Below are 56,837 nucleotides of genomic sequence, written 5' to 3' on the forward strand. Positions count from 1 at the left end.
AAGGGGCGGGGTGTAGGACAGCGATGAATGCGGGCGGATGCGTTTACCCCCTTCTCCCCCCCTTCGAATGCCGATTTGACAGGATTGTCTGCGGGGCGCGATATCGGCAAGGTCCGGTAGCATGAATGCCGCCGATCTGATGACCGAGAGCCTTGCCGCCGCGGCGGAGGCGGGGTGGGAGATCAGGGAGCCGCTGTTCACCCGCTTTTTCAAGGCGTTCCCGAAACGGCGCGCAGCGTTTCTGGTGCCGCAGGCTTCTTCCATCCGCATGACGGACGAGACGCTGCAGATTATGCTGGGGCTGGCGGAGGGGGCGGACTGGGTCTGGCCGCAGATCGCGGACATTGTCTTCACGCACCGCGCCTACGGCCCGCTGCCGATCGCCGAATATGATGCATTTATCGACATGACCGTGAAGGAACTGGCGCGCGCCGTCGGGGCGAGCTGGTCAGCCGCACATCAACAGGCCTGGCAGACCCAAGCGGATGTGCTGAAACAGAAGATCCGCGACGCGCGGCGGGAATGGGCGGCGGGGGCTTTTGGGAACGATGTTTGATGATGGGCGAAGTGATGAATTAGGTATAGCGTCGCTATAATCTTTGAAAATCCTACGAGGACGAGCGAGGTGGAAATTTGAACAGCAAAACACCCAGGATAAAAAAGAGAGAGATGGAGATTGAAATTCTGGCCCCCAATATAGCGTTACCTATATGTAGATATGCGGGCAAAAAACCTCCTTCTTCATGAAGATAGGGAGAAAATTTTTCAACAAAAAAGACAGGCGTCACATTATAGCAAGTATGAACGAATGCACAAAAAATGAAGACAAGCACCCCATAAATTATATATTTTCTTTTTCGGAAACGAACCAGAGCATGGAATGCCCCCAGACTAAGAATACCATGCGTTAGAATGGACAAAATAATGACCGTCACGGTATAAGCCAGGGAAGGACTGTTGTCATATATATTATTGTTCGATAAATAATATACATATCTTTCGTGAGCACCAAAAGCCATGCCCATGAAGAAAAAGTGAGCGGCATTTACCTTGGGAAGGCCCCGACCAGAGGTAATCAACATCATGAGAAAAAGCGATAGATATCTAGTGAACTCCTCGCGAAACGCCAGATATGACGTGCCCATGAATTCTTCCGTGACAACGGAATTCGCCAAGGTCAGTATATAATCATTGCCATAACCGGTAGATAGTATCAAAAATACCGCTAAGCACGTCTCTATGAACAAGTGAAGGCCGGTTCTTATCAAAAGAAGAACCGGCCCGTATGACATGATGGAACGAATATTCCCGGAATATCCCATCAGGGTTTAGCCCTCACCATTCTGCATGTCATCTTCATCATTGTCATGATCTCCAGAACCACCGGAGTTGTTGAACCATTGCTGGTACTTTTCCTCCAGCCATTCTTCTGCGCTTTCAAAACCCTCTCTCAATCCTGCCCAGAAATCATCCCAGCCTTGGTTAATGCGCTGCCCCTGCTCGCAGCGGGCTGGTTTCTATGACGTGATTTGATTTCCACAAGTCGCGTACACTATCGCTCGAATGGCCTTCAAGTTTCTCGTCGAATCAGTCGCGATCGCCGTCCTTGTCGGGGCAGGCGGCGAGGTGGAAATCTGAACAGCAAAACACCCAAGATAAAAAAGAGAGTGATGGAGATCGCAATTCTCGCCGCCACGATAGCGTTAGCTATAGGCATATATGCAGGTAAAAAACCGCCTTCTTCATGAAAATATGGAGATAGTTTCTCCATAAAAAATACCGGAGTTACATTATAACAGATATGAACGAACGCACAGAAAATGAAGACAAGTACCCCATAAATTATATATTTTCTTTTTCGGAAACGAACCAGGGCATGGAATCCCCCCAGACTGAGAATGCCATGCGTTAGAATGGACAAGATAATGACCGTCACGGTATAAGCCAGGGAAGGACTGTTGTCATATATATTATTGTTCAACAAATAATATCCATATCTTTCATAAGTACCAAAAGCCATACCCATAAAGAAAAAATGAGCGGAATTTACCTTGGGAAGATTGCGACCAGAGGTAATCAACATCATAAGAAAAAGCGATAGATATCTATTAAATTCTTCGCGAAACACCAGATATGACATGCCCATAAATTCTTCCGTGACAACGGAATTCGCCAAGGACAGTATATAATCATTGCCATAACCGGTCGCATGAACCATAAACGTCCCTATGAAAAAATGAAGTAACAAATAAAGGCCGGTCCTTATCGAAAGAAGAACCGGCCCGTATGACATGATGGAACGAATATTCCCGGAATATCCCATCAGGGTTTAGCCCTCACCATTCTGCATGTCATCCTCATCATTGTCATTATCTCCAGAACCACCGGAGTTGTTGAACCACTCGTCGTACTTTTCCTCCAGCCATTCTTCTGCGCTTTCAAAACCCTCTCTCAATCCTGCCCAGAAATCGTCCCAGCCTTGGTTAATGCGCTGTCCCTGCTCCCATTCCTGACTGGCGGTTATGACGTGATTTGATATCCAAGTGTCGCGTAAAGTATCGCTGGAATGTTCTTCAAGTTTTTCGTCGAACCAGTCGCGATCACCGTCCCCGTCCATGTCGGGGCCGTCGGTGACAGCGGGTTCGCCCGTATTGGCGTCAGCGCCGCCAGTGTGGGCGGCGAGAACATGGCCGGCAATCTCGGCCGCATCAAGTCCGGCGGGGTCGGCGGCGAGGTCCAGGCCTGCAAAATTACCGGTCGGCACCAGGTCGGGCAGTTCATTCAGAATCACATCGAACATAAAACATCTCCTTAGCGCAGAATTGCCGGAACATGCCTATGGATCGCGCAGGGCGGTGAAAAATTACATTCCTGTGAAGTTACTTATAGGTAACAATTCGGACAGCAACACTTTGCCGCCTTCCACTTGTAAAGTGGACAGCGATACACGAGAGGATCGAGACGACAGGGTAATGTAATTACTAATGCAACTAATTAATTCATGAAATGCCAGGGACACTATAATCCGCGAACACTATACTTAACCGGCAGGCTTCGGCCCCCTCTTCCGTTTTGCGAGTGTCCGGCCCGTTGCGGCCTCCAGCCGCGCGACGAAATTTTCGTCGCCGAGCGGACGGCCGGTGCGCAGGTGGGCGTCCATGTCATGCGCGCCGCCCTCCTCCTGCTCCGCGTCCCATCCGGCCAGCTCTCGCGACCAGTCGAGACCGCGCATATCCACGGCGTCGAGATCGGCGAGCGGATCGTCCGTGCCCGCCACACGCGCGCGCGCCGACGACCAGCGCCAGTCCTCCGCGCGCGCCGCGAGACCGGCGGCGACCGGGTTGCGCTCGACGTAAAGGATGGCGTTCCTGACATGCGCCTCGTCCATGGGGTAGGAGGCGAAGCGGCCCTGCCACAGATAGCCGCGCCAGCCCTCCCGGAAGTTCACGCGCCGCGAATAGCGCCGGTGCGCCTCACCAAGGGCCGCGCGCAGGCCGTCCTCGGCGGTCGGCACCAGGATCAGGTGGACATGGTTCGGCATCAGGCACCAGGCGAGGCAGGTGGTCTTCGTCCTGGTCAGGCCCTCGTGCAGATATTCAATATAGGCGAGACTGTCGTCCGCCGAAAAGAACACCTGCTGCCGCCGGTTTCCGCGCTGCGTGACATGATGCGCGATGTGCGGGACGACGATGCGGGCGAGACGGGCCATGGTTTGGAGATAGAGAAGTGGGGCAGCGGCGTCAATTTAGTATCGTGTCCCGGGAACTTCGTGTCCCGGGAACTTCCGGGAACTTTGTCCCGGGAACTTTCCCCCGGAACTTTCCCCGGAACTCTGTGTGTCCCCGGAACTCTAGTATCGTGTCCCCGGAACTCCATCCCCGGAACTCCATCCCGGAACTCCCCAGAACTCGGTATCCCCGGAACTTGGTGTCCCCGGAACTCCTGCCCGAACTCCTGTAACTAATCCGGAACTAATTTCCGCATCCCCCTTAGTGTAGTGCCCCGGAACATACTGGAACATACAAGCAGAAGATCTTCGATACGCGGTCTGGAAGGTCTGGTTCACATTGGGTCCAAATTTTCTCCAGGAAAATTATTATCCTGCGCACCTTTGTCGCTGCGCTCAAAATTCGCTTTCGTCTCAAGTTCAGTTGCCTTTTCATCTACAGCCTCGGTAATTAGGGCAAGGCCATTATATAAAGAACAAGAACGATGAAATTCATTGGCCATTTGGAGCGCTTCCACTATAGATATAGCTCTCTCATTTGATCTTTGATCGTCAAATTTATTGAGCATCTGATTCAATAATATCTGACGGCGAGCCTGCACCAACCTTATAATATCAGAAGGCCGTGTGGTCCTGTAAAGCTCCGCATTCGCGGCGTCTCTGCTTGCTCCTGCGAAGGTTGAGGTGGCTGACAATATCGTGTCTGCTAGCCCCCCGGTCACAACGGTCGCTGCACCAGATAGCGCAGTCGACGCCGTCCCGAGTGCCATATTTACAGTTCTTTGATTTGCTGACAGATCCCGAAATTCTTTAACACAAACTTTGTCAGCAACAGTGACTAGGTGGATAAAATAGTCTCGCGATGATAATGAATTATCCCCATCTGCACCAGATATTGCAAACTGTGCAGTACAGTAATCAGTAAAAGTACTTTTATATATATCAGAATTTTTAGCCTTGTATTTATCTCTCATCTCAACGCAAAAATCGGCTTTTGCATCTAGAATGTGCATTGGATGTACTGCAGCCTGCCGTTGGAGAGTCTCGCAACCTGATAGAGCGGCTAGGCCAAAAATCGCCAGTATCGCATTTTTCATCGTAAGTCCTCACGTGCAATTTTAAAAATAGCGCAACGCAACAACAAGATTATTTTATATTAGAACAAAAATGTGATGTAAAGTCATTAATATCAAAACATTTCCACAAAACTATCCAAAACGCGCTTGCTTCCGGCCATATCGAACTCGATCTCCAGCTTGTTGCCTTCGATCGCCATGATCTCGCCATTGCCGAATTTCTGGTGGAAGACGCGCTGTCCTACCTTCAAATCTGTACGCGCGCGCTGGCCTACGGTGACGCTTTCGGCGCGGGCTTCGATCTGGTTTGTGCCGCGCGGGGCTTTGCCGCCCATCGCGGCGGCGCGTTGCCAGCCGGGGCCTCTGGTGCCCTGGCGCTCGACCTTTGCGAAGGGGTCGGCGTCGTCGAGGGCGGCGCGCCATAGGGACGCGCCGCCGGACATGGTGGTTTCCATGTCGATATGATCGTCTGGCAGGTCGGCGACGAAGCGGCTGGGGATGCTGGACGTCCACTGGCCGTAGATGCGGCGATTGGCGGCGTGGGTGATCTGCGCCTGCTGTTTCGCGCGGGTGATGCCGACATAGGCGAGGCGGCGCTCCTCTTCGAGTGCCTTGGTGCCGCCCTCATCGAGGCTGCGCTGTGAGGGGAACACGCCCTCCTCCCAGCCGACCAGGAAGACATGGTCATATTCCAGGCCCTTGGCGGCGTGGAGGGTCATGATGGTGACCTTGGGTTCCTCCCGCGCGGCATCGTTTTCCATGACGAGGGCGACATGTTCGAGGAAGCTTTCCATGGACTCGAAATCCTCCATGGCGCGGGTCAGCTCGTTGAGGTTTTCGACGCGGCCCTGCGCCTCGGCGCTGCGGTCGGCCTGCCACATGCCGATATAGCCGGATTCCTCAAGGATGATGCGCGCAAGTTCGGCGTGCGGCAGGGTGCCGAGCTGTTCGCGCCAGCGGCGGAAATTCTCGACAAGCTCGGCGAGGGACTTGCGGCCGCCCGCAGGAAGGTCGGTGGTCTGCACGATCTGTCCGGCGGCGGCGGAAAGCGGGATGCCTTCAGCGCGGGCGAGATAGCGGATCTTCTGAACGCTCTTTTCGCCAAGGCCGCGTTTGGGCGTGTTGACGATGCGTTCGAAGGCGAGGTCGTCGGCGGGCTGTGCCAGGACGCGGAAATAGGCGAGCGCGTCGCGGATTTCGGCGCGCTCGTAAAAGCGGAAGCCGCCGACGATGCGGTAGGGGAGGCCGATATAGATGAAGCGGTCCTCGAACTCGCGGGTCTGGAACTGCGCGCGGACGAGGATGGCGATATTGTCGAGAGACACTCCGTGTCCTTGCAATGATTCGATGTCGTCACCAATGCGGCGGGCTTCCTCGGGGCCATCCCAGACGCCGACGATTTTGACCTTTGGCCCGGCATCGCCGTCGGTCCACAGCGTCTTGCCGAGGCGGCCCGAATTCTTTTCGATAAGGCCGCCGGCAGCTGCGAGGATGTTGCCGGTGGAGCGGTAATTCTGTTCGAGCTTGACGACCCTGGCATCCTCGAAATCCTTGTCGAAACGCAGGATGTTGGCGACCTCCGCACCGCGCCAGGAGTAGATCGACTGATCGTCATCGCCAACGACGCAGATGTTCTTGTGACCCTGCGCGAGGAGGCGGAGCCAGAGGTACTGGACGATATTGGTGTCCTGATATTCGTCGACCAGGATGTAGCGAAAGCGGGTCTGATACTCCCTCAGCACATCGGCATGTTTGCGGAAGATGGTGAGGGGGGCGAGGAGGAGGTCGCCGAAGTCGGCGGCGTTCAGCGCCTTCAGGCGCGCCTGATAGGCGGCGTAAAGCTCGCCGCCCTTGCCATCGGCGAAGGCCCACGCCTCTTCATCGCTGACATCGCCGGGGTTCCAGCCGCGGTTTTTCCAGCGGTCGATCAGGCCGCCCAGCGTCTTGGCGGGCCAGCGCTTTTCGTCGAGGTCGGCGGCGGCGACGATCTGTTTCAACAGGCGCAGCTGGTCGTCCATGTCGAGGATGGTGAAATTGCTTTGCAGGCCCGCGAGTTCGGCGTGCTTCCTGAGCATGCGCGCGCCGATGGCGTGGAAGGTGCCGAGGAAGCGCAGCCCCTCCACCATGTCGCCGATCATGGACCGCATACGCTCGCGCATTTCGCGCGCGGCCTTGTTCGTGAACGTCACCGCCAGGATTTCCGACGGCCATGCCCGCTGCGTGTAGATGATGTGCGCCAGACGGGAGGTGAGCGCGCGGGTCTTGCCCGTACCCGCACCGGCAAGCATCAGAACCGGGCCTTCGGTGGTCAGCACGGCCTCGCGCTGCGGCGGGTTCAGGCCGTCCATATAGGCGGGCTCCGCAGCGGGCACGGGGGTTTGCGCGGCGGTTTGTGCGGCGGTCTGCGCGGGGTCTGGATTTGCGGGCTGGGACATGCGGGGTAAGGTGGCTCTCGGTCAGGCTATGTTCAACGGCCAGCCTATAGAACACACCGCGAACGGAGCGACAATGCGCAAGGCCTATATAATCGGTGGATCCGTGGTCGCGCTGGCGACCGCTGTGGCGGCGGCGCCGTATTTCCTGGACTGGAACTGGGTGAAGCCGGTGATCGTCGGGGCGGCCGAAGATGCCCTTGGCTATGAGCTGGAGGTGGCGGGGGATGTCGATTTCGCGCTGTTCCCGCGCCCGCAGCTGATGGCCGAAGGCGTGACGGTTCGCGGGTTCGGCGCGGATGCCGAACCGCTGATCCGGGCCGATGCGCTGGGCGCGGCGGTGGCGTTCTGGCCGCTGTTCCGGAAGGATATCGAGGTTCAGTATATCACGCTGGACGGGCCGACGGTGCGGCTGGCCCAATATGCCGATGGCACGACGAACTGGGAACGGCCCGATATGCCGGAGGATGGGGAAGCCGCCGGTTCGGGCGGCGGGCTGAAAATCGACGATTTCCGGATTTCCAATGGTACGCTGGTGCAGATCGCCAATGGCGAGACCGTGCGCCGTGTCGAGGATGTCGACATCCGGCTGGAAGTGGGCGGCAGGGACGGGCCGTACGGCGCGGCAGGATCACTGATTTATGACGGGCTGCCCGTAACGCTGTCGGCGCGGCAGGATGTGGATGGGCGGATCACGGCGGATCTGAACATTGAGGAAGACGCGAAGCTGCGCTTTGCCGGGCGGCTGTTGGAGGATGGCTTTGCCGGGACAGTGAAGGCGGAGGGGGCGCGGCTGCGCGATGTGCTGGCGAGATTGTCGCCTGATGGGGAGCCATCCGATGCGGCGGCCTATGCGGAGGGCTTCTCGCTGTCATCGGGCGTGCGATATGCCGGTGGGACGCTGACGCTGCCGGATATCGAGGGCGTCATCGCCGGGACGATTATTGCCGGACGCGCGGATGTGGTTCCGGGCGAGATGACGCGGCTGCGCGCGCAGCTGGCGCTGGGCGATGTCGATATCGCGGCGTGGCAAGGCAGCGGCGGGGACGGTGACGATGCGCCGTTCGAACTGCCACGGGACATGCAGGCGCGCGTAATGCTGTCCTTCGCGTCCCTGTCCTATGGCGGCACGACGTTCGGGCAGGCGACGATGCCGCTGTCGCTGAACGATGGCCGAGTGAAGCTGGGGCGGACGCGCATGGCCCTGCCGGGCGGCGGCGCCGTGCTCGTCGAGGGGCGGCTGACGGATGCAGGCGGTACGCCGACATTTGCCGGCGTGATGCAGGCGGCGGTGCCGCGCCCCGCGCAGACGCTGGCGGCCTTTGGCATGGATAATGTCGTGCGGATGCCGGCCCTGTCGGTGAAGGGCGATGTCGCCTATGGCGGCACGGGCCTTGCCCTGACGAACCTGGAGGGGGTTTATGACGGGCGGCCATTTCGCGGGAATGTAACGATGCCCGCGGCGGATGCGACGGCGTTGTCGGTGACGCTGCGGACACCTGCGTTTGATTATGACAGGATCAAGCTGCGCGAGGGTGATGGCGGCGGTTCCGGCGACGCGGCTGCGCGGCCCGTGGCGTTCGACGTCAATATCGGCAGGCTGCGTTTTGGCGGCGAGGTCTATTCGGGTGTCGCGGCGAGGGGTGTGTACAGGGCGGAGCAGGTGCAGCTGGCGCGGGCGACGGTGCGCGACGCGGCGGGCTTTGGTCTGAGCGCACGCGGCACGATCGACGATCCGGGCGGCCGCAACGACATGGCGCTGAAGGTCGGCCTGTCGGGTGAGGACGGCGCGGGCGGCCTTGATGTCACCGGGCCGTTATCGGCCTTTACCGTCGCGGGCAGCATGACATTCGCGGGCGCGGATGTGGCGGTGAATGGCGAGGTGAAGACCGTGCCCGACATGCTGCTGGCGCTCGATATCGGTGCGAAGGCGGCGGATGCGGGGGCGGTTCTGGCGAAGCTGCAGGATGCGCCGCCGACGCGAAGGCTGGGGCCGCTCGACATTCGCATGAAGCTGGCCGGGAAGGGAGACAATTACCGGCTGTCCGGCCTGACAGGAAAAGTGGGGCCGATGCGGCTGACCGGGTCGGCCGATATTGCGGCGGGCGGCGACGTACCGCGCGTGCAGGCCGCATTCACGGCGGGTATCATCCCACTGGACGCCCTGATGGGCGCGGATGCGGACGGCGCGGCGGATGCCCAGCAGGGCGGCGCGCGCTGGTCCTCGGAAGCGCTCGATCTGGGCTGGATTTCATCGTTCGACGGGCGGATCAGCCTGTCGGGGGAACGGCTGGATTACGGCGATTACAGGCTGACGAAGCCGGAGCTGGTGATGGTCTCGGACGGCGGCGCGCTGACGATCGAGACGCTGTCGGGCGGCATGTTCGGCGGCAGCCTGTCGGCCACGGGGCGCGTGCAGTCGGGCGACGAAAACGCAATCGCGCTGAAATTCGCGATGAAGGGCGTGCCGCTGGAAAGCTTCATGGAGGCGTCGACCGCCGCCGCCCCGGCGACGGGCACGCTCGCCATGACCGGCGATGTGTCGGCGACGGGCGCGTCGCAGCGCGAGCTGATGGGGGGGCTGAAGGGGCCGGTGCGTATCGAGGCGACCAATGGCGTCATTCGGAAAATCGACCTGGCGCGGCTGGATCAGGAGCTGGGCGATTTGCGCTCGGCGGCGAGTTTCCTGCGGCTGGCCAATGGGGCGCTGGCGGGCGGTGAAACGCGCTATCGCGGTATCGCGGCAGAGCTGATCGGCGCGAACGGGCGGTTCCAGATTCAAAGCGTGGCGAGCGATATGGACGGCGGCAGGGCGGCGGGCGGCGGCCATGTCGATATCGGCCGCTGGGCGGTGGATATGAATGCCGATTTGATGCTGGGCAGCCACGCCGACGCGCCGCGCATTCCGGTGACGATCAAGGGCCCGCTGCCGACGCCGGACGTCGATTACCGCCTGGGTCCGCTACAGGGCTGGTTCGCCAAACGCGCGGGACTGGTGGCGCTGAACGCCGTACTGGGGCGCGGGCCTGATCCGGCGGACGGCGAAGGCGGAGGTGTTGGCGAAGGCGAAGCGCTCGCGCCGGGCGAAACGCCGCCGACGCCGAAGACGATCGAGGAGGAACTGGGCGACGCGGTTGTACGCGGGCTGGGGGCGCTGCTGGGCGGGAAGAAGAAGGAGGATTAGCGGGTGCGGTGATTTTGGTGGGGTGGGGGGATTAGGTATAGTGTCCCGGTATTCCCTGAATTTCGAAAGTGGGTATCTAAGAACTAAGGAAAGTGGGAAAATACAGTTTAAGAGCAGAGCCAATAAATACATATTCATTACATGCTGACATAATGGAAAAAAAATGAACGATGACCCTAAAGAAATTATTGGTAAAATGATAGATTTACAAAAAAAACTATCAAGTGTGACTGATGATTTTTCAGATTCCTATTTAGAAACAAAAAATGATGGAGACGTTAACTTTTTGATATCTGGAAATGTAAGTGGGCTTATGGAATTGTGTTCAATGATTTTAGACTTATCCTTTTCAGAGATTGACGGCAAGCACTGGCACATCGACGATTTGAATTTATTGGAAAATTCGGATGCTAGCTTTACAATCGCGTTTAAAAGGCCTAATATGTGACCTGTACTTTTCAGAAGTGTTATACTTAATTCCACACAAATTAGGTCGTAAACTCAGTAATTATGGGGAAACTATACTTAATTTATGCTGCCATAATTATGGGTGAGTTATGAGGACGCTATACTTAATTCCAAGACGTGATCCAGGCATGTAGAAATCGTATATGAGCGGATAGCTCCGACGCCTTCTTTCAAAGCGGGGGAGGTTGGTGGATTTCGGTGTGAGGAGAGCCGGGCGGGTTTGCCGGTGTTTGCGCGGGCTTGTCAGGATGACCGCTGCGTCACGGTCTCGACCGGGGCGGCGCTGTCATTCGCGCCGGATGCATGTTGCAGCATGGCGACGAGGTCGGGGAAGGGAAGGGCGGGGCTGGCGAGGAAGCCCTGGAATTCGTGGCAGCCATTTTCGGCGAGCCAGTCGCGCTGTTGGGCGGTTTCGACGCCTTCCGCGATGATCTTGACGCCGAGCAGCTTGCCGATGGTCAGGACGCCGGAGGCCAGGGTTTCGAAATCATCGGTACCGATCAGCGACCGGTCGATCTTGATGCCGTCAATGGGATAGCGTTTGAGCGCCGCCATGTTTGAATAGGCCGTGCCGAAATCGTCGATGACGAGCGGGAAGCCGAGCCTTGAAATGCGCGCGAGCGTGTTCTTGAGCTGGACATTGTCGGAGATCAGCATCGTCTCGGTAATCTCAAGCTCGAACAGGCCGGGGTCGAAGCCGGGCAATGCGGCCAGCCGGGTGAGTTCGGCGAGCAGATTCGGGTCGCGGAACTGCCGCGGCGCGATGTTCACGGACACGGCGATCCGCAGCCCGAGCGCGGCGAGTTCCTGACTGCGGTCGAACGCCTCCGCCAGTACGAAGATGCCGATCTGGTCAATGAGGCCGGTGGCCTCGGCGATGGGAATGAACTCGTCGGGGAGCGCGACGTCGCCGCCTGCCGTGCGCCATCTGAGCAGCGCCTCGGTCCCGACGATCCGGTTCGTCGCCAGGTCGATGCGCGGCTGGTAGTGAAGGTCGAGCTGACCCGCGTCGAGCGCGTTTCTCAGGTCCGTATCAAGCTCCAGGAAACGGCCGGTTCGCTCGGCAAGAGCGGGATCGTAGACGACGACACCGCCGCCGGCATCCTCCTTGGCCGCGTGCAGCGCCATGTCGGCCGTCCGCAGCAGATCGTCGAACGTGCTGGCGTCTGCCGGATAAGAGCTGATCCCCATGCTGGCATTGACCGACAGTTCACGGCCGGAAACCCGGTACCTGTCCTGAAACAAACGGATAATCTCGTCCGAAATGGCGGTGAAGGCCGTTATATCGGCGGCACCGTCGATCAGAATGGCAAACTCGTCACCGCCGAGGCGGGACAGAATGCCGGACGCGGGCAGGTGGGCGCGGAGACGCTCCGCGACCTGGACGAGCAGTTCGTCACCCGCCGCGTGCCCGAGAGTGTCGTTGATATATTTAAAGCGATCAAGGTCGAGAAAGCAGAGAAAGAGCGGGCCGTCGGCCGCGCCGCGGCCTTCCAGGCGCTCGGTGACGGACTGACTGAAATACAGGCGGTTGCCAAGCCCGGTCAGGGCATCGTGATAGGCAAGATAGGCGGTCTCGGCCTTGGCCGCCTCTTTCTCGGTCACGTCGATTTCGGTGACGACCAGGACGGTCGCGCCGTCGTCGCTGTCCTGCGTCACGCGGCTTTCGATTTCATGCGTACGCAGGCCCTGGCGGGTCTGTACGATCCCGGTAAAGCGTCCCTCTGAAACGTCGGGTGACATGCGGAGCAGGCGGGTCTGCAGCACCGGCTCGCACAGCCGGTCGGCAAGGGTGGTGTGCGACGGGTCATAGGTCCGCCGGGCCGCGGGGTTCATGAACCGGCACCTGCCGTCCACGCCGTAGGTGGAGACAATGGCGCTGGTATAAAGCAGCGCCTGTGATGCGCGGACGAGCTCGGAGGCATCCTGATCGAGGACTTCGGCCTCGCACAGCATGGCGATGCGGCCGTCATAAAGCCGGATGCCGCGAAACCGGCACATCAGCGGACAGGGGATGCCGCGTGGATAGATGGTCCATAATTCGTTGATGATCTCGCCGCGCTCGAGATCGCTGCGATATTGCCGCAAACGGGCCTTGATGGAGGTCGACATCTCCGCGCCCATGTCGCGCGCGGCAAGTTCGGCGAAGGACTCGGCGTACCATATGTCCACGGCGGCCTCGTTCGCCCACACAATATGCGCGGTGTCGATATCGAAGACCCAGACCGGAAATCTGGACGTTTCCGCCAGTGTCAGATCCTTGAGCTCGAGGACCTGCTCCATCCGGTCCGTCCCTTTTTCTGCAAAAGCTGCCGCCAAAAAAGCGCGTTTACAACAGACTTAGCACCATAGACCTTAAGATTATGTCCATGTTGGATAACATTGTCGCAGAAGCTCAGCCCTGCGCTGCGCGGAGCAGGGCAATCCGGGCCTTGCCATAAATCCTGGTGGTCAGCGTTTCGAGGCCCTCCACCTCGACGCTTTCGGCGCGCGATGTCTCCACCGCGATCAGCGCGCCGGGCGCGAACCAATGACCGTCGGTCAAGGCCCGCAGCGTGGGCGCGGTCAGACCCTGGTCATAGGGGGGATCAACAAAAACCAGGTGGCAGGGCGCGCGCGCGGTTCCGGGACGGGCGGCGTCACGCGGCATGACATCCGCATTGGCACCAAGGGCGTCGATATTCCGCTTCAGCAGATGAAGGGCGGCGGCGTCCCGTTCGATGAAGGTACAATGGGCGCCGCCGCGAGACAGGGCCTCCAGACCGAGCGCTCCGGTGCCCGCGAACAGGTCGGCGACGCGAAGGCCGTCAAAGCCGCGACCGTGCGCATCGGCGAGGCGGCTGGCGAGCATGGAAAAGAGCGCCTCCCGCGCGCGCGCCGATGTGGGGCGGGTACCCGTCCCCTCCGGCGCGAAAAGGGTTCGCCCGCGCCAGGTACCGGCAATAATTCTCATGATAACGGCGTCATACGCAGAGTTTCCCGCGGCAAACTAGGGCGTCCAGGGCGCGGCCGCGCGTCCGCCGCTGGAGGAGTCAGGGTCGGCATCATCCCTGTTCCCGGCCCGCGCCGACGCCCATGCGGCATCGACCGCCTGCTGGTTCAGCATGGCGATTTTTCCGGCGGGCAGATCGTCAAGCTCGAACGGGCCGAAGCCGATGCGGATCAGGCGCGCCGTCTGGAGGTCGAGATGTTCCATGACGCGGCGAATCTCCCGGTTCTTACCCTCGGTCAGGGCGACGGAGAGCCAGGCGTAGCGACCGGAGCGGCGGTCCATATTTGCCTCGATACTGCGATAGCGCACGCCTTCGATGGTGACGCCGTCGGCCAGCGCTTCCAGCCTTTCCTGCGCGACGTCGCCAAAGACGCGGACGCGGTAGCGGCGCTGCACGGCGTTTCTGGGCAGCTCCATTTCCCGCTTCAGGCCGCCATCATTGGTGAGGATCAACAGCCCTTCGGTATTATAGTCGAGGCGGCCGATGGGCATCAGGCGGGGAAGGTCCGCCGGCAGCAGGTCGAAAACCGTCTTGCGGCCCTTGGGATCATGGCTGGTGGTCAGGCACCCGGGCGGTTTGTGAAACAGCCAGAGGCCGGTCCGCGCCTTTTTTTCCAGAGCGTTGCCGTCGAGCGTCACCCCCGCCAGCGATTTCAGGTTGAGCGCGGGGGAAGCCAGCACCTTGCCATTCAGCGCCACGCGGCCTTCACCGATCATGCGCTCAACCTCCCGGCGGGAGCCCGCGCCTGCGCGCGCCATCAGTTTCGCTATGCGTTCGCCATCTGCCATAACTGCCCTGTAGCGCGACGCGATCGGATCGGCTACAGGCGTCGCCGCATGCCCGCATGTGCCCCCGTGGCGGAATTGGTAGACGCGTTCGACTCAAAATCGAATTCCTACGGGATTGCCGGTTCGATTCCGGCCGGGGGTACCAGCGCGCGGCCGGACGCGTAAATTGGCTGCTGCTATGATACCGCCGAATGGAATGGGCCAAATACGGGTTTGATTTCAGACGGGGGAGCCGTTCATACTGTCCCGTAAGCGTCTGACGACCGGCATGTGGAGTGCACTTGTGCTTCGTGCCAAAAACACTAGAATTCGCGCACTAACTGACGGGTGACCCACCATATGTTGAATTCCATCATCAAATCCGCTGCGCCGATCGCGCTTCTTGCCGCCATTGCCGGCTGCGGCGAGGCGGGCGATTCGGCCGCCAATGCATCGCCTTCGGCCGAGAGCGCGGCTGAAAGCGGCACCAACTGGGTGCGGACGCTGGCGAAGACCGAAGAAGGCGGGTTCCTGATGGGCAATCCGGATGCGAAGGTGAAGCTGGTCGAATTCGGATCGCTGGCCTGTTCGCACTGCGCGACGTTCCATGCGGAATCGATGCAGGACCTGAAAGGCAAATATATCGCCTCTGGCGATGTCAGCTATGAGCTGCGCACATTTGTGCTGAACCAGCCGGATTTCATCGCGACGATGCTGGCGCGCTGCACGACGCCGGAAGCGTTCTTCGCGCTAGCCGATAGTTTCTTTGAGCGGCAGCAGGCGTGGATGACGCCGTTCATGCAGTTGAAAGAGGAAGACATCAAACAGCTGGAAGGTCTTGACCAAAAAGCACAGCTGGTGCGGTTCGGGCAGCTGGGCAAGCTGGATGAGTTCGTGAAGGCGCGCAGCATTCCGGCATCGAAGTTCAGCAGCTGCATCAGCGACCAGGCGAGCCAGGACGAGCTGGAAAACATCCGCAAAGCCGGACTTGAGGATTATGGCGTCGCATCGACGCCGACCTTCGTCATCAATGACGAGCGCATCGACGCAAATGTCTGGGCGCAGGTACAGGCGGCGCTGGACGAAGCGCTTTAAGGGGCTGAATGCATAGCGCCTCTCAGCAGATTGCGGGCACGGCCCGTTGAAGTTTCGCCGGCTGCGCCTGTCCGGCTTCAAGTCGTTTGTCGACGCGGCGGAACTGCGCATTGAAGACGGGCTGACCGGTGTGGTCGGCCCGAATGGCTGCGGCAAATCAAACCTGCTGGAATCGCTCCGCTGGCTGATGGGCGAAAGCAGCGCGAAAAGCCTGCGCGGCGCCGGCATGGAAGACGTCATTTTCGCGGGCACGGACCGGCGGCCCAGCCGTGATGTCGCTGAAGTCCAGCTGCAACTGGACAATAAGGACCGGAAGGCCCCGGCGCAGTTCAACGAATCCGACGAGATCGATGTCAGCCGCCATATCGAGCGCGGGCTGGGCAGCGCGTACCGGATCAACGGCCGCGATGTGCGGCAGAAGGATGTGCAGCTGCTATTCGCGGACGCGGCTACGGGTGCGCATTCGCCTGCCCTTGTCAGCCAGGGACGCATCGGGGCGATCATCAACGCGAAGCCGCAGGACCGGCGCAAATTGCTGGAGGAAGCCGCGGGCATTGCGGGGCTGCATGTGCGGCGCAAGGATGCCGAGCAGCGGCTGAAGGCGGCGGAAACCAATCTGGAGCGGCTGTCGGACATGCTGTCGGGCATGGAAACACAGGCGGCGTCGCTGGGGCGGCAGGCGCGCGCCGCCGAAAGATACCGGAAATTGTCGGAGCGGATCACGCTGGCCGAGGGTATGTTGCTGTACGCGAAATGGCGCGCGGCAAAGTCGGATGCGGATGCGGCGAAGGAAGAACTGTCCGGGCTGGGGCGGAAGCTCGATGATGCGATCCGGAATTCCGCCCGGCTGACCACCCTGCAGGAAGCGGCCAAATCAGGCCTGCCCGCGCTGCGCACGGCGGAAGCCGAGGCGGCGGCGGCGCTGCAGACGCTGTCGCACAGGGCCGATGTGCTGGGAAGCGAATTGCGCGATGTCGAACGGCGCATGGCGGAAACCGAAGCGGCGATCCGCACGGCGGATGCGGATGCGGCGCGCGAAACTGACAGCCGCGCCGATGCACATGCGGCGCTGGACCGTCTGAACACCGAGCGCGGCGAGATCGAGGCGCAGCTGGCAGAGGCACGGGATGCGATCCCGGACGCCGAGGCGCTGGTGGCGCGTTTGGAAACGGAGTCCGCCGAGATCGACACGAAGCTGTCGGAAGCGCTGTCCGCCCATGCCGACGCGCGGGCGCAGCGGCAGGCGGCCGAAGCGGCGGCGGAGGCGACGACAGTGCGGCTTGGGCGCGCGGCACGAACGATGGAGACGGCCGAGGGCGCCGTCGCGGCCCTGGAGCCGGTCGATGCGCTGCTGGCGGCGCGAACCGACGCAGAGGCGATTCGGGCGCAGGCTGAGGCGGCGCTGGCTGATATTGCCGGTGAGATCGAGGCGGCGGAGCGGGAACGTGAAACCGCCGAAGCGGCGCGCGCGCAGGCGCAGGATGCGATGTCGAACGCGCGAGGGCTGTTGAGCGCGCTGGAATCGGAAGCGTCGGCGCTGACCCGGCAAACGCAGCGACATGAAGGTGCGGCGGTCAGGCCGCTGCTCGACAGCGTCACGGTCGCGAAGGGGTATGAGGCGGCCTTTGCGGCGGCCTTTGGACGCGCGGTCGAGGCGGATCTGGAAGGGGATGAAACCGCCATGCGCTGGCGTGCGCCGGGCGCCGATGACGATTGGAAAGGTGATCCCGCACTGCCAAATAAGGTCAGTACCTTGGCGGATCATGTTCAGGCACCGGATGAGCTTTCCCGGCGGCTGGCGCAAATTGGATTGGTCGATGAAGCGCCGTCAGCGGATGCCATAGCCGCGCTGGCACCTGGGCAGTCATTGGTGACCCCTAAGGGCGAACTGTACCGCTGGGATGGACTGATGGCGCGCCCCGACGAAAGTGACGGGACGGCGGACCTCTTGGCGCGCCGGACGCGTCTGCGTGAAGTCGAGGCGGAGTTGCCGACTGCGCATGCTGCTGTGGCCGCGACAGGTGCGGCGGCGGCGGCGGCGCGCACGGCGCTGGCGGATCTTGCGGCGCGAATTGCCGATGCCCGCGCGCGGCGCATGGAAGCCGAAGCGGCGCGAGGTGCCGCCGCCTCGGAACTCGCGCGGCTGGAGGGCCGTATCGAGCGCGGACAGGCGCAGGCCGAAGCGGCGGCGGCCGCACTGGCGCGGGCCGCGGCGGACCATGGCGAGGCGGAGGCGGCGGCAAGGGAAAGTGCGGCGCGTCTTGCCGCGCTGCCGGGCCTCGATGCGCTCGCGATTGCGGCGGAGGAGGTCAGGCGCGAGTCCGAGACTGTGCGCGCGAAGCTGGCGCAGGCGCGGGCGGATCACGTCACGCTGCTGCGGAGCCTGTCGGGCGGCGAGGCGCGGCTGAATGCGATCGCGTCCGAACGCGCGGATTGGGAGCGGCGCCTGCAGGGAAGCGGCGCGCAGCAGGAAGCGCTGGCGGCGCGGGCGGCGGCGGCGAAGGCCGCGCTGGCTGAACTGGCGGCACGACCGGCGGAAATCGAGGCATTGCGGGCGGCACTTGTCGATGACCGCGTGAACGCCGAGACCGCGCGGCAGGCGGCGGCGGACCGGCTGGCCGCGGCGGAACGCGCCGCGTCCGTGCACGATAGGGACGCGCGGGCGGCGGCGGACGCGATGGCCGAGTTGAAGGAAGCACGTGGACGGCTGGAGGCGCAGCGGGAGAATCACGAACTGCGCCGGGTGGAGATGGGACGCATCGCGGCGGAGAAATTCCAGTCGCCGCCGCACATCCTGCCCGCGAAGCTGGCATTTGACGAGGATGAAGTCAGCGAGGAAGGCGCGGTTTCGGATGCGCTTTCGAAATTGCAGGCCGACCGGGACCGGATGGGACCGGTTAACCTGCGCGCGGAGGAGGAGCTGTCCGAGATCCGCGCGGCGCTGGATGAATCGAATGCGGAAAGTGAGGATCTGCTGGCGGCGATTGCGCGCCTGCGGGGATCGATTGGCGCGCTGAACCGGGAAGGGCGCGCACGCCTGCTGACCGCGTTCGAGGAAGTCGACAAGCATTTCCGGTCTTTGTTCTCGGGGCTGTTCGGCGGCGGCGAAGCGCGGCTGGAACTGGTGGAATCGGACGATCCGTTGCAGGCGGGCCTGGAAATCATGGCGCAGCCGCCGGGCAAAAAACTGCAGTCGATGAGCCTCTTGTCGGGCGGTGAGCAGGCAATGACCGCCGTCGCGCTGATCTTTGCGATTTTCCTGACCAATCCGGCACCGATCTGCGTGCTGGACGAAGTCGATGCGCCGCTGGACGACGCGAATATCGAGCGGTTCTGCGACCTGCTGGACCGGATGACCACGCTGACCGACACGCGGTTCCTGATCGTGACGCACAATGCGGTGACCATGAGCCGGATGCACCGCCTGTACGGCGTGACAATGGCGGAGCGGGGCGTCAGCCAACTGGTCAGTGTCGACCTTGGCGGCGCGGAAACGCTGCTGGCGGCGGAATGAACATGCGGCAAGCAGATGCTTGGCAGGCGGCCCTCTGCCTTCTAATGACCCGCCTCGATGGTCCCGTAGCTCAGCTGGATAGAGCGCCAGACTTCTAATCTGGATGTCGCAGGTTCGAATCCTGCCGGGATCGCCATCTATATGCCGTTCACAGTGTCGCCGACATGGCGGTAGAGTCGGCATGCGGCAAAAAAACGCGAGTAGGAAAAACGGGGTCACGGGCTTATCTGCCATGCTCCGGTCGCGGCTCAAGCCGTGCGATTTTGACGAAGAGGAAAATATGCCGCGGCATCAGGAGACACGTAACCTCCCCTACACGCCGGCACAGGTTTATGATCTGGTGGCGGATGTCGGGCGCTATGGGGAGTTCCTGCCCTGGGTCGTGGCGACACGGATCACGTCCGATAGCGATACCGAAATGGTGGCCGACATGATCGTCGGGTTCCGCATGGTGCGCGAAACATTCACCAGCCGGGTGAAGAAGACGCGTCCGCACGAACTGCATATCGAATATCTGGACGGTCCGCTGAAATATCTGAGCAATGACTGGCGCTTTGAAAGCGATGGCAAGGGCGGGACGAATGTGCATTTCTGCGTCGATTTCGAATTTCGGCAGAAGCTGTTCGAGCGGCTGGCCGGTGCGTTTTTTCACGAGGCGTTCCGCCGGATGGTGGCGGCATTCGAGACGCGCGCGGCGGAGATTTACGGCGCGGGCGGCAGTGAGGCTGCAAGGTCCGAGAGTGCAACGCCGCAGGGCGCCTGACCGCCGGTCTCTCCTTAATAGGTCACGTCATTCCGGCCTTCGCCGGGGGTGACGGCAAACGGGCGAAGGGCAATGAAACCGAATTGCGCCTGACGCGGGAGGTGGAGCCTTATGTTGCAGATGCCTCGGGCGTTTCCGCGCCGGGCAGCAGCAGTTCGAGCGCGACGCGCACAGCCTGAAGCCGGATCGCGGTCCGGCCATGATCGTCGAATGTCTTGAGGTCGGCGACCACATCCTCTGGATTCGCGCCGCGCATGGCGCGGGCGAAGACGACGGTCCCCACGGGTTTTTGCGCCGTGCCGCCGCCGGGGCCGGCGATGCCGGTGACCGCGACCGCGATGTCGGCGTGGCTGCGTTCGAGCGCGCCCTGCGCCATGGCCCATGCCGTTGCGACGGAGACGGCACCGAACGTCTCGATCATGTCGGCATGCACGCCAAGCAGTTCCATCTTCGCCTCGTTCGAATAGGTGACGAAACCGCGCCCGACGACATCGGAACTGCCCGGAATTTCGGTGAGAAGGCCGCAGACGAGACCGCCGGTGCAGCTTTCCGCCAGGGCGACGTGGCGGCCCAGTGCCCGGTTTTCGAGAATGACACGTTCGGCAAGGGCCGTGAGGTCTTCGGGGAACAGACTCATCATACTTCCTTTGCGGCCCCGGCCCCGCCCGCCCCTTTTGGACGCGCCGCCGGAGCCCGTTTCCTGTTTATCGCCGGATCGCGGCGACGGCCTGTGCGGCAATGCCTTCACGGCGGCCGGTGAAGCCGAGCTTCTCTGTGGTGGTTGCCTTCACGCTAACCCGGTCGACGGGGAGCCGCAATATCTCTGCGACGCGTTCGCGCATGGCCTGGCGGTGCGGTCCGATTCTGGGCGCTTCGCAAATGAGGGTGACATCGACATTTTCGATGCTGCCGCCGGATGCGGTGACGAGGTCCGCGGCATGGCGCAGGAACCGGCCGGAGGCGGCGCCCTTCCATTCGGGATCGCCCGGCGGGAAATGATCGCCAATATCGCCCGCGCCAATGGCGCCGAGAAGCGCGTCGGTGAGGGCGTGGAGGCCGACATCGGCATCGCTGTGCCCCGCAAGGCTGCGGCTGTGCGGGACGTTGATGCCGCAAAGGCAAACGCTTTCGCCCGCCGCGAAACGGTGGACATCATAGCCAAAACCGGTGCGGAAACCGCGATTGCCCATCAGGCGCTCCGCACGCTCGAAATCCTGCGCGTGGGTGAGTTTGAACAGACCCTCGTCACCGGCCACGAGCGCGACGGCAAGACCCGCGGCGCGGGCAATCTCGGCATCGTCCGTCGCCCCCGGCGCCGCGTGACGGTGCGCAGCGAGGAGCGGCGCGAACCGGAACGCCTGCGGCGTCTGGACACGGTGCAGGTCGACGCGCGAGACTTCGTCAGAAATGGTGCCGTTGCCCCGGCGCAGACTGTCGACCACCGGAAGGGCAGGGACGGCACCGCCATTACCGGCAAGTGCGGCGATCAGGCGGTCGACGACATCCTTGCCGATAAAGGGCCGGGCGGCATCGTGGATCAGGACGATATCAGCCTCGCCAATTGCCTCCAGCCCGGCGAGGACGGAGCCCTGGCGCGTATCGGCGCCGTCGACCGGATCGCCGATCGGCTCGACGTCCGCGATGGCGGTGTCGTAAAAATCGCGGTGCGCGGGGTTGATGACGACGCGGACCTCGTCCACATCGGGATGCGCGGAAAGGCGCTCGACCGAATGGCTGAGCACGGCGCGCGCGCCGAGACTGCGATACTGTTTTGGCAGCCCCTCGCCAGCGCGCAATCCACTGCCAGCGGCGACGATAAGGGCGACGGTCTTCATGATTGCGCGACTTAACCGCACTGACGGTTGCCGAACAGCCCCTACCACCTGTAAGTGGATGCCTGAATTTTATGCAAGAGAATGATGTGCCTGAATTGAAGCCAATCAATATCGGTCCGGTGCGGATCGAGAAGCCGGTGATTCTGGCGCCCATGACAGGCGTGACGGACGGGCCGTTTCGCAAACTGGTGAAACGCTACGGGGCCGGGCTGACGGTGACGGAGATGCTGGCGAGCCAGGCGGCCGTGCGCGAGACGCGCCGGTCGCTGCAGCAGGTGGCGTGGGATCCCATCGAAAACCCTGTGTCGATGCAGCTGGCGGGCTGCGACCCGGAGGTGATGGCCGAAGCCGCGAAGCTGAACGAGCAGCGCGGCGCGGCGATCATCGATATCAATATGGGTTGCCCGGTGAAGAAGATCGTCAATGGCCATGCCGGCTCTGCCCTGATGCGGGAGCCCGATCTGGCCGCGCGGCTGATCGAGGCGACGGTGAATGCCGTGGATCTGCCGGTGACGCTGAAGATGCGCATGGGCTGGGACCATGATAGCCTGAATGCGCCCGAACTGGCAGCGAAAGCGGAGTCGCTGGGCATCAAGCTGATCACGGTCCACGGGCGTACGCGCTGCCAGATGTACAAGGGCACGGCGGACTGGGCATTCGTGAAACGCGTCAAGGCGGCCACCAGCCTGCCGGTCGTGGTGAACGGCGATATCTGTTCCGTGGACGACGCGCGCGCGGCACTGGCGCAGTCGGGCGCGGATGCGGTGATGATCGGGCGCGGGTGCTATGGCAAGCCGTGGCTGCTGAACCAGGTCATGGCTGCGCTGTCCGGCGAAGCAGAGGTTCCAGACCCAAGTCTGGCAGAGCAATATGACCTGATTACAGAGCATTACGAGCTTACGTTGGAACAATATGGCGAGTTGAACGGTGTCAATATGTTCCGCAAGCATATGGGCTGGTACACCAAGGGGCTGACCGGGTCGGCGGAGTTCCGGAACCGGGTGAATCAGGAGCCAAGCGCCGCAAAGGTAAAGGCAATGACGAAGGATTTTTACGCGGCGCATCTGGACCGCGTACCCGACGCCGTCGCGGCGTGAGTGCGCTCGTGCCCCTGAGATTCCGCCGACGCGCCATGCCCGTACCGGCCGAAATTCTCAGTGCGTTGCAGGTTCCCATCATTCTGGTCGACCGGTCGGGACATCCGATATCGGCGAACCCGGCAGCGGAAATGATGTTTGGGCGGTCGGAAGATTCACTTGCCGAAAAAGGCTGGGAGGGGCTGTTGCCGCCCGATAGTCCGGTTCGCGCGCTGCTGCACGAGGCGGCGGCGGGCGAACATGAGATCAGCGCCTATGATGTGAGGATCGCTCTGGTCGATGCACCGGCGGTGACCGCCGATGTGCTGATCGCGCCGGTCGCCGGACAGGGCAAGCACATGACACTGGCATTTCAGCGGCGAAGCGTGGCGGCGCTGGTGGAACGGCAGGCGGACAATCGCGGAGCCGCACGATCGGCGGCGGCCCTGTCGGCGATGCTGGCGCATGAGATCAAGAATCCGCTGTCGGGAATCAGGGGTGCGGCCCAGTTGCTGGGCAGTTCCGACGATGGCGAGGGGCGGGATGAGCTTTCCGAACTGATTATCAGCGAGGTCGACAGGATCAGCGCGCTGATCGGGCGGATGGAGCGCTTCAGCGACCCGCGCCCGGCCAGGCTGAAGGCGGAGAACATCCATTCGATCCTGGGCCATGTGCGCCGACTGGCGGAACTGGATGGCGTAAAGATTTCCGAGGTCTACGACCCGTCCTTGCCACCTGTAGCGGCAGACCGCGATGCGCTGGTGCAGCTGTTCCTGAACCTGGTGAAAAATGCGCGTGAGGCGGCGGGCGAGGGCGGCCATATTCGCCTGACGACGGCCTATCGCCACGGACTGAAGATCGGGCGGCCGGGCGGGCGCGGCCGGGTGCGGGTTCCGATCGAGATCTGCGTTGTCGACGATGGCCCGGGCGTACCGGCCGGGCTGGCCGATCATATGTTCGACGCGTTCGTCACCACGAAGCGGGGCCTTGGGGGGCTAGGACTGGCACTGGCGGCGAAGATTGCCAGCGATCACCACGGTCATGTCGAATATCAGCGGGATGAAGCGAAGGGCGAGACCATTATGTGTGTCCTGCTGCCCATGGCAGGAGAGGCCGTGTCATGAGTGCGACGACGGGTACGATTATCGTCGCCGACGATGACGCCGCCATCCGGACGGTCGTGCGCCAGGCGCTGATGCGGGCCGGCCACGAGGTGCGGACGACGGACAGCCTTGCCGGACTGTCGCGGCTGGCGGAGCAGGGCGTGGGCGATGTGGTGGTCAGCGATGTCGGCCTGCCAGACGGCGATGGGCTGGACAGTCTGCCGGGCCTGCTGGCGATGCGGCCAGACCTGTCCGTGATCATCGTGAGCGCGCAAAATACGCTGGCGACCGCAGTGCGCGCTACCGAGCAAGGCGCATTTGAGTATTTACCAAAACCGTTTGATCTGAACGAGTTGACAGCCGCGGTTTCGAGCGCGCTTGAGCGAAGTCAGGGGGAAGCCGCCGCGCAGCCGGTCGCGGCAGGCGACGGCCTGCCGCTGATCGGGCGCAGCCAGGCGATGCAGGAGGTCTACCGCCTGATCGCGCGCGTGGTCCCAACCGATCTGACGGTCATGATTTTAGGCGAATCGGGCACAGGCAAGGAACTGGTTGCGCGGGCAATCCATGATCTGGGGCCGCGGCGGACAGAGCCGTTCGTGGCGGTGAACATGGCGGCGATTCCAAAAGACCTGATTGAAACGGAACTGTTCGGGCATGAGCGCGGTGCCTTTACCGGCGCGCAGGCGCGCAGCTCTGGACGTTTCGAACAGGCGCAGGGCGGCACGCTGTTTCTGGATGAGATCGGTGACATGCCGTTCGAGGCGCAGACGCGGCTGCTGCGCGTGCTGCAGTCGGGCGAGTTTACGACCGTTGGCGGCGCGCGCACGATCCGTACCGACGTGCGCATCCTGTGCGCGACCCATCAGGACCTGGAAGGCGCGATCGAACGCGGTGAATTCCGGGAGGATCTGTATTATCGCCTGAACGTCGTTCCCATCCCGGTTCCGCCGCTGCGCGCGCGTAAGGACGACATTGCGGAACTGAGCGCGCATTTCCTGAAGCTGGCCGTGGACGAGGGGCTGCCCGAAAAGGCGCTGTCGCAGCCTGCCATTGAGAGACTGTCCGCGCATGACTGGCCCGGCAATGTCCGGGAATTACAGAATATCGTCCGGCGGATGGCGGCGCTGGCGCGGGAGGATGTCGTCGGCGCTGCGGCCGTGACGCAGGCGATGAAGGGCACAAGGGCGGCCAATGCGCCGAGCGGCGAGGGCGAGACGCTTGCGGCCAGGGTGGAGACGGAAGCGGCGCGTATCGTCGCGAGCGGCGGTCATAATGTCTATGAAGAGATCATGGCGAACGTGGAGCCGCCGATCCTGCGCGCGGCGCTGGCGGCGACAGGTGGAAATCAGATCAAGGCGGCGGCTGTGCTGGGGATCAACCGCAATACGCTGCGTACCCGCCTGGAACAGCGCGGCATCGATGCGATGGATTTCCGGCCGCGCGGATAAACAGCCTTTGATGCCTGGACGGATCAGGGCATGGGAAACGGCAGCTATCCGGGCGGTCCCCGGCGCTTGCCCGCCATCTGCTCGACAAACTCTTGCCAGTATGGGGGGCAGGCACTAGGTCTCTTGCCGAACAGTTAACTTACCTAGATAACCCAAGGGGATTACGAGAATGAGCGACGTCGCAGAACGCGTGAAGAAGATTGTTGTCGAGCATCTCGGCGTTGAGCCGGACAAGGTCACCGAAGATGCGAGCTTCATCGATGATCTTGGCGCCGACAGCCTCGACACCGTTGAGCTGGTCATGGCCTTTGAGGAAGAGTTCGGCGTGGAAATCCCCGACGATGCCGCCGAGAAGATCCTGACGGTCAAGGATGCCATCACGTACATCAATGAGCATCAGGGCTAAGTCAGCCGCCGCCAATTTCATGATGCGAGTTCAGGTGCGGCGGTCCTTCCCTTAAGGAAGGCCGCCGTTTCCGTTTCAGGAGCACAATATGCGCCGTGTGGTCGTTACCGGACTAGGCCTTGTCACCCCACTTGGCGGTGATGTCGAAAGCAGCTGGAGAAATATTCTCGCGTCCAAATCGGGGGCGCGTCAGATCACCCGCTTCGATACCGAAGGGCATGCCTGCACGATTGCGTGCGAAGTGCCGATGGACGGCGAGGAAGATGCGCTCGACATGTCGAAACGCGTCGATCATAAAATCCAGCGTCAGGTGGACCTGTTCATCCAGTTCGGGATCGACGCCGCCGGTCAGGCCATCGAGGAAGCGGGCCTGACGGACGTGTCCGAGGAAGACGCCGAGCGCATCGGCTGTCTGATCGGATCGGGCATTGGCGGCCTTCCCGGCATCGAAAAGGAATCGATCGTCCTTCATGAACGCGGCCCACGGCGTGTGAGCCCGCATTTCGTGCATGGCCGGCTGATCAATCTGGTGTCCGGGCAGGTGAGCATCAAATATGGCTTTACCGGGCCGAATCACAGTGTTGTGACCGCCTGCTCGACAGGAGCGCATGCAATCGGCGATGCCGCGCGCCTGATCGCGCTGGACGATGCGGACGTGATGATCGCGGGCGGCGCGGAAAGCGCGATCTGTCCGCTCGGCATTGCGGGATTTGCGCAGGCAAAGGCGCTGTCGACGCGGAATGACGATCCGGCGGCGGCAAGTCGCCCCTATGATGTCGACCGCGACGGCTTCGTCATGGGTGAAGGCGCCGGTATCGTCGTCCTGGAAGAAATGGAGCGCGCCAAGGCGCGGGGCGCGACGATTTACGGCGAAGTCGTCGGCTATGGCCTGACGGGTGATGCCTATCATACGACGGCGCCGCACCCGGATGGCAATGGCGGTTTCCGGGCGATGCGCAACGCACTGGCCCGCGCAGGCATTGATCCGTCGGGCATCGACTATATCAATGCGCACGGCACATCGACGCCGCTGGGTGACGAGATCGAGCTGGGCGCGGTTCGCCGCCTGTTCGGCAGTGCCCTCGATACGGCGTCAATGTCATCCACCAAAAGTGCGATCGGGCACCTTCTGGGCGGCGCGGGCGCGGTGGAATCGATTTTCTGTCTGCTCGCCATGCGCGATCAGGTGGCCCCGCCGACGATCAATCTGAATAATCCAAGCGAGGGCTGCAAAGGCGTCGACCTGGTGCCGCTGCACGCGAAGGAGCGCAGGATCGATGCCGTTTTGAACAACAGCTTTGGATTTGGCGGGACGAACGCGTCGCTGGTGATGAAACGGGTGTAGGCGGCCCCGACATGAACGCGCGCGGTGCTTCTGCCGGACGATCGTGAGGCTGGATGCGATGCGGAAATTTTTACTCTTTCTGACGATTCTGGCGCTTGGCGCGGCTGTGCTGTTTTACGCGAAGCTGCAGAGTGACTGGTCCGCCGACGGACCACTGGCGGAAGCGCAGGCGGTCATTATTCCCGAAGGCAGCAGCCAGACGGCCGCGGCGCGCCTGCTGGCAGAGCGCGGGGTTCTCGGCGACGATGTCGAGCGCTTTATATTGCTGAGCCGTCTATTCGGAGAGGCCGCGCCCATCCGTGCCGGCGAGTTTGAATTTCCGGCGCGGGTGAGCGCCGCCGGTGTGCTCGATATCCTGCAAAATGCGCAGCCCGTGCAGCGGTGGATCACCATTCCCGAAGGCCTGCCTGCGGTGCTGGTTCATGAACGCCTGATGGAAGCCGATTTCCTGACCGGTAGCGTCGAGGTGCCGAAAGAGGGATCCGTGCTGCCGAACACCTATGATTACGAGCGGAATGAAACGCGCGCCGCGGTGCTGGCGCGCATGCAGGCCGCGATGACCGAGACGCTGGCGGAGCTGTGGGCCAAGCGAAGTCCGGATGCGGTGGTCCGTACCCCGGAAGAGGCGGTGATCCTCGCTGCGATCGTCGAGAAGGAAACAGGGACGGCAGAAGAACGTCCCATGGTGGCAGGTGTTTATACCAACAGGCTAAAGCTGGGCATGAAGTTGCAGGCGGATCCGACGATCTTTTACCTTAAGACGAAAGGGCGCCCCCTTGGCCGCAGGATCCTGCAATCGGAGATCGACGAGGTAAACGGTTACAATACGTATAGCATGACGGGTTTGCCCGCCGGGCCAATTACGAATCCGGGGCGGGAGTCGATCGCCGCCGTGTTGAATCCGGCCGAAACGGACGCGCTCTACTTCGTCGCCGACGGGACCGGCGGACATGCCTTCGCCCGAACCTTGGCAGAACATAATGCCAATGTCGCAAAGTGGTACGCGATCCGCCGTGAACGCGGCGAAATGGATTAGTCGGGGCCGCTTCATGGAAGAGCCAGCGACGGCAGTACATATGCAAGAATTGACTCACGTCAACGCGCATACCCTGATAAACCGATAGTGAATTTAAGATCAGGCTTTGCGGATGGGCCTTTTCGTCTCCTGCTAACCCACCGGGATGCTTTGTCTTGGCAACTCTACTTTTCGGTGAGCCTTTGAAAAAGGCTGCACCTCTGAAAGCCTATCAGGCTCAACTGGCGGAGCAGGGCGTTCATACGCATCATCTGGACGATCATGGCCGGCTCACATGGATCGCAAGAGCGCTGACCGCCCGAAACGCGATTCTCGTGACTTACGAGAACAGCCTATACACTGCGCAGCGCGCCGCCCTTTTGAAACGCCTTGGCGTAAAGGTCGCGCGTTTCTGGGTCGGATCGGACCTGCACCTGATCCAGACGCAAAAGAAAACCTTGCAGGGCGCGCTGGAGATCGACCGCCACGTGGCCGCGAACTTCGCTGTGGCGCCCGACATGGTATCGGCGCTGACGCCGCTGGGCATCGAAGCGAGCTATCTGCCATCGCCAATCCAGAACATTCCCGCGCCGACACCGCCCGGCGAAACATTACCGCGCGGTATCCTTATTTATCTCGGGACCAGGAACTATGCGCTATATGGCAAGGACACGATCCAGCAGGTCGTGACCGCCAATCCGGAGAAATCATTTCATATCGTCGGCGATGAAAACCATTCGCTGGCGAGTTTTCCCAATGTGACGAGCTGGGGATGGGTGAACGACATGAAAGAGGTCTGGCCGAAAGTCGGCCTGGTGCTGCGACCCACGTTGCGCGACGGTATGCCCCGCATGGTCCTGGAAGCCCTGCTGCGGGCACGCTACGTTGTCTATTCGGGCCAGTTTCCGGGGTGCTGGCATGGAAAAAGGGCTGAGGAAATCCAGCCCTATATCGACCAATTCATGCATATGAGCGAGTTCAACCGGGACGGGGAACGGCAGGCCCGCGCTCTGCTTTGCGATTCCGGTGAAAAACTGGTGGCGAGCCTGAACCGGATGTAGCGGGAACGAACGGTTCAGACGACCCGCCGCGCTCCGGTAACCGGCTCTGCATGCGCCGAGCGCAGGCGGTCAATGACATCCTCCAGCGGCTCGATCAGGGTTGTCATCCAATAGGCGTTGGCGTGCAGCAAGCGCTCTTCATCCGCCATGATTCCGACATGGCCAGGAAAGAATATCAGGTCGCCGCGCTTCAGCGGTTTGCCCAAAACGTCATCGCCAAGCTCGTCCCTCTGCTGGTCGCTATCACGCGGGGCGGCGATATCGCAGGCCGCGAGCGCGATCTGTATCAGACCGGAGCAGTCGATACCGCGCCGCGTGCGACCGCCCCATTTATAAGGACTGCCAAGAAACGCCTGCGCGACACGCACGGGATCACGCACATATTCGTCAAGCGTGCTCGCGTGTCGGCGGTGCACAAACGTACCATTGCGAAGGCGGTAGAAAGTGTCGTCGAAATCTTCGGCGGCGACCTCGCTGTTCATCGGGAGGTTATGCGCAACGTCCGATTTTATATCGGGCCGCGAAAAACAAAGCGCGGTGGGCGCCGTGATCCTGTGCGTGCGGGGGGGCGCATCCGCGCGCAGATTTTCGGCGGAAATATAACCAACATAATGGTCATGTGCCGAGAACCCCCAGGCCCAGCCCTCCGACTCGTCGAGAATGTCGAATCGTTGCCCGGGCAGAAGTTCGCTGACGGCTGCCGCGCTCTGCTGCGGCGCCTCCCGCATCATCTCGCTCACGCCGTCGATCAGGCGGTGTGGCACAGGGGTGACATAACGCGGCGCCGCGACGACACCCTTGAGGGCTGCGTCGGCCATGTCGTCGCGCCACGCATGAACACGCGGGTCGGGTTTGTCGGCGGCCGCAGCCGCTTCAGTGCGCGGTGTGAGGTCGTGCCGCGCCGCTTTGGAGTCCGGAATCCGTGTCAACATGCGCAATCAGCCCCTCGAAGCTTTCGAGGAAATCGCTGCCAGAATCGGTGCGTTCGACGAAGATGTTGCGAAGGTCACTTTCGTCTTTCTGCCTACGGATATAGCCATAAGCGCCCAGCGTATTGAGCGCGCGTGTGATAACAGGTTTGGACACCGCAAGACGCGCCGCCAGTCCGCGAACCGTATGCGGCCCCGGTTCGAGATAGACAAGCAGCAAAAGCGCCATTTGCCGATTGGTGAGGTCCGGCTTCGCCGACCTTACGTAAGAGATCAGTGTTTCCATCCAGTCGGCAAGTCCGCTGCTTACGGATGCGTTCGGATCATTGCGATAGTCAGTCATATTTTTGGCCCGCCTGCTCAAACCTGAGAGGGTAATGATGAAGACCATAGCCTAACAGAGCCCCGGCGGACAAGACCGCTGCGTCGCCTCATCTGGCCGCATATCGTGCACGAAGCATCTCATTGGCCGCGCGAAGGCCCAGCGCCTCACCGCCTCTTGGACGTCCCGGCTGGTCTACCGGCATCCATGCAAACGTGTCGAAATGCAGCCATTTCGTGTCCGCGCTGACGAATTTCGAAAGATAAAGTCCCGCGGTAATGGCCCCCGCGAAACTGCCCGGTGCGGCGTTGGAGAGGTCGGCGATGTCGGACCTCAGCATCTTCAGATAAGGCTTCCAGAGGGGAAGCTGCCAGACCGGGTCGGCCACCATCTTGCCGGCCCTGATCATCGCATCGGCCAGGTCATCATCATTGCCCATCATGGCCGGCAGGTCCGGGCCGAGCGCGACACGCGCGGCGCCGGTCAGCGTCGCGAAATCGAGGATCAGGTCGGGATCTTCCTCGCAGGCCAGAGTGAGCGCGTCGCACAGCACAAGGCGGCCCTCCGCATCGGTATTGTGAATTTCCACGCTCAGGCCCTCGCGCGTCGCAATCACGTCGCCGGGACGAAACGCGTCTGCCGAGATGCTGTTTTCGACCGCGGCGATGAGCAGCGTGAGCCGGACGGGCAATTTCGACGCCATGACAAGCCGGGCAAGGGCAAGCGCATGCGCCGCGCCGCCCATGTCCTTTTTCATGAGGCGCATGCCAATTGCGCCCTTCACGTCGAGGCCGCCCGAATCGAAACAGACGCCCTTGCCAATAAGGGTCAGCTGGGGCGCCGACCCGTCGCCCCAGTCGAGCCGGACGAGACGCGGCTCCCGCCCCGGTGCGGCCGCACGTCCGACGGCATGGATTGCGGGGAAATTCTCCGACAGAAGCGCCTCGCCCGTTACGGTCCTGACCGCCGCGCCATATGTTTCCGCCTCGGTACGAATGGCGGTTTCGAGTTCGGCAGGTCCCATATCCTCCGCGGGGGTGTTCACGAGGTCGCGGACAAGTGCCTGGGCGCCTGCGAGGGCCGCGACATGAGCCACGGCGTCCTGATCGACCGGAAGCAGAAGGATCCGCGGCGCCTTTGCCTCGGTTTTCAGGTAACGATCAAAGCTGTACTGCCCGAGTGCCCAGCCGAGACCGCAGTCCACCGGCACCTTCCCGGTCAAACGATATGTGCCTTCCGGCAGATTCCCGGGCAAGGATGCGAGCGCCCACGGGTGCGCGGCCTCGTCATCATCGGCGATGTCGCCGATTCCAGCGACGACAGACCAGGCTTCGGCCTCGCCGCCCGGCAGGATGGCATGCGTACCCTCCGCCGCCGTGAACTGGGCGGCGTGCATGGCGGCCTGTCCCCGCGGGCTGAGATCCGCCACGAAGGCATCGAAGCCAGCCTTGGTCACAATATGGATGGTACGGGCCGCCTGATCACGGTCAGGCATAAGCAGGTGGTTCATATCAGGCATATCATTGTCGCTATTACGCGATGCCGCGCAAGGCAACTTGATAGGCTGTCACGGAGCCCGTAAAGCCGCCTGTTGTAGCGCTTGCGAAAAGTTCGCGCGTCGAGATGAATTTCAGATATCACGGGATAGATCATGGCCACCACACCGGAAAATGGCGCGGCACCCGCCGCGCAGCTGCCACTCTTTTACAAATCGCTGACGCCGCTGTCATCGCAGGCGCACAAGGATTATGGCATCGATGAGCGCTCGACCCTTGAGTTTGTGAAGGGCATTCATGCGGTGCCGATCACCGTTGACGAATTCGCCGCCGCGCAGCGCCACTTTCCGATCATCTTTTCCGGCGGCGACACACCCGCACCGCTGGTCCTGATGGGCCTGCAGGAAGGACAGAATTTCTACGTCAATGACGACGGCACATGGAAAGAAGGTGTTTATGTTCCCGCCTATATCCGCCGCTATCCATTCATGCTGGCGCGTATTCGTCAGGATTCAGAAGAACTTTCGCTCTGTTTCGATGACATGTGCGAAGATATTGGCGAGAAGAAAGCGCAGGCGTTTTTCGATGGCGATCAGCCAAGTCAGGTGACGAAGAACGTCCTTGGGTTTTGCGAGGAATATGAAAAGTCGATCAACCGTACGCGCGCCTTCACCGAAGAGTTGAAGAAGCAGGAACTGTTGATGAGCGGCGAAGTTTCGATCCAGCCTCCGGGCGACGCGAAACCCTCGATTTACCGCGGCTTTCAGATGGTGAACGAGGACAAGCTGAAAGAATTGCGCGGGGATCAGGCACGTAAACTGGTGCAGAATGGCGGCATGCCGCTGATTTACGCGCACCTGTTGTCGGTACATCTGATCCGCGAACTGTTCGCAAAGGCGAACCCGGCAGATTCCGTGCCGCTGTCCAACCCGACCGATCAGGGAATCGTTCCTGACGCCTAGGCCCATTTGCCCTGCCCGAATCCTGCGTTAAGATTAACGGATCCGCAAGGAGCCGGGGAGGGCGAATATGTCAGAGAAATCGAGCACGGCGCGCAGCAGCTATTCCAGGGGCGCCATCTGGCTGCACTGGATCATCGCACTGGTGATCATCGGACAGTTTCTGGGAATGCAATATGACGAGACGCTGGCGGAAACCGATCCGGCCCGCGGCACGATCTACATGCTCCACAAGTCATTCGGGCTGACGATCCTGTTCCTGACTCTGGTCCGGCTGATCATTCGGCTGCGCCAGGGGTTCCTGCCCCTGCCGCCGCACATGGCGGGCTGGGAAGTCATGCTGGCGCGGGTGACGCATTTCGGGTTTTACGCGCTGCTGCTGTTGATGCCGCTGACGGGCTGGATTTTCGGTGTGAGCGCAAAGCGCGGACTGGATTATTTTGGTCTTGTGCCCGTGCCCGTACTGCCGCTGGAGGGGCTGGCGGAGCTGGCACATGAACTGCACGAATATGGGGCGTGGGCATTCGTCATACTGTTCATATTGCATGTCGCGGGCGCGCTGAAGCATCACTATCTGGACCGCGATGACGTCGCGACCCGCATGATCCCGATGCTGAAACGCCGCAGCTAGACCGCAGCTGGCGCCGCGGCCGAATGTCGCGCATCTTGGCGGCGCGGCGCCGCCTCCCCATCTGAATGACAAGGCGCGGCGTTCCCCCTTTTTCGCACGCGCCGCTGTAACTTGGCCGCTTCTGGCACTTTTGTCTCGGGAGCGGCCTTTTTCATGGCGCGGAGACGCGGCCCGCTGGCACGCTATTCGGCGGCGAGACGATGATCGCCTGCGCGGTGAAGGTCCTCTAAAAACAACGATATGCCCTCGCCAAGCGCTGCGGACACCCGCGCGAACCCGGGACCGGGCATCAGCGATGTCATGTCGAGATATAAAGAGCGGTCGATTTCGATCTGAAGCGCATGCGCCGCCATGTTCGGCTCGCCAAAATACGCCGTCGCATAGCCGCCCGCATAGGGCGTGTTGCGCGCGGTCCGAAAATGACGGGACAACGCCGTCTCCATCGATTTCGAGAACCGGCGGTCGCAGCTGTCGCCGTGGCGGTCGCCAAGAACGGCTTCGGCGCCGCGACGTCCGGCCCTGCGCGGCAAAGGCGGCATGGAATGACAGTCGATCAGGATGGCAAATCCATTCGCCGCGCGGGCACGGGCAAGAAGCGCGCCGAGCTGGCGGTGATAGGGCTCATGTACCTCCGCGATCCGCCTGTGCGCCTCGCTAAGCGGCAGGGGGCGCCGGTATATGGGAACGCCGGGTGTCGCGATGCGCGGCAGAACGCCAAGCCCCGCACGGACGCGATCGCTTCGAAGGGCGCGCGGTGCGCCGTCGAGAATGGCGCTGTCCAGCTCCTCCGGCGCGCGATTGAGGTCGATATAGGTCCGGCCCCAGCGGGCGGATAGCAGCGGCAGATCGTGGGCTTCGGCGACGGGCATGACGAGCCGGTCCACCAGCCGGTCTTCCGCGCGCATGAGGGCGTGCCGCCCGGGCATGGCATCGCGGAGGAACTCGTCAGGATATTCCGTACCGCTATGCGGTGAGGCGAGAACCACCGGGGAAATGCGCGGACCGGCAATGTCGCGGAGAAAAAATGCTGACATGCGTCCGCTGTAGCCCCTGGCCGCGCGGCCGGAAAGCCAGCAAAATTTTTGTAAGTCTTGATAGAATATTAACGGACCGCCATTACAAGGCCCATTGCGGGGCGATCGAACGGATATTGGTATGACTGATCAGCCGGAAGGCGGCAAGCGAGGACGCATTCTTCTTGCAGAGGATGACGATTCGATGCGCGCTTTTCTTGAGCGCGCCATCGAGCGGGCGGGATATCATGTTGTGGCCGTGGACCGCGGGACGGCGGCTCTGCCGCATATTGCGGGCGGCGAATTCGACCTGCTGCTCACGGATATCGTGATGCCTGAGATGGACGGCATCGAACTGGCGCAGCGCGCCGCCGCGCTGGCACCGGGCATGCGGGTCATGTTCATCACCGGCTTCGCGGCGGTTGCGATGGCCAAGAACAGCGGTGCGCCGGAAGGCGCGCGGGTGCTGTCGAAGCCCTTCCACCTGCGCGAGCTGACGGGAGAGATCGAACGTATGCTGGCTGCCTGAGCCCAGGCCCTGCGGTCCGTTTTCGGCGGCAATGAGAAAAGCGCAACTTTGGCCCTTGCCCCGCTCGGGCCGCACCGCTACATCGCCGTTTCTCGTGTGGGCGCATAGCTCAGTGGTAGAGCACTGTGTTGACATCGCAGGGGTCGGAAGTTCGAACCTTCCTGCGCCCACCATTTTCTTCTGATCAGCACCGGGGGGTCCCCAGTGGACACTGAAGAATTCGAATTGTGGGAATCCGAAAGCGCCGACGAGTTCGCGGCCGCGGTCGCAGGCGATATCAGCTTTATCATCGACCAGGCGCTGGATGCCCGCCGGGAAGCCATCGTGGCGCTGCCGGTCGAGGATTTTCTGCTGCCTGCTTACGCCCTCGTGGCCGAAGGCAAGCGGAACTGGCGCCATGTCATCATCGTGCCAAGCTACGACGCGCTGATCGCCGTCGACGATCCGAAGTCGAAAGTCGCGACGCTTGCGCGTATCTTCATGGCCAAGGGCGCGCGCGTCCTGCCGCTGGGCAGCGAGAATGCCGACTACCGCATGGCGGGCGCCGCCGCCGACGCACGCCTGCAGGATCTGGGCTGGCCGTTCGACCTGGTGCTGCTGACGATGTCCGATGAGGGCGATGTGTCCGGTCTCGTGCAGGGACCGGATCTTGACGAGGCACTGACCGCCGATGACGATCGCCGGGCCTATGGCATGGCGGCAGATGACGGAGAGGCGCACGTCACAATCTCGCGCAAGACCATCGTCAGTGCCCGTACGCTGATGTTCGCCTTGCAGGGCGCGTCGCAGAGTAGTGAGGTGGCAACCGCCGTCGAGGGCGGTGATAGCCCTGCGGCGAAATTGCTGGCCGGGGTCACCGTGCCGATCGACGCGCACGTCCTGCTGGACTGAGCACAGTCAGGCGATTGGGGAGGTCGCGACATGATCGTCTGGTCACCTGCAATGTCCGCCGATGCGGCCGAGCGGTTGAAGGCGGCGCCTGCGGTGCAGCGTGTCCCCACCCCAAAGCTGGACCTTTACCGGCGGCGCGATTTCCTGGACCCTGATGAATGCGCGGCGATCATCGCGCATATCGACCGCAATCGGCAGCCGTCGACCATCGTTGACGACTATGGCGGGGAAAACAATTTTCGAACCAGCGAGACGAGCCATTTCGACGGAGATGACGTGCTCATCGATACCATAAACCGCCGGTTGAGCGACTTTCTGGGGATCGACGCTGTATTTGGCGAACCCATGCAGGGGCAGCGCTACGCGGCCGGGCAGGAGTTCAAGGCGCATACGGATTATTTCGATCCCGGCGGCGCGGCGATGCGGGAGATTCGCGCCACCGCCGGGCAACGGACATGGACGGCCATGATCTACCTGAACGCGCCAGATGCGGGCGGAGCGACACGCTTCAAGGTGATCAGAAAATCCATCCAGCCGCAGACCGGCACGCTACTGGTCTGGAACAATCTGAAGGCGGACGGCACGGTGAATTCGGCAACCCTGCATCACGGCATGAAAGTCCGTGCCGGCGTCAAGTACATCATCACCAAATGGTTTTGCGAGCGCCCATGGTCGCCTGCCTGACGATCGCCTTTGGGCGGTCGGCCAGGGCACGTCCGGACATATCTGCCGTGGGATCGTGGTGACCCGCCGGCGAATTTTGAATGAGGATAAGCTGGCCAACCGCGGTCGGCGGGATGCGCCCGTGCCGGCTACGCGCGGCCACCGAAACGATCCGATCTTTAGATAGGACGTAACCGGCGCGGCGGAGATGGTGACCCCTACGGGAATCGAACCCGTGTTTCAGCCGTGAGAGGGCCGCGTCCTAACCGCTAGACGAAGGGGCCGCCTGCCAGAGCGCGCGAGATATGCGTGCGCCCCCGCGAAGTCAAGCGCGCGACGTTGGGCACGGCCGGTCGCATGCCCAGTCGCATGCCCAGTCGCATGCCATGTCAGGCGGCCGCGGCGGTTCCTTGCGCCGCCGCGTCCTTCTCCATTTCCTCGCGAATGCTCTCCGCGAGGAGGAAAGCCAGTTCGATGGACTGGCTGGCGTTGAGGCGGGGATCGCAATGTGTGTGATAACGCGCGGCAAGCCCCTCATCTGTCACGGCAGCGGCGCCGCCGGTACATTCGGTGACGTTCTGGCCGGTCATTTCGGCGTGGATGCCGCCCGCATGCGTGCCCTCGGCGCGGTGTACGGCAAAGAAGCCGCGAACTTCCGCGAGGATGCGTTCGAAAGGACGGGTCTTGAAACCGGAGGCGGCCTTGATCGTGTTGCCGTGCATCGGATCGCAGGACCAGACGACGTGACGCCCCTCCTGCTTCACCCGCCGCACGAGACGGGGCAGGCCGCCCTCGACCTTGTCATGGCCGAAGCGGGCGATCAGCGTCAGGCGCCCGGGCTCGTTCCGGGGGTTCAGCACGTCGATCATACGGATGAGGTCGTCGGGTTCGAGCGACGGCCCGGCCTTCATCGCGATCGGGTTGTTGACGCCGCGCAGAAACTCGACATGCGCCGATCCGGGGAAGCGCGTGCGATCGCCGATCCAGAGCAGGTGCGCCGACGTGTCGTACCACTCACCCGTCAGCGAATCCTGGCGTGTCATGGCCTGTTCATAGCCAAGCAGCAGCGCCTCGTGACTGGTGTAAAAGGCCGTGCCATTCAGCTGCGGGACGGAGTCGGGATTGACACCGCAAGCCTCCATGAAGGCGAGCGCCTCGCCGATACGCACCGCGATCGCCTCATATTTCGCACCGGCGTCCGATGCGCCGACGAAGTCGAGGTTCCATTTGTGGACCTGGTGGAGGTTCGCATAGCCGCCCTGCGCCAGCGCGCGCAGCAGGTTGAGCGTCGACGCGGCCTGCATATACGCCTTTTGCATGCGCGCCGGATCCGGTTCCCGGCCCGCTTCGTCAAAGGTCATGTCATTGATGATATCGCCGCGATAGGAAGGCAGCGTCACGCCCGCCTGTTCCTCGACATCAGACGATCGCGGTTTTGCGAACTGCCCGGCCATGCGGCCGACTTTCACGACGGGCATCTGGCTGCCAAATGTCAGGATCACGGCCATTTGGAGCAGGACGCGAAACGTGTCGCGGATGTTGTTCGGATGAAATTCCTTGAAGCTTTCGGCGCAGTCGCCGCCCTGCAGCAGGAACCCCTTTCCCGCTGCGACACCGGCAAGATCGGCGCGAAGCCGGCGCGCTTCACCCGCAAAAACCAGCGGCGGATAGGTGCCGAGCATCTGCTCGGTCTCCGCAAGTGCCGCCGTATCGCGATATTCCGGAATGTGGAGCGCCTTGAAATCGCGCCAGCTGCCGGGAGTCCATGTACCTGAATGTGTCATGCGGCCCTCATGCCGCGATCCGCACCGCACTGCAACAATCCCGCGACATAATCCCGTGCATCGTGGCGGCGGGTTCCCCGCCTGTTGATACCGCCACGCATCGGCCAGTCGGCGCAGGGTCACCGCATCAGCACGATTTCCTCTGCCATGGTGGGATGAATGGCCACGGTCTCGTCGATCTGCTGTTTGGTAAGGCCCGCCTTCACGGCGATGGCGAGACCCTGCATGATCTCTGGCGCATCCGGGCCGATCATGTGCGCGCCGACAAGCCTGCCCGTCGCGGAATCGACGACCAGCTTGTAGAGCGCACGCTCGTTGCGATCCGCCAGGACGTTCTTCATGGCACGGAAATCCGACGTGTATACATCGACACCGCCGAGCGTGTTGCGCGCCTCACCTTCCGTCAGGCCCACGGACGCGATGGGCGGGTGGGAGAAGACCGCGCTTGGAACGCAGCCATGGTCGACGGTCCAGGGTTTGCCGCCAAACAATGTATCCGCGAGCGCATGGCCTTCGCGGATGGCGACAGGCGTAAGCTGGACGCGGTCGGTAACGTCACCGACAGCGAAGATATTGTCGATATTGGTCCTGCTGCCCTCATCGACCTTGATCGCGCCATTGCGCTTCTGCTCGATACCGAGCGCTTCCAGACCGAGCCCGTCCACATTGGCCGGACGGCCGATGGCGGCAAGGAGCAGGTCGGCTTCGAGCTCCTCACCATTTTCCGTCGTGATCAGCAAATTGTCGTCGTCCTGCCGTTCGACCTTTGCGAAAGGACTGTTATATTTGAACTGAATTCCCTTGATGGTGGAAATGTGCATCAGCCGTTCGACGACGCTGTGGTCATAGCCGCGCAGGATCCTGTCGGAACGTTGCACGACGGTAACGTCCACGCCGAGCTCGTTGAAGATTCCGGCGAATTCCGTGGCGATGTAGCCGCCGCCGGCAATCACCACGCGCTCGGGCAATCTGTCGAGATGGAAGACATCGTTCGATGTGATGGCCAGGTCGCCGCCCGGGCAATCGAGCTGTCCCGGGCGAGAGCCGGTCGCGATCAGGATCTTGTCCGCGGTGATCGTCCTGCCGCCGACATTCAGCGTATGCGCGTCCTCCAGGGTGGCGCGCGCCTCGTGCAGTGCCACATCATGGCTGGAAAGGGTGTTCTTATACGCCTCTTCAAGGCGGTCTACGTCCGCCAGCAAATTGTCGCGCAGGCAGTTCCAGTCGAAGCTCTTGCCCTCGATATTCCAGCCGAAACGGGCCGCATCCTCCAGATCCTCGGCGAAATGCGACCCTATGACGAGCAGTTTCTTGGGCACGCAGCCGCGGATGACGCAGGTGCCGCCGACACGGTGTTCCTCCGCAATGCCCACCTTTGCCCCATGGCCGGAGGCGATCCGGCTGGACCGAACGCCGCCCGAGCCTGCGCCGATGACGAAATAGTCGTAATCATACTTTGCCATGCTGTTGATGCCCTGTTCAGTGAAACCCAGTAAGGTGTACGACTGGCGGCCTAGCAAGGTGACAGGCATGCCGGAAGTCCCCGGACTTGCGGTGTCCTGTCGCTACGCTAGGCTTATGACGGGAGTGCAATGTTGAAAATATCTTGGGGTTTAGCCTGATGTCCGATTCGCGCCGTGTGTTCGTGGCGGAAGATAACGGTCTCGTGATGATGTCGATCGAGGGATTGATCGAGGACATGGAATGGGAACTGGTTGGACCCGCGCGCACGCTGGACGAAGCGCTGGAAATGGCAAGGACATGCGAGGTTGATGTCGCCCTGCTGGACGTCAATCTGGCGGAGCAGGCGAGCTATCCGGCGGGGGAGCGCCTGCGCGCGCGGGGCGTTCCCGTCATGTTCGCCACCGGATATGCCGAGGCCACGAAGCTACCGGCATCGCTTGCGGACGCGCCATTGCTGGCGAAGCCCTATTCGCTGGACGATATGGAACAACTGCTTCGCAAGCTCGCCGGATAGCGAGCGCGGCCCTAATTGCCAGCCTGTGATCCGTCCTCTGTTTCCGGTTCGAGCAGTTCGTGCAGATGGACGACGAGATATTTCATTTCCGCATCGTCAACCGTGCGCTGGGCGCAGGAACGCCACGCCTTTTCAGCGGCCTTGTAGTTCGGAAAAATGCCGACAACGTCAAGCGCGGCGGGGTCCTCGAAATCGAGGCCGCGCGGATCCTTGACGCGGCCGCCAAAGACGAGATGGAGTTTGCTCTCCGGCTGGGTGTGCTGTTTCATGGCTGAAGCCTATAGCGCGGCGAACTCGGCCTGCAAACGGGCGAGTGTTTCCGACATGAACGCATCGAACGTTTCGCCCGCCCACGCCCGGTGTTCGCCCTTCGCATAAGCGAGCGCATTATGATGATAAAAGGCGGCGTTGATGCGATTGGAGAGCCAGTTGTTCTGTGTGCGAATCACTCTTGCCGGGCTTCCGACGACGATGCTGTTGGGCGGTACGATCGTGCCGTCCTTCACATAAGCGTGCTGGCCGACGATGGAATTGTCGCCGATGACAGCGCCGCCATAGATCGTCGAATTAATACCGATCAGGCAATTATCGCCGATCGTGCAATTGTGCAGCGTCGCGCGGTGGGTGATGGAGCAATGCTCGCCAATCGTCACCGGACCGCCCGGGTCGGTGTGGATCATCACGAAATCCTGGATATTCGTGTGCGCACCGATTTTTATCGGTGCCGCCTCGGAGCGCATGACGACATTCATCCACACAGATGCGCCCTCGCCAAGGGTCACATCGCCGAACATCTGCGCGCTGGGATCGATATAGGCGGCAGATTTCGTGTCGAGGATTGAACTCAAGAGATACGCTTCTTCATCAGGGCCACCAGCGCATCGAAACCGTTGCGGCCGATATAGGCGTTGAAGTCCTGCTCCTGCGTCAGTGCCATGTTCACGCCCGACACTTTGAGATTGCGGATCTTGAAATCATCGGGGCCCTTCATGCGCAATTGCCAGACGGCGTCGAAGGGCGATCCGGACTTTGGAATGATGCGCGTGAAAACCTCGACATCGCCGCGCGCGCCGCGCGGAATGGCGCGAATGACGCGAATTTCGGAATCTTCGAACGCGAAGAGATTATTCGTATAGGTCGCCACCACCCAGGTTGGGAAGACCGCCATATAGGCCCGGTACTGGTCCGCATCGATATCCTTCTTGTGACGGCGGATGAGATACTGGCCGATATAATTCACATCGAAATTTTCAGCGAGCATTTCGTTCAGTGCCGCGCGGGTCTGGGGGCTGTTGGCACTGCCAGAGCGGATGACAGCGAACGCCTCGCTGGACAGGGTGTCGATAAACTTCGCAGCGGCCTTGGCATCGCTTTCGCTCGCCGCCTGCGCATAAGCGGGCGCGGCGGACATAAGAGCTGCGGGGGCGGTCAATGCGGCCAAAGCGAGCGCGATTGCGGACGACTTGATGGTCATGGGGAATTCTCCTTGATGTGATCTGCGCCGGGGGCTGAACGCGCCTGGCAACCACTTGCGATATTCAATTCCGTATGGGCCGCCTTGGTTCCCCTCCCGCGCGGAAAATCACGTATGGAGCTTCGCATTTCCAGGCCGTCCGTCACTGATCGACCTATCGCAAATTCGCGATGAATTCCGCCTGAACCCTCCGATGGAAAAACGGGCGCGGTACGGCGGGACACCAGTCCCGGCATACCCACGCCCGTCCGCATGGCCATTCGAATGAGAGTCAGTAGCGGCGCAGCAGACCCACAAGCTTTCCCTGAATCTGTACCTGGCTCGCCCGGTAATTCTGCGGGCGATATTCCGAATTGGCCGGGTCCAGACGGATCATGTCGCCATTCTTGTTCAGCGTTTTCAGCGTGGCATCGTTATTGTCGATCAGGGCAACGACGATATCGCCGGTACGGGCATCGTCACAGCGTTCGATGAGCGCATAATCGCCGTCGAAGATTCCGGCTTCAATCATGGAATCGCCGCTAACCTCCAGCGCGTAATGATCGCCCTTGCCAAGCAGCGATGTCGGCAGGCTAAGCGTTTCGGTGGTTTCCATCGCCTCGATCGGCTGACCGGCCGCGATGCGTCCGTGCAAGGGCACATCGACGATATCCAGCCCGCGATCATTCGCCGCCGGTGCGACCGTTTTCGGCTTCGCTCCGAAATCAATCTTCGTGACCTCAGCCTCTGGCATGCGCAGCACCTCCAGCGCGCGCGCGCGGTTCGGAAGGCGGCGGATGAACTCACGCTCTTCCAGTGCGCTGACCAGACGATGCACACCGCTTTTCGATTTCAGGTCCAGCGCTTCCTTCATTTCCTCGAACGAAGGGGAAACGCCCGTCTTCCTGAGACGTCCGTCGATAAATCTTAGCAGTTCGAATTGCTTCGCAGTCAACATTGTTCGTGCTCCGTTCCCATGAACATGTAGGGAACGGGTAGGGGGTGAATCAGGTCCTGTCAAGCCTGATGAACGGTACCGAATCGCCGGTTTTGCTGGCCTTGACGAATGGCGGACGCACGATGAGCGCGTTCGCGCGCGCAAGCACGGCAAGCTGGGCGCTGTCCTGCGTGGCCAGGGGCGTAATCCGGTCCGCCTCCAGATGCGCGCGAAGATGGTCGCGGCGATCGCCATTTCCAGGCAGGGGACTGCCCAATATCGCGGTTTCGGCGGTCTCGCACACGTCGACGCCCTGCATTCGCTGCAGCACCGGACGGGCGAACAAGAGCGTGCAGACATAGGCCGATACCGGATTTCCAGGCAGGCCGATAATGCGCGTCTGGCCCATGCGGCCCGCGATGAGCGGCTTTCCCGGCTTGATGGCGATGCGCCAGAATTCAAGCGTCGCCCCGGCCGCCTTGAGCGCCGCCCTGACGAGGTCATGATCGCCGACCGACGCACCGCCGATGGTCAGCAGCATGTCGAAATCCCCGGCGCGGCGAATCGCATCGGTAATCGCGCCAAGATCATCGGGCACGATCCCGAAATCCGTGACATCGGCACCGTCCTGTTGCAACTGCGCTGTTATCATCGGTCCGTTTCCGGCGACGATCTGTGCGGGGCCGGGACGCGTTCCGGGCGGAACCAGTTCGTTTCCGGCGGCGATGACGGCGATGCGCGGGCGGCGGTGGACGGTAAGCCGGGCATGTCCCGCCGCCGCCGCAAGGCCGATGACCGCCGCCGTGACGCGGCTTCCTGCGGGAAGAAGCGGCATGCCTTCGCTGAAATCATTCCCTTCGGGGCGGATATGTGCGCCCTTGCGGGGTGGGCCGTCACCCGTGAGGGTCAGGATGTCACCGCCGCGCACTGCATCCTCCTGCACGACAACGGTATCGGCACCGGACGGAACGGGCGCGCCGGTGAAAATACGGACGGCCTCACGGGTGTTCACAGATCCTGAAGAGGCCGATCCGGCCGCGCTTTCCCCAATGACGGTCCACGGACCGGGCATGTCCGTCCATCTGATGGCATAGCCATCCATGGCGGAGGCGGGAAAGGGCGGCTGGGTAAGCCCGGCCGCCAACGGTTCCGCAAGGATACGGCCGATGGCATCATCAAGCGCGACGCGCTCGGCGGGCAGAGGCTTCGTACCGGCAAGCAGCCGGTCCAGAGCCTCCTGATACTCAAGCATCCGGAGCGTGCCAGTCACCAGATTTGCCGCCATGCTTTGACAGCAGGCGGATGCCCTCAATGCGCATGGCCTTATCGAGCGCCTTTGCCATGTCGTAGATCGTCAGCAGCGCGATGGAGCAGGCGGTCATCGCCTCCATTTCGACGCCGGTTCCAAATGTCGTCGCGGCGGCGGCGCTGGCGTGAACGCCGCCGTCTTCCAGAACCAGGTCCACGGACACGGAGGTCAGCGGCAACGGGTGGCAGAGCGGGATGAGATCAGCGGTTTTCTTCGCGGCCATGATCCCGGCGAGACGCGCGGCGGCAAGAACGTCGCCCTTGGGTACGGCACCATCGGCGATTGCCTGACGAGCGTCCGCCGACATCAGGATGCGCCCCTCCGCGACCGCGACCCGCCGGGTGACCGCCTTTCCCGAGATATCGACCATATGGGCATGGCCGCTTTCATCGAGATGCGTCAGCCTAGCCACCGATGAGCGACCGTGTGGCGGTGCCGACATCCTCTTCGCGCATCAGGGTCTCTCCCACCAGGAACGCCTTTGCCCCCGCGGCGGCGAGCCGGTCGAGATCGTCAATATGCGTGAGGCCGCTTTCACTTATGACGAGCCGGTTCCTCGGGACCATCGGCGCAAGCCGCTCGGTGGTCGCAAGATCGACCGCCAAGGTTTTCAGATTGCGATTGTTGATGCCGATCAGGCGGGATTTCATCTTCAGCGCCTGTTCGAGTTCGGCCTCGTCATGTACCTCGATGAGCACCGCGAGCCCCTGCTCGATGGCGAGCATTTCAAGATCCCGCGCCTCGAACGGATTGAGTGCCGCCATGATAAGCAGGATGCAGTCCGCGCCCATCACACGACTCTCCACGACCTGATAGGGGTCGACGATGAAATCCTTGCGCAGGATCGGCAGGTTCACGGCCGCGCGCACCGTGGTCAGATGTTCATCGCTCCCCTGGAACCACTTGTCCTCCGTCAGAACCGAAAGACATGCGGCGCCGCCATTCATATAGGCGCGCGCGAGCTTCACGGGATCGAAATCGTCCCGGATCAATCCCTTGGATGGGCTCGCCTTTTTCAGTTCGGCGATGAGGGCATGGCGGCCCTGAACCGCCTCGATCGTCGCAATGAAGTCGCGTGGCGGCGGCATGTTCGAGGCCTTCGCCATCAAAACGGGATAGGGTGCCTCTCGCTTCCTCGTGCGCAGCTGGGTGCGCTTGTAATTGACGATTTCATTCAGCGTATCGCTCACCTGAAGGCTCTCCACTGTTCGAATTTGTCTTTCGCCGCGCCGTCATCGAGCGCGGCCACCGCGACTGCGGCTGCATCGGCCAAATTGTCTGATATTCCCGCGACTACTAGCGCAGCAGCGGCGTTGAGGACAGTGATATCGCGATACGCGCCGATTTCGCCATCGAGAAGCCGCAGCAGTGCCGCCGCATTTTCCTGTGGCGTGCCGCCGCGCAGTGCCTGCATGTCGTGCCGGGACAGCCCCGCATCGGCGGGACTGACCGTCACATCATCTATCCTGCCGTGGTCAAGCCGACCTGCAACGCTGGTGCCGGTGACCGTCAGTTCGTCAAGACCGTCATGGCCGTGCACCACCATCGCCCGTTCAGCGCCAAGGCCGAGCAATGCCTTTGCCAGCGGCCTTGTCCATTCCGGCGAGAAAACGCCGACCAGCTGGCGCGTGACGCCCGCAGGATTGGACAGCGGCCCCAGCAGGTTGAAAATCGTGCGGCGGCCAAGCGCCTTTCGCACCGGCGCGACACGGGCCATGACGGGGTGGTGACGCGCGGCGAACAGGAAACCGATGCCAACCTCGGAAATCGACGCCTCCAGCCGATCAGGTGCCAGGTCGAGGCTGAGCCCAAGGCAAGAGAGCACATCGGCGGCACCCGATTGCGAGGACGCGGCGCGATTGCCGTGTTTCGCGACGGGCACGCCGCAGGCCGCGACAAGGATCGCCACCGCGGTGGAAATATTGCGTGTGTGCATGCCATCGCCGCCCGTGCCGCATACGTCGATGGCATGCGCAGGCGCATCAACGCGGACCATATGGGCGCGAAGCACGCCCGCGGCCGCGACGATCTCAGAGACTGTTTCGCCGCGCTCCGCCAGGCCGACAAGAAACCGCGCAATGTCGGCATCCTCAATGCGCCCGGCGAGAATCGCGGAAAATGCCGCCTCCGGATCGCGGAGCGGGTGTTTCGGGTCGGGCAGCTTCATTCGGAAAGGCCCGCGACCTTCAGGAAGGTCTTCAGGAGGTCATGGCCATGTTCGGTCGCGATGCTTTCCGGGTGGAACTGCACGCCGTGCAGCGGCAGGTCCGGGTGACGCAGCCCCTGAATGACGCCGTCTTCGGAATGTGCATTGGCAATCAGCGGCGCGGGCGGGCTTTCCACGATCAGCGAGTGATAGCGGGTGACTTCATAAGGGCTCGGCAGGCCCGCGAAGACGCCGGTACCGTCATGGGTGACGGGGGACGTCTTGCCATGCATGACCTGGGGCGCACGGATGACATTACCGCCAAAATGCTGCGCCATCGCCTGATGGCCAAGGCATACGCCAAGCAGCGGGATACGGTTTTCAGCAAGCAGCGGGATCAGCGCGAGCGAAATGCCCGCCTCGTTCGGTGTGCAGGGGCCAGGGGAAATCAGCACCGCTGCCGGACCGCGCGCAATGGCATCCGCCGCCGTCAGCGCATCGTTCCGCTCGACCTGAACTTCCGCGCCCAGCTCCTGCAGATAATGCACGAGATTATAGGTGAAGCTGTCGTAATTATCGATGACGAGGATCATAGGGCGGCGTTCTACACCAATTTTCCGCGCGCGCGAACGCGGGATTGAAAATCACGCCGGTCGCGCGTCATTGCCCAAAACCCGCTTCGCCGGCACGCTTCAGCGCTTCGCGGGCGGCGGCGACCAGCGCGCCTGCTTTGGCGTGGCATTCGCGCAGTTCATAGGCGGGGTCGGAATCGGCGACGATGCCCGCGCCGGCCTGGATGTGCATCTGGCCGTCCTTGATGACGGCGGTTCTCAGCACGATGCAGCTGTCCATGTCACCGGCGGGACTGAAATAGCCGACGCCGCCCGCATAGGCACCGCGGCGTTCGGGTTCGAGCTCGGCGATGATCTGCATGGCGCGGACCTTTGGCGCGCCCGAGACGGTGCCGGCGGGAAAGCCCGCCATCAGCGCGTCGATCGCGTCCCTGTCGTCGGCAAGTTCGCCGCGCACATTGGAGACGATGTGCATCACATGACTGTAAAATTCGACAATCTCCCGCTCCGTCACTGACACGCTGCCCGGCGCGGCGACGCGGCCCACATCGTTGCGGCCGAGGTCGAGGAGCATGAGGTGCTCGGCACGCTCCTTGGGGTCCGCAAGCAGGCTGGCGCGATTGGCTTCGTCCCCTTCGGCATTGTCTCCTCGCGGGCGCGTGCCGGCGATGGGGCGCAGGGTGACCTCGCCCGCCCGCACACGGACCAGGATTTCAGGACTGGACCCGACCAGCGCGAAATCCGGCATGTCCAGCATGTAGAGGAAGGGCGAAGGATTGATGCGGCGCAGCGCGCGGTAGAGCTCCAGCGGCGGCAGCGGGAAATCCATGCTGAACCGCTGGGCCAGGACCACCTGAAAAATGTCGCCCGCGAGGATATACTCCTTCGCGGTCCTGACCATGTCGGCGTAGCGTTCCGGGCTTATGTTCGGGACCAGCTCGCCGCCCGGCAGTTCCGTTGGCGAGTGGCTGCGATCGAGTGGACCCGACAGCCGCGCCTGCGCGGTCTCGATCCGTTCGGCGGCGCGGGCATAGGCGGCATCCGCGCCGAGCTTGCCGGGGTAGACGGGGGCGGCAATGAACAGCGTGTCCTTCAGCCGGTCGAAAACCAGCAGCAGGGCAGGGCGGACGAACATCATGTCCGGCAGGCCGATACCTTCGCCATCCGCCGATGGTACCGGCTCGATCAGGCCGATGCTCTCATAGCCAAGATAACCGACCAGCGTGGAAAAGGCCGGCGGGAGCGCATCGGGGACGTCCATGCGGCTGCCCGCCACCAGCTGTCGAAGGACGGAGAGAGGCGCGCCGGGCTCCGGCTGCCAGGCGTCCTTGTCATCGGCGAAATCGCGGTTGATCCAGCAGTCCCGGCCCTCCGCGCGAAAGGCGAGGTCGGGGTCGAAACCGAGCATGGAATAGCGGCCGCGTACCGTGCCGCCCTCGACCGATTCCAAGAGGAACGCGCCTGATTTCGCCCGGCCAAGTTTCAACATCGCGCCGACCGTCGTGTCGGTATCGGCGACAGTCTCGCTCCAGACGAGCTGCGGACGGCCCGCATCGTAAATACGGGCAAAGTCGGACTTGCCAGGCGCGATCATGCCCGTGCCGTCAGGACGAAAGGCGGAGCGGGAGCGTGGTCATTCGCCGGAAAGTTCCGTACCGCTGTACCGCGCTTCGACTTCGTTCATCGCATTGGGGAACCGCTCGACACCTGCCTGCTGGGTGATCGCGTTCGAAAACGCCATCTGCAATTCGCGTGCGGTCGCGTCACGCAGCTGCGTGCGCAGCGAGGTGACGAAGCTGGGCGCGTCCTCGATCTTGCCCGGCACGATGTCGGTGGTGGCAACGACCACCACGGCGCCGCGTTCCGGGTCCGCAACGGCGCGGACGTCGCCCTTGTCCTGCACGAAACCCAGCGTCAGTGCCGCGGGCACCTGTCCGTTCTGCGCGGCCAGTTCGACACGGCGCAGCGTCAGATCCTGGGATGGCGGCATGCGGCGCTGGCGCAGTTCCGCGTCCATATCGCCGCCGCCCCTGACCACTTCCGCCACGGCTTCGGCGGCTTCGGTGGCGGCCGCGATCTGGCGTTCGGCGATAAGCTGCTGCCGTACCTGATCGCGGATCAGGTCGAGCTTTACAGGAGCGGAGGCAATGATCTCCTCCGTCTTCACCACCGCGAAAACGCCATCGCCGATTTCGGCGGCGACGGGGTCTTCATCGTCGGCATATTCGAAGACAGTGGCGAGGACCGGAGCGTCACGCGCAGGCAGCGCGAATTGCGGCTGGTCAGGCGTACGTCCGGCCTGCGTCAGCGCAGGAGGGGTTTGCAGCTCGAACCGCTGTTCCGCCGCGATCTCCTTCAACGACGCGCCTTCGGCAATCGCATCTTCGATGGCGCCGATTCGATCGGCAAGCAATGTCTCCGCCCTGTCGTCGATCAGGCGCTGGCGAATTTCGTCGCGAACCTCGGCGAGGGCGCGGCCGGGAACCGGCTCAACACCGTCGACGATCGCGACGCGCCAGCCGAAATCGCTTTGCAGGGGGCCGATGACGGCGCCTTCGTCGGCAGCGAACGCGGCATCGGCGAACTCCTGATCGGACGAGGCGGCCAGGCTGGCCTGGGACATCGCTTCCAACGAGAGATCGTCCGCGGTCAGCGACAGCATGTCGGCGGCGACGGCGGCGAAGGTTTCGCCGGATACCACACGCTTGGCGAATTCCTTGGCCTGCGCCTCGGTGGGCACGATCGCCTGTTGCAGGCTGCGCGCCTCGCTTGCGCCGTAAAGGGCGGAACCTGCCTCATAAGCCGCGACGATTTCGTCGTCGGTAATCTCGATACCTTCCGCCAGCGCCGCGCGGTCGATGATGGCGTAGCTGAAGCGGCGGCGTTCCGGGATGGTAAAGCGCGAAAGATTGTCCTGATACCAGCCTTCGATATCCTCCTCCGTTGGCTCCGGCTGGTCTTCGAACCTGGCAAAGGGAACGAAGCCGATTTTCAACGAGCGCTGTTCCAGCTGATAAAGGGCAATCGGCTCGGCAAGACCGGCAGGCACATTGCCCGTATCGGCGACGATCGACAGGACGTGGCGGCGCATCACATCGTCCGACATGTCGATGCGCAGGCTGTTCTCGTCGATATTCTGGGCGGCGAGGACCTGGCGATAGCTCTGCTCGTCAAACTCCCCTGTGGGGCCGCGAAAAGCCTCCATACTGGCGATTTCCGCATCCACGAGGCGCTTTGACGTACCGAGGCCAAGCGTCTCCGCGAACTGCTTCAGCGCAACGGCGCCGATCAGACGGTCAAGCGTCGCGGCAAGACCGCCCTCCGCAATGACCTGATCCGCCGTGATCTGCGGGTTTTCCTGCCGCACGATCTGCAGCGTCCGGTCGAACTGGCTTGTCAGGCGCGTCACGGAAATTTCCTCGTCGCCGACCTTGGCCACTGTGCCAGACGCCGGGCCGCCGAGCGGATTGCCCATGCCGACAATGACGAAAGCGACCAGCACCAGACCCAGAAGGGCCAGCATGATCGGATTGCGAAGGGCACGGCGGAGAGCGGAAATCATGTTCAAGGCCTCAACATCGAAAGGTGGCGCAACTGGACACGCGCTTATAGAGCGCATCAGCGTATCGGCAAGATGAAGGGAAATGAACGATAATGGCGAAGAACATGCTGATTGCGGGCAATTGGAAGATGAATGGCACGCATGCCGATCTGGCGGGGCTGGGCGCGTTTGCCGGGCTGGCCGACAGGGCGCGGGACGGCGTGTCGGTGGCGCTGGCGGTTCCCCATACGCTGGTATTCTCCGCCGCGCAGCTGAGCGCGGACACCAGCCTGTCGATCGGCGGTGAGGATTGCCATCATAAGGAATCGGGCGCGCATACCGGCTGCGTCTCTGCCGCGATGCTGCGCGATGCCGGGGCGAGCTTCACGATTCTGGGCCATTCGGAACGCCGCGCCGATCAGGGGGAAAGCGACGCCGACGTCCATGCGAAGGCAGAAGCTGCGCTCGCCGCGGGGCTGGATATCATCATCTGTGTCGGTGAAACGGAAAGCGAACGCGACGCGGGGACGGCGCAGAGCGTTGTCGGAACGCAGCTCGCCGGATCAGTGCCCGATTGCGATACCGCGCGGCTGACCATTGCGTATGAGCCGGTCTGGGCGATCGGTACCGGACGCACGCCGACGCCGGACGACGTCGCCGCCATGCACGATCATATCCGCGCGGCGCTGGTGTCGCGTTTTGGCGAAGCGGGTGAGAGCGTGCTGATCCTTTACGGCGGATCGGTGAAGGCGGCGAACGCGGAAGAGCTTCTTCATGTCAGCAATGTCGGCGGCGCGCTTGTGGGCGGCGCGAGTTTGACGGTCGCCGATTTCGCGCCGATCGTGGAGGCGGCCTGACGGGCAGCGCCTGAACGAAGGGGCCGAAGCGAAGCGCGGGCAGCCTTGCGCGGAACGGCGCGGGCATTATATGCGCGTGCACCATGTCAGACGCTCTCAACACCTTCGTCCTCGTGATCCACTCGCTGCTCGCGGTGGCGCTCGTATCCGTCATCCTGATGCAGAAGTCGGAGGGCGGCGCCCTTGGTATCGGCGGCGGCCCCGGCGGCCTGATGTCGGCGCGCGGCGCAGGCAATCTGCTGACCAAGGCCACGGCATGGCTGGCGGTGATTTTCATCGGGACCAGCCTTGCGCTGGCGATCCTCGCCGCCAATGGCCGCGACATTTCCGCGATCGACACATCGCTGGCGAGTGACCCGACCGCCGCGGCGCCGGGCATCGCGGACGATGTGCAGGGCACCGATGCCGACGATCCCGCGCTCGCGACACCGGCACCGGCGCTCGATGATGTTCCCTTCGCCATTCCGGGCAGTGACGGTGCCGCGGGACTGACGCCGGAACAGGGCGCAGCGACCGATGAGGATGTCCCTCTCGCGCAATAATTTCCTTTAATCTGTAAATCGGGGGTGGCGAATCTAGCCGGTCCCGGACTATAGCCGTCCTCCCATGGCGCGGTTCATTTTCATCACCGGCGGCGTGGTTTCCTCGCTTGGCAAAGGTCTTATGGGTGCCTCTTTGGCGGCCCTGTTGCAGGCGCGCGGCTACAAGGTCCGCATCCGTAAATTCGATCCCTATCTGAACGTCGATCCGGGGACGATGTCGCCCTATCAGCACGGCGAGGTCTACGTCACGGACGATGGCGCGGAGACCGATCTCGACCTTGGTCATTATGAACGCTTCACGGGAGTGCCGGGGCGGCAGTCCGACAACATCACTTCTGGCCGGGTCTATTCGGACATTATCGCCAAGGAACGTCGCGGCGATTTTCTGGGCGCGACGGTGCAGGTCATTCCGCACGTCACCGACGCCATTCAGGATTTCGCGAAAAACCTGACCGAGGATCTGGATTTCGTGCTGTGCGAAATCGGCGGTACGGTCGGCGATATTGAATCGTTGCCCTTCATCGAGGCGATCCGCCAGTTGAGGAATGGCGTCGGCGAAGAGAATGTCTGCTTCATTCACGTCACGCTGGTGCCGTACATCGCGGCGGCGGGCGAACTGAAGACGAAACCGACACAGCACAGCGTCAGGGAACTGACCTCGCTTGGCATTCAGCCCGATGTCCTGGTGTGCCGCTGCGAGCATGAATTGCCGCAGGAGGAACGCCGCAAGATCGCGCTGTTCTGCAATGTCCGCAAGGAAGCCGTGATTCCGGCGCTCGACGCCCGGTCAATCTATGACGTTCCCCTGCAATATCATCGGGAGGGGCTGGACCGGGAGGTTCTGCGTTCCTTCGGCATCGAGCCGGAGGGCAGCCCGGACCTCAGCCGGTGGGAGGACATTGCCGAGCGCATCTCGCATGCCGAAGGCGAGGTCACTATCGGTATCGTCGGGAAATATACCGGTTTGCAGGACGCCTATAAGTCATTGCAGGAGGCGCTGGTTCATGGCGGTTTCGCGAATCGCGTGAAGGTGCATATCCGCTGGCTGGACAGCGAGCTGTTCGAAGGGGATGCGCCCAGCGTCGAAGCCCTGGAGCCCCTGGATGCGATCCTTGTGCCGGGTGGGTTCGGCAGCCGTGGATCGGAAGGCAAGATCGCCGCGATCAGATTTGCGCGTGAACGTAAGGTCCCGTTCTTCGGTATTTGCCTGGGCATGCAGATGGCATGCATCGAGGGGGTTCGGGCCGGCGGTGCCCTGAACGCCTCCACCACTGAATTTGGCGACACCGGAGAACCGGTCGTGGGCCTGATCACGGAATGGATGACGGAGGAAGGCCTGGAAACGCGCGAGGAGGGCGGCAATCTTGGTGGCACCATGCGGCTGGGTGCCTATCCCGCCATGCTGAAGGAGGGCAGCCTTATCGCCAAAATCTATGGCACCACGGAAATCAGCGAGCGGCACAGGCACCGCTATGAAGTCAATAACGCCTATCGTGACGCGCTGGAGGCCGACGGACTTACATTTTCAGGCAGCAGCCCGGACGGTCTGTTGCCTGAAACGGTGGAACGCGACGACCATCCCTGGTTCATCGGCGTTCAGTTTCATCCGGAACTGAAGTCAAAGCCTTTCGACCCACATCCGCTGTTCGCGAGCTTTGTCGAAGCCGCGGTGAAACAGAGCCGACTGGTTTAGCGAAAAGACTCATTCCGGTTTGCCAGCGGGTGCGGTCCAACCATCGCCAGCGATCCGGGATATCCACCGGGCACGTCTCGGCGAAGATATGCGGTGAGGGGCTTTCCATCTCGTCGCGCGGCAGAAAAAAAGGCCGCCACCTCCCCCGAGCTGGCGGCCTTCTCACTTCGCCGTGACGAGACCTGATACCGCTAAAAGGTGCATGGTAAGGCGGGTTTGAACAAGCGGAATCGCAAATGCGGGTGGATTTCGCGCGGCACTGTTGCCGCGCCGCAACGCACTTTCCCCATTTGCATCCGCGCTGACTGCTTGCGTGCGCCCGTGCCCGTGCTAACAGCGCCAACATCATGCGCATGTCCCGAACCTATGTCCCCGTCCTTCGTGAAACCCCTTCGGATGCGGAGATCGTCAGCCACCAGCTGATGCTGCGGGCCGGCCTGATTCGCCAGACGGCGGCCGGTATTTATGCGTGGCTGCCGCTGGGGCTCCGCGTGTTGCAGAAGATCGGCGATGTCGTTCGCGCCGAACAGGAGCGGGCGGGGGCGGCGGAAATGCTGATGCCGACCATTCAGGCGGCGGACCTGTGGCGGGAATCGGGGCGCTATGACGCTTATGGGCCAGAGATGCTGCGCATCAAGGACCGGCACGACCGCGACATGCTGTACGGCCCCACGAATGAAGAGATGATCACGCAGCTGTTCATGTCGGAAACGAAGAGCTACCGCGATTTGCCCAAGACGCTGTATCATATTCAATGGAAGTTTCGCGACGAGCGCCGTCCGCGCTTCGGTATCATGCGGGGCCGCGAGTTCCTGATGAAGGACGCGTATAGCTTCGACCTGGACGAAGACGGGATGCGGGCGAGCTATCAGGCGCAGTTCCGGGCTTATCTGCGTACATTCGCGGCGCTCGGCCTGAAAGCCGTGCCGGTACGCGCGCCATCGGGGCCGATAGGCGGCGATATGAGCCATGAGTTCCACGTGCTCGCCGATACGGGCGAAAGCGCCATTTTCTACGATGCGGAGCTTGAGAATATTTCCATCGAAGACCCGGACGCGGTCGAGAAACTGTCCGCGACCTATGCGATGGAAGAGGAAGAGCACGCAAAGGTCACCGATTGTCCCGTGCCGGCCGAGCGCCTGCTGAAGCGGCGCGGAATCGAGGTGGGGCACATCTTCGCGTTCGGCACCAAATATACCGAGGCGATGGGCTTTTCGGTGCAGGGCAGGGACGGCGCGACCGTGCATCCGCTCATGGGTAGCTACGGCGTCGGTGTCTCGCGCCTGATGGGGGCGATCGTCGAGGCGTGCCACGATGATGACGGCATTGTCTGGCCGGAACAGGTGGCGCCATATCGCGCCGGTCTGATCAACCTGCGGCAGGGGGATGAGGCGTGCGATGCGATGTGCGAGACGCTGTATGGCCAGATGCGGGATGCCGGTGTTGAGACGCTGTATGACGACCGCGACGAACGCGGCGGATCGAAATTCGCGTGCATGGATGTGATCGGCCTGCCCTGGCAGGTGATCGTCGGCCCGCGCGGTGTGAAAACGGGTGTGGTCGAAGTCAAGAACAGGCGGACGGGCGAAAAAGCTGAACTGTCGCCGGAAGACGCGCTTGCCAAGGTGCTGGCCTGATGCCTGGCCTGCGCCGCCGCCTGCCGATGCCACGTTCGATGTCCATCGTCCCGAGCGCAGTCGAGGGACGCGCGGTGACCCTTGACCGCGCTCGGGACGATAATGTTCAAGGCAATGCGTCCTTATGATCACCGCCTACGAACGCACCCTGGCGCGGCGTTATCTGCTGCCGGCGCGCGGGGAAGGGTTCATTTTCCTTGTCGCGGTGATCTCGCTGATCGCCGTGGCGCTGGGCGTGGCGGCGCTGATCGCGGTGATGTCGGTGATGAACGGGTTTCGCGCGGAGCTGTTCGAGCGGATTAATGGCCTGAATGGCGATGCCGTGGTGCAGGGCTATGACGGGCGGCTGCCGGACTGGGAGCCATTGATCGAGGATATTTCCGCGCTGCCCGGCGTGACGCAGGCCGTGCCGATCATCGAGACGCCGCTGCTCGCCAGCCATCGCAACCGCGCCGAGGGCGTCCTGCTGCGCGGCATAAGGCAGCGGGATCTCAACCTGATTCCGCAGCTGGCAGAGGGTGTGGTCGCGGGGCGGCTTGAGGATGTCTATCGCGGGGAGGAACCGCGCGTGGCCATTGGCGCGCGGCTTGCCGAGGCCATGGGTGCGACGGTCGGCGATACGATCAGCCTGATTTCACCCGAAGGGCAGGTGACGCCCTTTGGTACCACCCCGCGCATCGTGCCCTATGAAGTCGCCGCGATCTTCGAGGTCGGTATTTTCGAATATGACAAGGCCTTTGTCCTGATGACGCTGGAGGATGCGCAGCTCTATCTGCGGATGGGCGACGATGTCGGTCAGATCACGATCAATACCGTGTCGGCGGACGATGTCGAAACGATCCTGGCACCGGTCCCGGATATGATCCTGGGCCGCGGAGAGATGCGCGACTGGCGGCAGCTGAACGGCGTATTGTTTCAGGCGCTGACGGTCGAGCGGACGGTGATGTTCGTTGTCGTCGGATTCATCATCCTGGTGGCCTGCTTCAACATCCTGACGAGTCTGATTATGCTGGTGCGCGCGAAGACGAAGGATATTGCGATCCTGCGGACCATGGGGGCGGGGCGGGGCGCGATGATGCGTGTCTTCGTCACTGTCGGCACGCTGATCGGCGGCGCGGGGATCGCGCTGGGGCTGGTCCTTGGGTTCACCTTTCTGACGTTCCGTCAGAATGTGGTGGAGGGCATTGGCGCGCTGACAGGGGTGAATTTGTGGGACCCCTCGATCCGCTATTTGACCGAACTGCCCGCCCGGACAGAACCTGTGGAAGTCATCGCCATTTGTCTGATCGCGCTGGCGCTGAGCTTCCTCGCGACCCTTTATCCCGCGTGGAAGGCGGCGAACACCGACCCGGTCGAGGTGCTGCGTTATGAATAAGGACGCGCCGGGCGAAGACGTGCTGTCGGTGACGGGGCTGTCGCGAAGCTTCACGCAGGGACATGTGACGATCGAGGTGCTGCGCGGCGTCGATTTCAGGATCGCGCCCGGCGAAATCGTCGCGCTGCTCGGCCCGTCCGGCAGCGGCAAGTCGACCATGTTGCAGGCGATCGGGCTGCTGGAAGGGGGTTTTGGCGGTACGATCGCGATTGACGGCGAACAGGTCGAAAAGGCCGATGCCGCGACCCGGACGCGTGTGCGGCGGGAGAAGC

General features: G+C 62.3%; 53 protein-coding genes and 4 tRNA genes (1 of these 57 cut by a window edge). 28 read left to right on the plus strand and 29 right to left on the minus strand.

The features are described 5' to 3' along the window. Window positions 1-121 precede the first annotated feature (121 nt). Window positions 122-556, plus strand: a complete 435-nt coding sequence (locus KCG44_RS06740; protein ID WP_218445122.1) for a hypothetical protein — start codon at window positions 122-124, stop codon at window positions 554-556. A gap of 52 nt (window positions 557-608) precedes the next feature. Here the strand turns inward: KCG44_RS06740 and KCG44_RS06745 are convergent, their stop codons facing one another. From KCG44_RS06745 to KCG44_RS06770, 6 genes are all read right to left on the minus strand, one after another. After that, window positions 609-1,322 (minus strand): hypothetical protein, encoded by a 714-nt coding sequence (locus tag KCG44_RS06745; RefSeq protein ID WP_218445124.1) that lies wholly within the window; start codon window positions 1,320-1,322, stop codon window positions 609-611. A 248-nt stretch (window positions 1,323-1,570) separates the two neighbouring features. Further along, window positions 1,571-2,218, minus strand: a complete 648-nt coding sequence (locus KCG44_RS06750; RefSeq protein ID WP_218445125.1) for a hypothetical protein — start codon at window positions 2,216-2,218, stop codon at window positions 1,571-1,573. Window positions 2,219-2,329: 111 nt separating this feature from the next. Continuing rightward, window positions 2,330-2,800, minus strand: coding sequence for a hypothetical protein (locus tag KCG44_RS06755; RefSeq protein ID WP_218445126.1), 471 nt, complete (start codon window positions 2,798-2,800; stop codon window positions 2,330-2,332). A 240-nt stretch (window positions 2,801-3,040) separates the two neighbouring features. Then, window positions 3,041-3,709 carry a transposase gene (locus KCG44_RS06760; protein WP_218445127.1) on the minus strand — a complete coding sequence of 223 codons (669 nt, stop codon included), beginning with the start codon at window positions 3,707-3,709 and terminating at the stop codon, window positions 3,041-3,043. Between the two features lie 353 nt (window positions 3,710-4,062). Beyond that, window positions 4,063-4,824, minus strand: coding sequence for a hypothetical protein (locus tag KCG44_RS06765; protein ID WP_218445129.1), 762 nt, complete (start codon window positions 4,822-4,824; stop codon window positions 4,063-4,065). Between the two features lie 92 nt (window positions 4,825-4,916). Further along, entirely contained in the window at window positions 4,917-7,238 is a 2,322-nt protein-coding gene (locus KCG44_RS06770) for an ATP-dependent helicase (protein ID WP_218445130.1), read from the minus strand. Window positions 7,239-7,311: 73 nt separating this feature from the next. On the opposite strand from KCG44_RS06770, the gene KCG44_RS06775 reads away from it, so the two are divergent. Together KCG44_RS06775 and KCG44_RS06780 are read left to right on the plus strand one after the other, a co-directional pair. Then, window positions 7,312-10,419: an AsmA family protein gene (locus tag KCG44_RS06775; protein WP_218445131.1), complete on the plus strand. Its 3,108-nt coding sequence runs from the start codon at window positions 7,312-7,314 to the stop codon at window positions 10,417-10,419. Window positions 10,420-10,582: 163 nt separating this feature from the next. Then, window positions 10,583-10,867: a hypothetical protein gene (locus KCG44_RS06780; RefSeq protein ID WP_218445132.1), complete on the plus strand. Its 285-nt coding sequence runs from the start codon at window positions 10,583-10,585 to the stop codon at window positions 10,865-10,867. Window positions 10,868-11,130: 263 nt separating this feature from the next. On the opposite strand, the gene KCG44_RS06785 is transcribed toward KCG44_RS06780, so the two are convergent. The 3 genes from KCG44_RS06785 to KCG44_RS06795 all read right to left on the minus strand — a co-directional run bounded on the left by KCG44_RS06785 (window position 11,131) and on the right by KCG44_RS06795 (window position 14,668). Further along, window positions 11,131-13,170, minus strand: a complete 2,040-nt coding sequence (locus tag KCG44_RS06785) for a putative bifunctional diguanylate cyclase/phosphodiesterase (protein ID WP_218445133.1) — start codon at window positions 13,168-13,170, stop codon at window positions 11,131-11,133. Window positions 13,171-13,282: 112 nt separating this feature from the next. Next, window positions 13,283-13,840, minus strand: a complete 558-nt coding sequence (gene rsmD / locus KCG44_RS06790; RefSeq protein WP_218445135.1) for a 16S rRNA (guanine(966)-N(2))-methyltransferase RsmD — start codon at window positions 13,838-13,840, stop codon at window positions 13,283-13,285. A gap of 36 nt (window positions 13,841-13,876) precedes the next feature. Then, the gene (locus KCG44_RS06795; protein WP_218445136.1) at window positions 13,877-14,668 is read right to left on the minus strand and encodes a pseudouridine synthase; all 792 of its coding nucleotides are present in this window, start codon (window positions 14,666-14,668) and stop codon (window positions 13,877-13,879) included. A 60-nt stretch (window positions 14,669-14,728) separates the two neighbouring features. Between KCG44_RS06795 and KCG44_RS06800 the strand changes: the two genes are divergently transcribed. The 5 genes from KCG44_RS06800 to KCG44_RS06820 all read left to right on the plus strand — a co-directional run bounded on the left by KCG44_RS06800 (window position 14,729) and on the right by KCG44_RS06820 (window position 20,019). Next, window positions 14,729-14,813: transfer RNA gene (locus KCG44_RS06800), tRNA-Leu, on the plus strand. Window positions 14,814-15,007: 194 nt separating this feature from the next. Beyond that, window positions 15,008-15,742 carry a thioredoxin domain-containing protein gene (locus KCG44_RS06805; RefSeq protein ID WP_218445137.1) on the plus strand — a complete coding sequence of 245 codons (735 nt, stop codon included), beginning with the start codon at window positions 15,008-15,010 and terminating at the stop codon, window positions 15,740-15,742. A 46-nt stretch (window positions 15,743-15,788) separates the two neighbouring features. After that, on the plus strand, window positions 15,789-19,256 hold the full coding sequence (smc, locus tag KCG44_RS06810; protein ID WP_218445138.1) for a chromosome segregation protein SMC: 3,468 nt from the start codon (window positions 15,789-15,791) through the stop codon (window positions 19,254-19,256). Window positions 19,257-19,315: 59 nt separating this feature from the next. Then, a tRNA-Arg gene (locus tag KCG44_RS06815) sits at window positions 19,316-19,392 on the plus strand. Between the two features lie 144 nt (window positions 19,393-19,536). Next, complete coding sequence (locus KCG44_RS06820) at window positions 19,537-20,019, plus strand: type II toxin-antitoxin system RatA family toxin (protein WP_218445140.1); 483 nt, start codon at window positions 19,537-19,539, stop codon at window positions 20,017-20,019. A gap of 109 nt (window positions 20,020-20,128) precedes the next feature. Here KCG44_RS06820 and KCG44_RS06825 read toward each other — a convergent pair whose 3' ends face one another. Both KCG44_RS06825 and KCG44_RS06830 read right to left on the minus strand, forming a co-directional pair. Beyond that, window positions 20,129-20,659: a CinA family protein gene (locus KCG44_RS06825; RefSeq protein ID WP_218445141.1), complete on the minus strand. Its 531-nt coding sequence runs from the start codon at window positions 20,657-20,659 to the stop codon at window positions 20,129-20,131. A gap of 64 nt (window positions 20,660-20,723) precedes the next feature. Continuing rightward, window positions 20,724-21,854 (minus strand): bifunctional 2-C-methyl-D-erythritol 4-phosphate cytidylyltransferase/2-C-methyl-D-erythritol 2,4-cyclodiphosphate synthase, encoded by a 1,131-nt coding sequence (locus KCG44_RS06830; protein ID WP_218445142.1) that lies wholly within the window; start codon window positions 21,852-21,854, stop codon window positions 20,724-20,726. An 86-nt stretch (window positions 21,855-21,940) separates the two neighbouring features. Here KCG44_RS06830 and dusB point away from each other — a divergent pair, with 86 nt between their 5' ends. The 7 genes from dusB (at window position 21,941) to KCG44_RS06865 (ending at window position 29,308) form a co-directional block, all read left to right on the plus strand. After that, window positions 21,941-22,951 carry a tRNA dihydrouridine synthase DusB gene (gene dusB, locus KCG44_RS06835; RefSeq protein WP_218445143.1) on the plus strand — a complete coding sequence of 337 codons (1,011 nt, stop codon included), beginning with the start codon at window positions 21,941-21,943 and terminating at the stop codon, window positions 22,949-22,951. A gap of 8 nt (window positions 22,952-22,959) precedes the next feature. Beyond that, window positions 22,960-24,054 (plus strand): two-component system sensor histidine kinase NtrB, encoded by a 1,095-nt coding sequence (locus KCG44_RS06840; protein WP_218445144.1) that lies wholly within the window; start codon window positions 22,960-22,962, stop codon window positions 24,052-24,054. Further along, window positions 24,051-25,481, plus strand: coding sequence for a nitrogen regulation protein NR(I) (gene ntrC, locus KCG44_RS06845; protein ID WP_218445145.1), 1,431 nt, complete (start codon window positions 24,051-24,053; stop codon window positions 25,479-25,481). The genes KCG44_RS06840 and ntrC overlap by 4 nt, the downstream gene beginning before the upstream one ends. Window positions 25,482-25,650: 169 nt before the next feature. Then, window positions 25,651-25,887 carry an acyl carrier protein gene (locus KCG44_RS06850; protein WP_218445146.1) on the plus strand — a complete coding sequence of 79 codons (237 nt, stop codon included), beginning with the start codon at window positions 25,651-25,653 and terminating at the stop codon, window positions 25,885-25,887. Window positions 25,888-25,975: 88 nt separating this feature from the next. Then, complete coding sequence (fabF, locus tag KCG44_RS06855) at window positions 25,976-27,232, plus strand: beta-ketoacyl-ACP synthase II (RefSeq protein WP_218445147.1); 1,257 nt, start codon at window positions 25,976-25,978, stop codon at window positions 27,230-27,232. Window positions 27,233-27,290: 58 nt separating this feature from the next. Beyond that, window positions 27,291-28,268, plus strand: coding sequence for an endolytic transglycosylase MltG (gene mltG / locus KCG44_RS06860; RefSeq protein WP_218445148.1), 978 nt, complete (start codon window positions 27,291-27,293; stop codon window positions 28,266-28,268). A 155-nt stretch (window positions 28,269-28,423) separates the two neighbouring features. Continuing rightward, on the plus strand, window positions 28,424-29,308 hold the full coding sequence (locus KCG44_RS06865) for a glycosyltransferase family protein (RefSeq protein ID WP_218445149.1): 885 nt from the start codon (window positions 28,424-28,426) through the stop codon (window positions 29,306-29,308). Window positions 29,309-29,322: 14 nt separating this feature from the next. On the opposite strand, the gene KCG44_RS06870 is transcribed toward KCG44_RS06865, so the two are convergent. From KCG44_RS06870 to KCG44_RS06880, 3 genes are all read right to left on the minus strand, one after another. Further along, window positions 29,323-30,240: a C40 family peptidase gene (locus KCG44_RS06870; protein WP_218445150.1), complete on the minus strand. Its 918-nt coding sequence runs from the start codon at window positions 30,238-30,240 to the stop codon at window positions 29,323-29,325. Further along, the gene (locus tag KCG44_RS06875) at window positions 30,182-30,523 is read right to left on the minus strand and encodes a MarR family transcriptional regulator (protein ID WP_218445649.1); all 342 of its coding nucleotides are present in this window, start codon (window positions 30,521-30,523) and stop codon (window positions 30,182-30,184) included. The genes KCG44_RS06870 and KCG44_RS06875 overlap by 59 nt, the downstream gene beginning before the upstream one ends. A gap of 145 nt (window positions 30,524-30,668) precedes the next feature. Next, entirely contained in the window at window positions 30,669-32,078 is a 1,410-nt protein-coding gene (locus tag KCG44_RS06880) for a leucyl aminopeptidase family protein (RefSeq protein ID WP_218445151.1), read from the minus strand. A 132-nt stretch (window positions 32,079-32,210) separates the two neighbouring features. Here KCG44_RS06880 and KCG44_RS06885 point away from each other — a divergent pair, with 132 nt between their 5' ends. After that, a complete protein-coding gene (locus KCG44_RS06885) occupies window positions 32,211-33,017 on the plus strand; it encodes a SapC family protein (protein ID WP_218445152.1) in 807 nt (268 codons plus the stop codon). A gap of 67 nt (window positions 33,018-33,084) precedes the next feature. Then, window positions 33,085-33,645 carry a cytochrome b gene (locus tag KCG44_RS06890; RefSeq protein ID WP_218445154.1) on the plus strand — a complete coding sequence of 187 codons (561 nt, stop codon included), beginning with the start codon at window positions 33,085-33,087 and terminating at the stop codon, window positions 33,643-33,645. Between the two features lie 182 nt (window positions 33,646-33,827). Here KCG44_RS06890 and KCG44_RS06895 read toward each other — a convergent pair whose 3' ends face one another. Beyond that, on the minus strand, window positions 33,828-34,679 hold the full coding sequence (locus KCG44_RS06895; RefSeq protein ID WP_218445155.1) for an N-formylglutamate amidohydrolase: 852 nt from the start codon (window positions 34,677-34,679) through the stop codon (window positions 33,828-33,830). Between the two features lie 121 nt (window positions 34,680-34,800). Between KCG44_RS06895 and cpdR the strand changes: the two genes are divergently transcribed. The 4 genes from cpdR (at window position 34,801) to KCG44_RS06915 (ending at window position 36,762) form a co-directional block, all read left to right on the plus strand. Then, window positions 34,801-35,187, plus strand: a complete 387-nt coding sequence (gene cpdR / locus KCG44_RS06900; RefSeq protein ID WP_218445156.1) for a cell cycle two-component system response regulator CpdR — start codon at window positions 34,801-34,803, stop codon at window positions 35,185-35,187. A gap of 98 nt (window positions 35,188-35,285) precedes the next feature. Further along, window positions 35,286-35,360: transfer RNA gene (locus tag KCG44_RS06905), tRNA-Val, on the plus strand. Window positions 35,361-35,391: 31 nt separating this feature from the next. Then, on the plus strand, window positions 35,392-36,078 hold the full coding sequence (locus tag KCG44_RS06910) for a 6-phosphogluconolactonase (RefSeq protein WP_218445157.1): 687 nt from the start codon (window positions 35,392-35,394) through the stop codon (window positions 36,076-36,078). A gap of 30 nt (window positions 36,079-36,108) precedes the next feature. Then, window positions 36,109-36,762: a prolyl hydroxylase family protein gene (locus KCG44_RS06915; RefSeq protein WP_218445159.1), complete on the plus strand. Its 654-nt coding sequence runs from the start codon at window positions 36,109-36,111 to the stop codon at window positions 36,760-36,762. Between the two features lie 188 nt (window positions 36,763-36,950). On the opposite strand, the gene KCG44_RS06920 is transcribed toward KCG44_RS06915, so the two are convergent. From KCG44_RS06920 to gorA, 3 genes are all read right to left on the minus strand, one after another. Beyond that, window positions 36,951-37,025, minus strand: a tRNA-Glu gene (locus KCG44_RS06920). A 105-nt stretch (window positions 37,026-37,130) separates the two neighbouring features. Further along, on the minus strand, window positions 37,131-38,525 hold the full coding sequence (locus KCG44_RS06925) for a class II 3-deoxy-7-phosphoheptulonate synthase (RefSeq protein WP_218445160.1): 1,395 nt from the start codon (window positions 38,523-38,525) through the stop codon (window positions 37,131-37,133). A gap of 119 nt (window positions 38,526-38,644) precedes the next feature. Continuing rightward, window positions 38,645-39,988, minus strand: a complete 1,344-nt coding sequence (gene gorA / locus KCG44_RS06930; RefSeq protein ID WP_218445161.1) for a glutathione-disulfide reductase — start codon at window positions 39,986-39,988, stop codon at window positions 38,645-38,647. A gap of 158 nt (window positions 39,989-40,146) precedes the next feature. Here gorA and KCG44_RS06935 point away from each other — a divergent pair, with 158 nt between their 5' ends. Beyond that, window positions 40,147-40,503 (plus strand): response regulator, encoded by a 357-nt coding sequence (locus tag KCG44_RS06935; protein WP_218445162.1) that lies wholly within the window; start codon window positions 40,147-40,149, stop codon window positions 40,501-40,503. Between the two features lie 11 nt (window positions 40,504-40,514). Here KCG44_RS06935 and KCG44_RS06940 read toward each other — a convergent pair whose 3' ends face one another. The 11 genes from KCG44_RS06940 to KCG44_RS06990 form a co-directional block, all read right to left on the minus strand. Continuing rightward, window positions 40,515-40,772: a DUF4170 domain-containing protein gene (locus tag KCG44_RS06940; protein ID WP_218445164.1), complete on the minus strand. Its 258-nt coding sequence runs from the start codon at window positions 40,770-40,772 to the stop codon at window positions 40,515-40,517. 9 nt (window positions 40,773-40,781) lie between these two features. Next, window positions 40,782-41,351, minus strand: coding sequence for a gamma carbonic anhydrase family protein (locus tag KCG44_RS06945; protein ID WP_218445165.1), 570 nt, complete (start codon window positions 41,349-41,351; stop codon window positions 40,782-40,784). Then, the gene (locus KCG44_RS06950; RefSeq protein ID WP_218445166.1) at window positions 41,348-41,977 is read right to left on the minus strand and encodes an MlaC/ttg2D family ABC transporter substrate-binding protein; all 630 of its coding nucleotides are present in this window, start codon (window positions 41,975-41,977) and stop codon (window positions 41,348-41,350) included. Before KCG44_RS06950 ends, KCG44_RS06945 begins: the two co-directional genes overlap by 4 nt. A 271-nt stretch (window positions 41,978-42,248) precedes the next feature. Further along, window positions 42,249-42,914 (minus strand): transcriptional repressor LexA, encoded by a 666-nt coding sequence (gene lexA / locus KCG44_RS06955; RefSeq protein WP_218445167.1) that lies wholly within the window; start codon window positions 42,912-42,914, stop codon window positions 42,249-42,251. A 49-nt stretch (window positions 42,915-42,963) separates the two neighbouring features. Beyond that, complete coding sequence (locus KCG44_RS06960) at window positions 42,964-44,163, minus strand: molybdopterin molybdotransferase MoeA (RefSeq protein ID WP_369411942.1); 1,200 nt, start codon at window positions 44,161-44,163, stop codon at window positions 42,964-42,966. Next, window positions 44,138-44,614 (minus strand): cyclic pyranopterin monophosphate synthase MoaC, encoded by a 477-nt coding sequence (gene moaC / locus KCG44_RS06965; protein WP_218445169.1) that lies wholly within the window; start codon window positions 44,612-44,614, stop codon window positions 44,138-44,140. The genes KCG44_RS06960 and moaC overlap by 26 nt, the downstream gene beginning before the upstream one ends. Further along, entirely contained in the window at window positions 44,607-45,392 is a 786-nt protein-coding gene (gene trpC / locus KCG44_RS06970) for an indole-3-glycerol phosphate synthase TrpC (protein WP_218445171.1), read from the minus strand. The genes moaC and trpC overlap by 8 nt, the downstream gene beginning before the upstream one ends. After that, window positions 45,389-46,369 (minus strand): anthranilate phosphoribosyltransferase, encoded by a 981-nt coding sequence (trpD, locus tag KCG44_RS06975; RefSeq protein WP_218445172.1) that lies wholly within the window; start codon window positions 46,367-46,369, stop codon window positions 45,389-45,391. Before trpD ends, trpC begins: the two co-directional genes overlap by 4 nt. Next, window positions 46,366-46,941, minus strand: coding sequence for an anthranilate synthase component II (locus tag KCG44_RS06980; protein WP_218445174.1), 576 nt, complete (start codon window positions 46,939-46,941; stop codon window positions 46,366-46,368). The genes trpD and KCG44_RS06980 overlap by 4 nt, the downstream gene beginning before the upstream one ends. A 67-nt stretch (window positions 46,942-47,008) precedes the next feature. After that, window positions 47,009-48,514 carry an anthranilate synthase component I family protein gene (locus KCG44_RS06985; protein WP_218445176.1) on the minus strand — a complete coding sequence of 502 codons (1,506 nt, stop codon included), beginning with the start codon at window positions 48,512-48,514 and terminating at the stop codon, window positions 47,009-47,011. Between the two features lie 39 nt (window positions 48,515-48,553). Continuing rightward, on the minus strand, window positions 48,554-50,482 hold the full coding sequence (locus KCG44_RS06990; protein ID WP_218445178.1) for a peptidylprolyl isomerase: 1,929 nt from the start codon (window positions 50,480-50,482) through the stop codon (window positions 48,554-48,556). A gap of 92 nt (window positions 50,483-50,574) precedes the next feature. On the opposite strand from KCG44_RS06990, the gene tpiA reads away from it, so the two are divergent. The 6 genes from tpiA to KCG44_RS07020 form a co-directional block, all read left to right on the plus strand. Continuing rightward, window positions 50,575-51,318, plus strand: coding sequence for a triose-phosphate isomerase (gene tpiA / locus KCG44_RS06995; protein WP_218445180.1), 744 nt, complete (start codon window positions 50,575-50,577; stop codon window positions 51,316-51,318). 83 nt (window positions 51,319-51,401) lie between these two features. Beyond that, window positions 51,402-51,860 (plus strand): preprotein translocase subunit SecG, encoded by a 459-nt coding sequence (gene secG, locus KCG44_RS07000; protein WP_218445182.1) that lies wholly within the window; start codon window positions 51,402-51,404, stop codon window positions 51,858-51,860. Between the two features lie 64 nt (window positions 51,861-51,924). Next, window positions 51,925-53,553, plus strand: a complete 1,629-nt coding sequence (gene pyrG, locus KCG44_RS07005) for a CTP synthase (protein ID WP_218445183.1) — start codon at window positions 51,925-51,927, stop codon at window positions 53,551-53,553. 347 nt (window positions 53,554-53,900) lie between these two features. After that, window positions 53,901-55,190 carry a proline--tRNA ligase gene (gene proS / locus KCG44_RS07010; protein ID WP_218445184.1) on the plus strand — a complete coding sequence of 430 codons (1,290 nt, stop codon included), beginning with the start codon at window positions 53,901-53,903 and terminating at the stop codon, window positions 55,188-55,190. 124 nt (window positions 55,191-55,314) lie between these two features. After that, a complete protein-coding gene (locus KCG44_RS07015) occupies window positions 55,315-56,565 on the plus strand; it encodes a lipoprotein-releasing ABC transporter permease subunit (RefSeq protein ID WP_218445185.1) in 1,251 nt (416 codons plus the stop codon). Next, a protein-coding gene (locus KCG44_RS07020; protein ID WP_218445187.1) for an ABC transporter ATP-binding protein crosses the window boundary here: on the plus strand, window positions 56,558-56,837 show its beginning. 410 nt of this gene lie beyond the right edge of the window; the window shows 280 of its 690 coding nt (coding positions 1-280); its start codon is at window positions 56,558-56,560; the stop codon falls past the right edge of the window. Before KCG44_RS07015 ends, KCG44_RS07020 begins: the two co-directional genes overlap by 8 nt.

Origin of the sequence: Pacificimonas pallii (assembly GCF_019204005.1) — a bacterium.
GTDB classification, from domain to species: Bacteria; Pseudomonadota; Alphaproteobacteria; order Sphingomonadales; family Sphingomonadaceae; genus Pacificimonas; species Pacificimonas pallii.

Bases quoted from the DNA above. Each gene is read 5' to 3' on its own strand.
- KCG44_RS06740 (WP_218445122.1), top strand. From the start codon at position 122: ATGAATGCCGCCGATCTGATGACCGAGAGCCTTGCCGCCGCGGCGGAG.
- KCG44_RS06745 (WP_218445124.1), bottom strand. From the start codon at position 1,322: ATGGGATATTCCGGGAATATTCGTTCCATCATGTCATACGGGCCGGTT.
- KCG44_RS06750 (WP_218445125.1), bottom strand. From the start codon at position 2,218: ATGGTTCATGCGACCGGTTATGGCAATGATTATATACTGTCCTTGGCG.
- KCG44_RS06755 (WP_218445126.1), bottom strand. From the start codon at position 2,800: ATGTTCGATGTGATTCTGAATGAACTGCCCGACCTGGTGCCGACCGGT.
- KCG44_RS06760 (WP_218445127.1), bottom strand. From the start codon at position 3,709: ATGGCCCGTCTCGCCCGCATCGTCGTCCCGCACATCGCGCATCATGTC.
- KCG44_RS06765 (WP_218445129.1), bottom strand. From the start codon at position 4,824: ATGAAAAATGCGATACTGGCGATTTTTGGCCTAGCCGCTCTATCAGGT.
- KCG44_RS06770 (WP_218445130.1), bottom strand. From the start codon at position 7,238: ATGTCCCAGCCCGCAAATCCAGACCCCGCGCAGACCGCCGCACAAACC.
- KCG44_RS06775 (WP_218445131.1), top strand. From the start codon at position 7,312: ATGCGCAAGGCCTATATAATCGGTGGATCCGTGGTCGCGCTGGCGACC.
- KCG44_RS06780 (WP_218445132.1), top strand. From the start codon at position 10,583: ATGAACGATGACCCTAAAGAAATTATTGGTAAAATGATAGATTTACAA.
- KCG44_RS06785 (WP_218445133.1), bottom strand. From the start codon at position 13,170: ATGGAGCAGGTCCTCGAGCTCAAGGATCTGACACTGGCGGAAACGTCC.
- rsmD (WP_218445135.1), bottom strand. From the start codon at position 13,840: ATGAGAATTATTGCCGGTACCTGGCGCGGGCGAACCCTTTTCGCGCCG.
- KCG44_RS06795 (WP_218445136.1), bottom strand. From the start codon at position 14,668: ATGGCAGATGGCGAACGCATAGCGAAACTGATGGCGCGCGCAGGCGCG.
- KCG44_RS06805 (WP_218445137.1), top strand. From the start codon at position 15,008: ATGTTGAATTCCATCATCAAATCCGCTGCGCCGATCGCGCTTCTTGCC.
- KCG44_RS06820 (WP_218445140.1), top strand. From the start codon at position 19,537: ATGCCGCGGCATCAGGAGACACGTAACCTCCCCTACACGCCGGCACAG.
- KCG44_RS06825 (WP_218445141.1), bottom strand. From the start codon at position 20,659: ATGATGAGTCTGTTCCCCGAAGACCTCACGGCCCTTGCCGAACGTGTC.
- KCG44_RS06830 (WP_218445142.1), bottom strand. From the start codon at position 21,854: ATGAAGACCGTCGCCCTTATCGTCGCCGCTGGCAGTGGATTGCGCGCT.
- ntrC (WP_218445145.1), top strand. From the start codon at position 24,051: ATGAGTGCGACGACGGGTACGATTATCGTCGCCGACGATGACGCCGCC.
- KCG44_RS06850 (WP_218445146.1), top strand. From the start codon at position 25,651: ATGAGCGACGTCGCAGAACGCGTGAAGAAGATTGTTGTCGAGCATCTC.
- fabF (WP_218445147.1), top strand. From the start codon at position 25,976: ATGCGCCGTGTGGTCGTTACCGGACTAGGCCTTGTCACCCCACTTGGC.
- mltG (WP_218445148.1), top strand. From the start codon at position 27,291: ATGCGGAAATTTTTACTCTTTCTGACGATTCTGGCGCTTGGCGCGGCT.
- KCG44_RS06870 (WP_218445150.1), bottom strand. From the start codon at position 30,240: ATGTTGACACGGATTCCGGACTCCAAAGCGGCGCGGCACGACCTCACA.
- KCG44_RS06875 (WP_218445649.1), bottom strand. From the start codon at position 30,523: ATGGAAACACTGATCTCTTACGTAAGGTCGGCGAAGCCGGACCTCACC.
- KCG44_RS06880 (WP_218445151.1), bottom strand. From the start codon at position 32,078: ATGCCTGATATGAACCACCTGCTTATGCCTGACCGTGATCAGGCGGCC.
- KCG44_RS06885 (WP_218445152.1), top strand. From the start codon at position 32,211: ATGGCCACCACACCGGAAAATGGCGCGGCACCCGCCGCGCAGCTGCCA.
- KCG44_RS06890 (WP_218445154.1), top strand. From the start codon at position 33,085: ATGTCAGAGAAATCGAGCACGGCGCGCAGCAGCTATTCCAGGGGCGCC.
- KCG44_RS06895 (WP_218445155.1), bottom strand. From the start codon at position 34,679: ATGTCAGCATTTTTTCTCCGCGACATTGCCGGTCCGCGCATTTCCCCG.
- cpdR (WP_218445156.1), top strand. From the start codon at position 34,801: ATGACTGATCAGCCGGAAGGCGGCAAGCGAGGACGCATTCTTCTTGCA.
- KCG44_RS06915 (WP_218445159.1), top strand. From the start codon at position 36,109: ATGATCGTCTGGTCACCTGCAATGTCCGCCGATGCGGCCGAGCGGTTG.
- KCG44_RS06925 (WP_218445160.1), bottom strand. From the start codon at position 38,525: ATGACACATTCAGGTACATGGACTCCCGGCAGCTGGCGCGATTTCAAG.
- gorA (WP_218445161.1), bottom strand. From the start codon at position 39,988: ATGGCAAAGTATGATTACGACTATTTCGTCATCGGCGCAGGCTCGGGC.
- KCG44_RS06935 (WP_218445162.1), top strand. From the start codon at position 40,147: ATGTCCGATTCGCGCCGTGTGTTCGTGGCGGAAGATAACGGTCTCGTG.
- KCG44_RS06940 (WP_218445164.1), bottom strand. From the start codon at position 40,772: ATGAAACAGCACACCCAGCCGGAGAGCAAACTCCATCTCGTCTTTGGC.
- KCG44_RS06950 (WP_218445166.1), bottom strand. From the start codon at position 41,977: ATGACCATCAAGTCGTCCGCAATCGCGCTCGCTTTGGCCGCATTGACC.
- lexA (WP_218445167.1), bottom strand. From the start codon at position 42,914: ATGTTGACTGCGAAGCAATTCGAACTGCTAAGATTTATCGACGGACGT.
- trpD (WP_218445172.1), bottom strand. From the start codon at position 46,369: ATGAAGCTGCCCGACCCGAAACACCCGCTCCGCGATCCGGAGGCGGCA.
- KCG44_RS06980 (WP_218445174.1), bottom strand. From the start codon at position 46,941: ATGATCCTCGTCATCGATAATTACGACAGCTTCACCTATAATCTCGTG.
- KCG44_RS06985 (WP_218445176.1), bottom strand. From the start codon at position 48,514: ATGATCGCGCCTGGCAAGTCCGACTTTGCCCGTATTTACGATGCGGGC.
- KCG44_RS06990 (WP_218445178.1), bottom strand. From the start codon at position 50,482: ATGATTTCCGCTCTCCGCCGTGCCCTTCGCAATCCGATCATGCTGGCC.
- tpiA (WP_218445180.1), top strand. From the start codon at position 50,575: ATGGCGAAGAACATGCTGATTGCGGGCAATTGGAAGATGAATGGCACG.
- secG (WP_218445182.1), top strand. From the start codon at position 51,402: ATGTCAGACGCTCTCAACACCTTCGTCCTCGTGATCCACTCGCTGCTC.
- pyrG (WP_218445183.1), top strand. From the start codon at position 51,925: ATGGCGCGGTTCATTTTCATCACCGGCGGCGTGGTTTCCTCGCTTGGC.
- proS (WP_218445184.1), top strand. From the start codon at position 53,901: ATGCGCATGTCCCGAACCTATGTCCCCGTCCTTCGTGAAACCCCTTCG.
- KCG44_RS07015 (WP_218445185.1), top strand. From the start codon at position 55,315: ATGATCACCGCCTACGAACGCACCCTGGCGCGGCGTTATCTGCTGCCG.